Genomic DNA, 57671 nt, shown 5'->3' on the forward strand with positions numbered 1-57671 from the left:
TAGGTAATTGGATTCCCAAAGATAAAAGTATCCTAATGAAATTGTAGAAAAACAATAAGGCTTTCCAAAATTTGGAAAGCCCTATTGCCTAATTAATCAAGAGCTTGTAATTTATATTACCCCTTGTGCCAACATAGCATCGGCAACTTTTACAAAACCAGCAATATTAGCTCCCTTTACATAATTGCAATATCCATTTTCATCCCTTCCGTACTCAATACAAGAATCATGAATATCACTCATAATATCTTTTAAACGACCATCCACCTCTTCTCTTGTCCAACTAATACGCAGTGAGTTTTGTGACATTTCCAATCCTGATGTCGCCACACCACCCGCATTGGAAGCTTTTCCAGGGGCGAACAATATCTTCGCCAGATGGAACTCATGAATGGCCTCGGGTGTAGAAGGCATATTTGCCCCTTCTGCAACACAGATACATCCATTTTTAATTAGTGTTTTTGCATCATCCCCCTTCAATTCATTTTGTGTAGCACAGGGCAATGCAATATCACATGTAACTTCCCAAGGTGTTTTACCTTGATGATATGTTGCCGATTTGTATTTGTTAGCGTATTCCGAAATACGACCTCTTTTATTATTTTTTAAATCCATTACAAACTCCAACTTCTCTGTATTTATACCCTCTTTATCATATATATACCCTTGAGAATCAGAAAGCGTCAATACTTTAGCCCCTAATTGAATTGCCTTTTCAGCTGCATACTGCGCAACGTTTCCAGATCCAGAAATCACAACATTTTTATTCGAAAAGTCCTTGCCTTGAGTTTGTAACATGCTATTGGCAAAATAGACGGTGCCGTAACCTGTTGCTTCTGGACGAATCAAAGAGCCACCCCAAGAACGGCCTTTACCTGTTAAGACACCTGTAAATTCATTTCTAATTTTCTTATACATCCCAAACAAAAAACCAATTTCCCTTGCCCCAACACCAATATCCCCAGCAGGAACATCCGTATTTGGCCCAATATGTCTGTTTAATTCCAACATAAAAGCATGGCAAAAACGCATTACCTCATCATCAGATTTTCCCTTTGGATCAAAATCTGAGCCTCCTTTACCACCACCCATTGGCAATGTTGTCAAACTATTTTTAAACACTTGCTCAAAAGCCAAGAACTTAAGAATGCTAGCATTCACAGATGGATGAAAACGCAATCCACCTTTATAAGGCCCAATGGCAGAATTCATTTGTATTCTATATCCACGATTCACATGTATTTCCCCTTTATCATCTACCCATGCCACCCTAAAGGAAATCAACCTCTCTGGTTCCACCATTCGCAAGAGGATATTTTTACCATAATAGATATCGTTTTCCACTATATAGGGAATAACCGTTTCGGCCACTTCTTGTACTGCTTGTATAAACTCAGGTTCATGACCATTTCGGGCCTTCACCTCATCCATAAACCCTTTAATTTTTGTTTCCATAAAAAGACTTTATTTAGCGCGTGCTTTTTGTTAAATTGATAACACAACGGCAAAATTATGTTAATAATATAATTTGATGATTCTTTTTTATCTTTTTTTTGAACTATCCTAAAAACCTTCATTCAAATAATTAGGCTTTCAAACTCAATGACCATACATTAATCGCAATTACAATAGTACCTTTGTTAAAAATACCCCAGATTTATGAAAAAAATAGTTCTGCTTCTGTTTTTATTTTTGATTGTGGTTGGTTGTAAAAATGATACGCAACTTACGTTTGAACCATCAGTTTTTTCCAATGACACCTGTAAAGACTGTCCAAAGGTTGCCATAAATATTCCAAAAGCCTTGGACAATTCTAAAATTGCGGAATCTATTAATTCATCCTTAAGAGAAGAACTAATTTCCCTATTGACTTTTGATGAAGAAACTGAAGTCGCAACCATAGATGAAGCCCTTACTTCCTTTAATAATGGATACCTAGAGATAAAAAAGAAATTCAACGATGAAAGTGAAAATTGGGAAGCGGATATCAATGGTATAATTACATTTGAAAATAAAAATTTACTGGCCTTGCAACTGGACACCTATATGTTCACCGGCGGGGCCCATGGATACAGCTCTGTTACCTATTTGAATTTTGACAAAAAAAAAGGAATTGAATTGGAGAACTGGGAACTCTTTAAGGACAATACACATTTCATAAAATTTGCAGAAACAAAATTTAGAATTCAAGAGGGCATACCACAAGGAAGTCCGATAAACAGTACTGGGTTTATGTTTGAGAACGAAGTATTTCATCTTCCTATAAATATAGGGTTTAATAAAGAGGGGCTTGTTCTTCATTACAACCAATATGAAGTGGCGTCTTTTGCAGATGGGCCTATCATAGTAATTCTTCCCTTCGATGAAATAAAAAACTATTTGTCCTTTAAAATAAAACCTTAATTAGCAATGGCCCTTCTTAAAGCTAAGATATATCCTAAGTGCATCCCTTCATGATATAAATTAAAGGCGAATGCATCCTCTACATTTCTTATAGTAACATTGACGCTTGTGGTATACTCATCATAATCTTTAAAAATCCCACTCACATAGTCGGTCTTCGTCTTCTCAATTGTTGAAAAAATAAGTTTTTCAATACTTTTCATTTCCCCTTCGGTTACCGTTCCATCCGGGGAAGTTCCTTTTCTATATTTATTTACCAATTCATCACTTACCATCATAGGAAGTCCGCTCATTTTATACATTAATAATTGCTCGGTTACCACAACATGGGCTATGTTCCACCAAATATTGTTGTTAAATCCTTCTGGAATCATAAGCAAATGCTCTTTTGGAGTTTCAGTTAAAAACTTAAATAAGCTTTTCCTGTTCTTTTCTGTGATATCAAATAGTTTTTCCATATTCTTTGTTTAAAGGCTGATAAAAATAGTACAATTGATAGTAAATAGGTTACTTTGTATCTATCAACTTTTAGCTTTTATGAAAAAAATATACTACCTAAAAACTTGTTCTACCTGCCAGAGAATTTTAAAAGAATTGGCTCCTATTGATAGTTTTGAGCTTCAGAATATAAAAACAGACCCTATTACTCCTAAACAATTGGAGGAAATAAAAAATTTAGCAGGTAGTTACGAATCACTTTTTAGCAGAAAAGCAATGCTTTTTCGCCAAAGGGGCCTACATGAAAAACAACTTACAGAAACAGATTATAAAAACCTGATTCTTGAACAATATACTTTCTTAAAACGACCCGTAGTTTTGGTCAACAACCAAATATTCATAGGCAATAGTAAAAAAGTAGTTTCTGCCGCCAAAGAAACCATTCACTCTTGAGCAAAAGAACCCTAGCCATATTCGCTGCCGTTTGTGCCACCACTATTTATGGATTGAACCATACCATTGCTAAGGGGGTTATGCCATTGCATGTAAAGCCTTTCGGCTTTATAATGCTAAGGGTAACAGGGGCAGCCATTTTATTTTGGATTATTTCCATTTTTGGTCCAAAAGAAAAAATTGAGAAAAAAGATTGGGGACGTTTGGTTATTTGTGCATTTTTTGGAATGGTTTTAAATATGTTGGCTTTTTTTAAAGGCCTAGAACTTTCAACCCCAATAAACAGTTCTGTTTTGGTTACCATAACCCCAATTATTGTGGTACTTCTCTCCGCATTTTTAATCAAGGAAAAGATCACAGGTTATAAAGCTTCAGGAATTATTATTGGATTTATCGGCGCTTTGGCACTCATTCTTTTTGGAAGTGAAACCAGACAAGATGCCCCAAACATTCCATTGGGAAATACTTTGTTTATTGTTAATTCCATTTGTTATGGAACCTATTTAATTTTAGCAAAAAAACTAATTGAAAAATACCATCCTTTTACATTTATGAAGTGGCTTTTTACCATAGCCGTTGTAATTAATTTTCCAATAACTTATTCCGAAGTGGTTCAAATACAATGGAGTGAACTTCCAATAGAAATACTTGGTTCCATTGCTTTTGTAGTAATTTGTACCACTTTCCTAACATATCTGTTCAACATATTCGCACTGACCCAATTAAAAGCTTCCACCGTGGGTTCTTTTACATATTTACAACCAGTAATTGGGATACTATTTGCCATAGCAATGGGTATGGACCATCTTACCCTTATAAAAGTTATGGCGGCTTCACTGGTTCTGATAGGAGTTTACTTAGCTAGCAAAAGACCTAAGCCAAGTCCTTAGGTTGCTTTGCAAATTTTCTTGTGTCTTCCTTTGTAAGCCATTTAAATCCTTCAGCTTTTTCTACCTTATTAAAAACACTTAAAATACTCTTTGGCAGAGCTGTTAATGTTCGTTTTTCCATATCTATCCATGCACCCATCATCTCACAATGTGCAACATGTCTGCCTTTATAATCGTAAAAATTATGGTGGAATGTAAAAAACTTACCGTCCTCGCTCATTCCTTGAAATTCCAAAGAAACTCTAATGGGCTTACCTGGGAAAACTTCTTTAAAATAGTAGATATGTTCATAAAAAACGACTGGCCCAATACCATGTTGAACAAACTCTTTATGTCCAAACCCTATGTCTGTAAGGAATGACATTCTCGTATGGCTCATAAAATTTATATAGGCAGAATTGGCCATATGCCTGTTTGCGTCAACATCGTTCCAGCGTATTTCAAACTCCTTTAAGTACATAAATAAAAATATTAAGTTCTTATGCGTGCATAATATCTTCAAAACTATGCTATTTTTGAAGAACAAATAGTATCATCCGATTAAATCTGATGATAATTATTAAATTTAAGTCAAACTAAATTTCAAACAAATGAGCGATAAAGCACCTTTCATAAAAAATCTTAATCTACCGGCCATAGCGGCACCCATGTTTTTAATTTCTGGGCCAAAAATGGTCATAGAATGTTGTAAAAACGGCATTGTAGGCACTTTTCCTGCCCTCAACCAAAGAACAAGTGAAGGTTTTGAGGAATGGCTCATTGAAATAAAAACCGAACTCAAAAAGTTTGAAGAAGAAACAGGAAAAAAACCTGCCCCTTTTGGAGTTAACCTTATTGTACACCCAACAAATCCAAGATTAGAGGCCGATGTAAAATTATGCATGAAGCACAAAGTTCCATTGGTAATAACCTCTTTGGGAGCAGTAGCTATGGTAGTAAATGCTATTCATAGTTATGGTGGACTGGTGTTCCATGATATCATTAAAAAAAGACATGCCGAAAAAGCTGCCGAAGCGGGTGTGGATGGTTTAATACTTGTTGCGGCCGGTGCCGGTGGACATGCAGGAACCATTAACCCTATGACTTTGGTGGCAGAAATCAAAAAAATATTTCAAAAAACCATTATCCTTTCGGGATGCATTAGTACTGGGAGAGACATAGCTTCTGCCAAACAAATGGGTGCAGACCTGGCATATATGGGCACAAGGTTTATCAATACAAAAGAAAGCAAAGCCACAGAAGAATATCGTAAAATGATTATTGATGCGGGAGCCAGTGATGTGGTCTATACTGCCGCAATATCTGGTGTACATGCCAACTTTCTTGGAGCAAGTTTAAACGCTGCAGGCATTACAGCAGAAGACTTAAAAAAAGACACTAAAATTGATTTTGGAAAGGAATTGGACACAGAAGCAAAGGCATGGAAAACTATATGGTCTGCAGGGCAAGGAGTTGCAACCATTGATGATGTTCTAAGCATTTCCGAACTTGTACAACAATTAAAATCAGAATATAAATCTGCTTTAGAGGAACAATCCAAATTATTGGAAGACTTGTAATAACCTTTTAAAATGCCACTTCTCGCATCCATTTACAACCCTCCCCTATTCTATAAAAGTGGGCATTTATCCACCATATACTCCGGTCTTTTTAGAAAAGTAAATGGGGTCGAGCAAAAAAGAGAACGAATATACCTTGTAGATGGTGATTTTTTGGATTTGGACTGGAGTTTCTCTGAAAAGGAAAGTGCAAAAGTGGTCATCCTTTTACATGGTTTGGAGGGAGATGCACAAAGGCCATACATAACGGGCAGTGCAAAGCAGTTTAATTTGGCAGGGTATGATGCCTGTGCCGTTAATTATAGGGCATGTAGTGGAGAATCCAATGCTCTTTTTTGTTCTTACCATTCAGGAGCTACAGATGATTTAGATGCTGTAATCCAACATATTTTAAAAACTAAAGTATATACAGAGATTTACATAAAAGGATTTAGTCTCGGTGGAAATCTTCTTTTAAAGTATTTAGGAGAAAGAGATGATATTCCAAAAGAAGTTAAAGCTGGCTTGGCCATTTCTGTTCCCTGCTCTCTTTATAGTTCCCTTAAGCAATTAATGTCATTTCAAAACATACCCTATTCAAATCGATTCAAAAAACATTTGATTAAAAAACTAAGGATAAAGCAACAGCAATTTCCAGATAACATATCAGATGCCGATATAGCATCTATAAAAACCCTAAAAGATTTTGATGACATCTATACCAGCAGGGCACATGGATTTATAGATGCCATGGATTACTATGAAAAATGCAGTTCTTTACAGTTTTTGCCCAAAATAAAAATTCCCACATTGATAATCAATGCAAAAAATGACAGTTTTTTAGGGCCAGAATGTTATCCTCACAAAGAAGCGGAAAGTAATCACAACATATTTTTAGAAATTCCCAAATATGGTGGGCACGTTGGTTTTTATGGCCCGCAAAATATAACATATACAGAAAAAAGGGTTATAAAATTTTTGCAAGAGTCAATTTAAACTTGTGTATTTCTTATCTTAGTGGACTTAAATAATCGTTACATGAAAAAAATATTTGCTGTATTTGCGCTTGCCACACTTATTGTTAGCTGTGGAGAGAAAAAAGAAGAAAAAAAAGAAGGGTTTGAAGTAACTCGTACCAAAGAAGAACCTAAAGCAGTAGAAGCAGAAGGTGTGCCCGTTGATTTGAACAATAAGGGTGTCGGTCCAATAAAAGCAATTGCTTTTGGAGAGGTAATAAATACCGAAATGGCGGCTAAAGGAGAAGAGAAGTTTAAAGCTATATGTACCGCATGTCACATGGCCGACCAAAGGATGATAGGGCCTGCACTTGCGGGAGTATATGATCGTAGAAGTCCTGAATGGGTAATGAACATGATTATGAACCCCGACGGCATGATAAAGGAAGACCCCATTGCCAAAGCGTTATTAAAAGAATACAATAATGCCATAATGTTAAACCAAAACCTTGGTGAAGACGAGGCTAGGTCTATAGCTGAATATTTAAGGACATTATAATTTTACATAGAAGTTATCTCATACTAGTGCTTTCATTTTCTAATTAAAAAGTGAAAGCACTTTTTATTTCTACACACCATGGCCGATTTTTTACACACCTCTGGAACAAAAATTCTTAATGAAAACAACGAACAGGTTTTTTTAAGAGGTGTCGGTATGGGCAACCAGGTTTGGGAAACGGAAAATGTCCCCCTAAATCACCATTCTGAAATTGATTATGAACGGATAAAGGATATGGGGATGAATGCCGTTCGCTTCTATATAAATTTGGGAACGTTACAGGAAGATGTCTCTCCATTTAATAACAAGGTTGAAGGTGAAGGTTGGAAATGGCTTGACCAAAACATAGCTTGGGCAAAAAAATACGACATTTATCTTATTCTAAACCTACATATTGTTCCCGGTGGGTTTCAATCCATGGGTGATGGTGATGCCCTTTGGAAAGATGCCGTTTTTCAACAGAAAATCACTTCTTTTTGGAAGAAAGTGGCGAAAAAGTATAAAAACAAGTCTCAAATTGCCGGTTTTGGCTTGTTAAATGAACCCGTGCCGACAGATTCCATTGCACAATGGCAAAGTTTTGCCCAACATTTAGTTGATGAAATACGGAAAATTGATAAAAATCACATTGTTTTTGTTGAAAGATGTAGAGAAATAAAAGGAAATCCAGAAGAGGATATTAATCTAAACTTTCCTTTACTGAAGGGTGATAATTTGGTCTACGAGTTTCATACATTTCAGCCCTATGGCTATACACATCAATTATTGGAATGGGCAGGCCTTGGTGATAAAGGTTCTTATCCCGACTTAACTATAACACAATACATTAATGAATTAAATGGCGCCAACATTACCCAACAAACTGCTTATAAAAGAGATAAATCCTATCTTAAGGCAGTAATAGAACGCTTTGTGAAATGGGGAAGCACACACGAGGTTCCATTATATATGGGAGAATTTGGCTCTTGTATTCCTTCTTTTAAAAATGGAAAAGGGGGGCTTGAGTGGGTAAGAGATATGTTGACAATTGCCCATAAAAACAACCTCAGCTACACGTATCATGCATATCATGAAGACTCCTATGGGCTTTATTATGGTGCTAAGCATTTGCCAGCCCCAGAAGCATCCAATAAAGAATTGATAGATCTATTTAAAAGTGTTCTATAAGGGTGTCTTTTGACTCCTGTATTTATTTTCAAAATGATTCCTATTCGCTTATATCCCATAAGTAACAAACTTATTGATGAGTCGTCTTAAATTCATAACAATAGAACAAATATGGAAGAAGAGAACGAAATATTGATTTATAAAAAAGCAAGAATAGCAGGACTTCTATATTGTTTTGTTTTTGCCGGGGGTTTCTTTGCCGAAGTATTTGTCCGTCAAAAACTAATGGTCTATGGTGACCCCATTGCAACCGCAACAAATATCTTGGCCAATGAAAGTCTTTATCGATGGGGGTTTGCAATATCTCTACTCTATTTAATCTGTAATATTCCTATTGCTCTAATTTTTTATAATATATTTAAAAGAGCTGATAAGTTCTTGGCGGCACTTCTCCTTTTGTTTTTTCTAACGGGCAATACTGTGGAAATTGTTAATATAATAAACCATTATACACCCTTGGATGTTTTGAAAATCACTTCTGGAGTAAATGGATTTAATCAAAACCAATCCTCCTTACTGGCTTATTTATCCCTAAATGCTTTTACAACCGGTTTTGGTATTACTCTTGTGTTTTTTGCATGTTATGATTTGGTTATAGGATTGCTTATTCTCAAATCTAAATATCTTCCAAAGCTTATAGGTATATTAATGCTCATGGCAGGAGTATGTTACTTAACCAATAGTTTTTCACTTTTCCTATACCCTGAGTTTGCCGAAAAATTATTCCCTTTTGTTTTATTCCCTTGTTTTGTTGGAGAATTGGTTCTAGCTCTTTGGCTTACCTTCAAAGGAATAAAATTATTGAGATACACATATGCTAAATAGCTGGGTTGAATCATCAAAAGTTGAAAAGTTCAATCCAGTTGCGACTTAGATTTGAAAAGTATATTTTTCTTAAGCTACGCTTTGTGAGCTCCTCATTAATTTTATTCTTATCTTCATATGCCAGACACAACCACTCTTAAATAAATGGAAATGAAAAAACTAAGCTGGATTATTTTAGTAGTACTATTTGTGACCGCATGCGGTGAAACTCCTAAAGAAAAAGAAGAGCCAAGCAAACTCAAAGCATTAATTATTGATGGTCAGAACAACCATTATGTATGGCCTAAAACTACAATGATGATGCAGGATTATCTGGAAGAGAGCAACCTTTTTGATGTGGACATACACCGTATGGATTCTGTATGGCTTGGTACCAAATACAACCAAAGTAGACCAGAAGCATATACCTATTTTATCGAAACTTACCCCTTGGATTCCACTGCTTATGGCATTTCTCATAAACCAATAAAAACATCTCGTTTCTCAATTGATTTTAGTAAATATGATGTAGTAATTTCCAATCTAGGTGCAGGCACACCACGTTGGCCAGAAGAAACCGAAAAGAATTTTGAAAAGTATATGAGTGAAGGTGGTGGCTTTGTTGTTGTGCATGCCGCGGACAATGCCTGGGGAGATTGGGACGAATTCAATAAAATGATTGGAATTGGTGCATGGGGTGGCCGTGATAGTATTACGGGACCTTATGTGTATTACACTGATGCCGGCGAACTGGAAAAAGACTATTCAGAAGGACCTAGTGGGTCGCACGGAGCGGAGTATCCCTTTATTGTTACCACACGCGCACCGGAGCATCCTATTATGAAAGGATTGCCCTCAGAATGGATGCATGCCCAAGATGAAATGTACGAACGTATGAGAGGACCTTTTGAAAACGCAACTGTTTTAGCTACTGCTTATTCGGATGTAGAAGGCAATGCTCCACCTTGGAATCCTGATGTGAAAGGCATGGGGCAACATGTTCCCTCAATGATGGCAATTAATTATGGTCAAGGTCGTGTATACCATACTACACAGGGTCATTTTGATTATTCCATGGAATGTTCGGGATTTATCACCATGTTACAGAGAGGCGCGGAATGGGCTGCCACTGGTAATGTTACCCAAAAAATTCCAGAAGATTTTCCATCATCTGAGGAAACGGTATCAAGAAAGTGGGTGGAGTAAATGGTTGTTCTTAGGTTATAAAATCTTATACCCTTCCCTAATCTGGTCGGCAGCCACTTTATAGGTAGGATCTTCCAACACGTTTACCTCTATTATTTGTTCAGCATTTTTTAGCAACTTAATACAGTCCTTGCTCAAATGCTGTAGGTGTACTTTTTTACCTATTTTTTGATAGCGCTCAGTTATTTTGTTCAAAGCCTCGATTGCTGACATGTCCGCAACTCGACTTTCTTTAAAATCTATAAAAACCTCGTCCGGATCATTCTGAACATCAAACTTTTCATTGAATGCTGTTACAGAACCAAAAAATAATGGCCCGTATATTTCATAATGTTTTGCTCCATTTTTATCAAAACTTTTTCTAGCACGGATACGTTTTGCATTCTCCCAAGAATATGCCAAGGCAGAAATTATAACTCCCAATAATACTGCAACTGCTAAATTATGTGTAATAGCAGTAATCAAGGTTACCAATATCATCACTATAACATCTGATGTGGGCATTTTTTTAAAAGTTCTAAAGCTGGCCCACTCAAACGTTCCAATAGCCACCATAAACATTAACCCCACCAATGCCGCCATAGGCAATTGCTCTATTAAACCAGAACCAAACATGATAAACACCAATAACATAATGGCCGCAGTAATACCAGATAGACGGGCTCTGGCGCCTGAAGAAGTATTAATTAAACTCTGACCAATCATAGCACAACCACCCATACCCGATAAAAACCCAGAAAGAATATTTGCTGTTCCTTGTGCAATACACTCACGGTTACCACTGCCACGGGTTTCAGTAATTTCATCAATTATATTTAAAGTAAGTAAACTTTCTATAAGTCCAACACCTGCAACAATTGCCGCATAAGGCAATACTATTTTAAAAGATGCCAATGTCAAAGGAATATTCGGTATGGACAAAGGTGGAAACCCACCTTTTATGCTTTCGCCCTCATTCATTGTATCAGCAACGGTAAGCGTATCTATTCCAAAACCAATTACAATTGCAGAAACCACTAAAATAGCCACCAACGAAGATGGAACCGCTTTGGTAAGCTTAGGTAGTCCCCAAATTATTAGCATGGTCAAAAGGGTTAACCCAAGCATAATTCCAAAATCCATTCCTGCCAATAGGTTTTCAGTTCCTTTTTGATAAAAGTTAGGAAACTGCGCCATAAAAATGATAATTGCCAAACCGTTCACAAATCCAAACATTACAGGGTGAGGCACTAAACGTATAAACTTTCCTAATTTTAAAAATCCTGCGGCTATTTGTAATACTCCCGCTAAAATTACTGTTGCAAATACATAGTGGAGTATACTTTCTGGCTCTATGCCTGGAAAGTTTCGTTTTAATTCCAAAATCAATCCCACAAAAATTACAGCTACAGCACCTGTTGCACCGGAAATCATGCCAGGTCTACCTCCCAAAATAGAAGTGACCAATGCCAAAATAAAGGCCGCATATAATCCTGTCAAAGGTGAGAATCCAGGAATTAATGCAAAAGCAATAGCCTCAGGAACTAAAGCCAGAGCAACGGTCAATCCAGATAAGATTTCTGTTTTATAATTTACTTTTTGGGAAAAATCGAAGAGATTTAAATACTTTTTCATTGGTTTTCTCCTTAGAAGCCGCAAAAATAGGGCTATTTGGCCTTTTTCGCCCCGTTATTAGAAGAAAATAACAATTTTATAGGATTCCACCTGTACTTCCTCCGTCCACTTTAATTGTCGCGCCATTTGTAGCAGATGATAAGGGACTTGCCAAATAGGTTATAGTATTTGCCACTTCTTCAACTTCGGCAAATCTTTGTATTAAAGAGGATGTACGGACATTGGTAAAAAAATCTTTCTCTACTTCCTTTTTGGTCTTGTCCTCATTCACGGCAACTTCCTCTAAAAATTGCTCCGCCCCTTCTGAAAGTGTAGAGCCAGGAAGAATAGTATTTACCGTGACATTGGTGCCTTTGGTCAATTGTGCCAACCCTCGTGAAATAGATAACATAGCCGCTTTTGTCATGCTATAAGAAATCATATCTGCTGGAACCAAAGTGGCACACTCGCTGGAAATGAATAAGATACGCCCCCATTTTGCATCCAGCATTTTTGGCAAACAATGTTTGGAAAGCCTTACACCACTCATAACATTGATTTCAAACTGATTATACCAATCTTTATCTGAAGTTTCAAAAAAAGATTCCGACTTATAAATTCCAACATTATTGATAAGAATATCAACTTTGGGCAATTGTTTTAACAACGATTGGACATCTTTAGGATTACCAAAATCAGCGGGCAAACCTAAGATAGTAGCATTGGGAAAATCCGATTTTAATTTCTCCATGGCAACATCAACTCCTTTTTGAGTTCTTCCATTAATGATAACATTTGCTCGTTCTTTCAACAATGACTTTGCTGTGGCAAAACCTATTCCCGAAGTAGAACCCGATATAAATGCTGTTTTATGTTCTAATTTTAAATCCATTAATTATATATTAAATCTATTTTTACCCTGCCATGCCCCATGGACTAAAAATCCACCATAGGATAAGCACTAGAACAATTAAAATAATAGTCAATATTATATCTGTTGACCACTTAAGGCCTGTTCTTTTTGACTTTCTTTGAAAAGTGACCATTTCTAAAACATCATCCGGTTGCGGCTGACTCATTTTACTGACCAGCATCAATACCACTGCACAAAATATAAACAAGAACAAGGCAAAATGTAAAAAATTAATTCCTAAAAACATTCCTAGTATAGAATCATTTTGTACAACTATGGTTCCTTCATTTTTAAGAAACTCCGTTACCAATCTAAAAATACCAATCCCAAAACCTGTCCATAATGCCACAATGGCTCCCCGTGCATTAATCCATTTATAAAGAAGCCCAAAAAGAAAAACCGCAGCTATTGGTGGAGAAATATAAGCTTGCACACTTTGTAGGTAATGAAAAATACCTCCTCCCATAAGTGATTTCATAAAAGGTATCCACCCCAAACTTACTATTACCAAGACAATGGTGGCCAGCTGGCCAAAACGGACCAAGTCCTTTTGAGATGCATTGGGCCTGTATTTTTGATAAAAATCTATGGTCAATAATGTGGAACTAGAATTAAAAGCTGAAGACAAAGAACTCATTAGAGCAGCTAACAATCCTGCAATGGCAAGACCTTTTAATCCCATGGGAAGAAAACCATTGATCATGGCAGGTAAAGCCTGATCGGCATTCTCCATAGAAAAACTTATTTCTCCCTTTTGCAATAAAGCATATGCAATAACGCCAGGAATAAAAAATATAAAAACAGGTAATAATTTTAAATACCCAGCAAAAAGAGCGCCTTTTCTGGCATTACTTACATCTTTAGCCGATAAAGTTCGTTGCACTATGTATTGATCCGTACACCAATACCAAATACCTAGGATAGGTGCTCCAAATAGCATTCCGGTCCATGGATATTCTGTGTCCAACATAGGTCTCCAAAGATTAAAAAACCGTTCAACAGGAGGGTTTTCTGGTAATTCCGAGGCTTGGGAAATAACCTGTATCATTTCATTCCACCCACCTAAATGGTGAAGCCCAAACCACGTAACGGCAATCGTTCCTATTAAAAGTATAACAGCTTGAACCATATCCGTATATATGACCGCTTTTAGCCCACCCAATACGGTATAAAATCCAGTGGCAATAACAGTAATTATGGCTCCCGTCCAAAATGGCACCCCGATAGTTTCGAAAACCAAGGCTCCGGCAAAAATAATAAGAGAAATTTTTGTGATAACATATGCCAAAATTGAAATTACCGATAGATAACTCCTACAGGCTTTTGAATAACGTTTTTCCAGAAATTCTGGCATGGTATATACCCCTGTCCTTAAATAAAAAGGGACAAATACCCACCCTAAGAGAATTAAGACCAGTGCTGCAATAATTTCAAAATTGGCCATGGGCATATTTGCCCTTGCTCCTGCACCAGAAACACCCAAAATAATCTCCGAGCCTATATTGGAAGCAAATAAAGACGCGCCAACAACCAACCAACCTTGGTTCTTTCCTGCTAGGAAATAATCCACTGCCCCCTGAGATTCCGATTTACTTCTAGAAGCCCATTGGGCAATCCAGAGAATTATTACAAAATAAAAAACAATAATGGCGATATCCCAAATGCCGAGGCTTGTTAACATAGTTAGTGATCTGGTTATTAAAATCTTAAATTATACTTACCAAGTTTTTGAACCAAGTAGTTTTTGGCCCAATTCCGATAATTCAGCAGTATCATATTTGGTCTGTTCCCAATTCCTAGGATCTCCTGGAAAAGCATAACCTTCTGGAGCGATGCGATTTTTCCATGAATTTACCCGCCACTCCCTTAATTCTTTGTTGTCTTCTTCTGCCGGCATCATGGAAATATATTGTGCCATACGAACTTTATCCTGAGATTTGTTTGGTCGAATTCCATGAGGTTCCGTACTATTAAAAATCAACAAATCTCCTGCCTCCATTTTCACTTTTACAATTTTGTCCTGTAAATCGGATACATCTGGCTTAAAATGATCTCTATCCTCGGGTTGTGTTAATTTCCATGAATCATAATTTCTATATAACCAGGGAATACATTGAAAACCACCCATATTTTCATCTGTTTGGTCCGCTAATGCCAAAACGCCCTGTACATTTTGAGGCCTTGTCTCTGGATCATAATCCCAATGGATGAATCCCTTATATTCATGCCCTGGACGCATAGGAAAATTTAAGTTGGCCCTATCTATGGTCACCCATAGCTTTTCTGTTCCCCATACATCTACAAAAGCATCATACACTTTTTGCATTTGCCGATTGTTCCATAAATGTTGATGGTTATAAACCTCCACCATTCCAGTGCCTGCTAATTCTTTCATTTGCATTTCTGCACGTGGAGGAGCGTACCAGGTTTCAATATCATTAGGGTCCTTTTCCTCAAATTCCCATAAAAAATCAGCAGTAGCTTGGACCTGTTCTTTTGGGACCGCATTTTTCACTACTATATATCCATTTTGTTTCCAAAATTCCCAATCTGTTTCACTTAAAACTCGCAAGGGTTTTCCATTGGCACGTTCGTTCAAACTTATTTTACTGCTCGTAGCAGTTGATGGGTTCCCCGGAATATCTTCATGGCCCTTATTTGCCATTTCTAATTTAGTTTTCATGCTTTCCAAGTTAATCCTATTTCTAGGGTTCATACTATTTATGATAATGTAAAAGTAAATTTCATACTACTTATCCTTACCCTTGATATTGACCATTATTTGCATTATTTTGATTTTTTTTGTACTATAATTCTATATTATGGTAATTTAGTTAAAATTTAAGGTGAGAATCCAGTTAGAAAACATAAGTCCAGATAGTAAAAGTTCATTCAGGCTATTGCACAACCCAAGGCTCAACCATTTGTTTTTTTGGCATATACATCCAGAGTATGAACTAGTATATATAGAAGGGGCAAACGGTACTCGCCATGTAGGCAGCCACATAGCCCAGTATAAAGAAAGCGACCTAGTTCTTATAGGATCCAATATCCCACACCTTAATTTTGACTATGGTATACAAACAGATTATAAAAAAGAAGTATTACATATTAACCCAACGTTTAAAAACAATGTATTTAATGAGATTTCTGAACTGTCAGAAATATTCCAGCTATTTGAAAGATCACAACATGGCATTGCCTTTACAGGTCTCACTAAAGCAATTGTAGGGGAACGATTAAAAAAACTTCACGCTTTAACACCATTTCAACAATTTTTAGAAATACTTAATATTTTTGAAATTCTATCAACTAGTGATGAGTTTTTTTTGCTCCACGATAATCCAGTGGTAAACAAATACAACAAAAAAGAGCAAGAACGATTGCGGAAAGTTTATGGTTTTATTGATGAACATTACCAAAGAAAAATTGAGGTTGATGAAGTGGCGGCTCTTTGCAATTTAGGAAAATCGGCATTTTGTAGGTACTTTAAAAAAGCAACTGGAAGTACCTTTATCGAGTTTTTGAATCAATATAGAATAGGTCAGGCAAAACGATTATTGTTAATGGGTAAAAATGTAAGCGAAACCTGTTATGAATGTGGTTTCGAAGGTCTTTCTTATTTTAATAGGACCTTTAAGAAGGTAGTTGGTGAAAATCCTTCCAAATTCAAGAAAAAGATTTTAAATAGTTAAATAAAAAAACCGCCTCGAATATAAAATTTCGCGACGGTTTTCAACTAAATAACCAACCAATACCCGTTAGTCGTATAAAACATATATTCCTAACTTTCATTTATTAAAATATTTCAAATATAGTAAGAAAATAATTACAATCTATATATTTCAATATATCCCTCCATTCTTAATAATAGCCCTTTTTTTAATTACTTTTGGTATGGATAACTTTTATCAATGAATAAACAATTGGAGTTTGCGGTCTTAGGTGGTGGTAGTTGGGCAACCGCTTTGGTTAAAATACTTACTGAAAATTTAAGACAGGTAACATGGTATATGCGCAATGAAGATGCTTTGAACCACATAAAAATTGAAAAACATAACCCCAACTATTTAAGCTCTGTAGAATTTAGTACAGATCAACTAAATTTAACAAGCGACATTAATACTGCCGTAAAACATGCAGATATATTGATTTTTGCAATTCCTTCTGCATTTTTGGAAACCGAATTAAAAAAATTATCTGTTTCCCTTAAAGATAAAATCATTTTTTCTGCAATTAAAGGTATCGTTCCAGAAACGGGACTAATTGTTGGCGAGCATTTCAATGAAGTATATGACATTCCCTTTGAAAACATTGGCGTTATAACAGGTCCTTGTCACGCAGAAGAAGTTGCCCTTGAACGCTTGTCTTATCTAACCATTGCTTGCACAGACAAAACAAAGGCCGAATTGGTTGCTAAAAATTTAAGAGGTGATTATATAAAGACCAAAATATCTGATGATATTGTTGGTACGGAATATGCTGCAATGCTCAAAAATATTTATGCCATTGCAGCTGGCATAGCCCATGGATTAGGTTATGGGGATAATTTTCAAAGTGTGCTTATGAGCAATGCCATAAGAGAAATGAAACGGTTTATCGGACGCGTGCATAAAATGAAGCGAAATATTAACAACTCTGCTTATTTAGGCGACCTTTTGGTAACGGGCTACTCAACTTTTAGTAGGAATAGAATGTTTGGAAACATGATAGGTAAAGGTTATACCGTGAAAAGCGCCATGATGGAAATGAGTATGGTAGCTGAAGGGTACTATGCAACTAAAAGTGCACATCTTTTAAACCAAAAACATAAAAAGAAATCCAAAACACCTATAATTGATGCGGTATATAAAATACTATACGAGAACAAATCTCCAAAAAAAATATTTATACAACTTACGGATCAACTAAATTAAGTTCGTCTTATAGAAAAATTGGAGTGCTCCTCAATTGTTTCTTCCAATTCCTTTTTATACACACCTATTGTAGAGTCTTCCAGTTTAAATATTATTTTAAACTCTTCCAGAACGGGGTCGATTAATTTTTTAATATTTTCTATATCAAAATAAAGCCTACCAGTTCTTCTTACGAAAAAGTCCATTGGAGTTAAAACCAATTCATAATCTATACCAAAATGAAGCTCGGCCTTTGCCATTTTAATATATATGTCCTTTTCCTTAATTGAGTTAAAGAATTCCAAAACTGTTTCCGTTTGCTTTCCATATGTAGTGACCAAGAACCATGCGTCATATTCTGTAAAACCGTACTCTTTTATTCTTTCAAATATTTCGGTAATGTATTTTTTTACGTGTTTGTATTTTTTAAAATCGTTTCCACACAATGGGATTTTGTCCGTAGTGCAAGGTTTTAGTTCCATTTCATAATCTTCCTTAATTCTTTTGGAAATTAGGTCAACAGTACGTTCTGCCATTTTTCTATAACCTGTAAGTTTTCCTCCTGCAATACTAATCAGTCCCGTATCGGAAACAAATATCTCGTCCTTTCTAGAAAGTTCAGATGCAGATTTTCCTTCTTCGTGAATCAAAGGCCGTAACCCTGCCCAAGAAGAAATAATATCGCTCATCTCAAGATTAATTTCAGGAAACATATTGTTTACCGCAGATATCAGGTATATAGCATCGGCCATATCTACTGTAATCTTATTTTTATTCTGTGCATAATTTGTATCAGTAGTTCCAATGTATGTCACATTCCCTCTTGGTATGGCAAACATCATACGCCCGTCTGGGATATCAAAATAAACAGATTGCTTTACCGGTAATTTTTTATGTGGAAAAACCAAATGCACCCCTTTTGTTAAATGCAATCTCTTTCCTTGGTTAGATTTATTTACTGTTCGCAACTCATCTACCCAAGGACCTGCTGCATTGATAACATACTTGGAGTTGATATTGAGTTCTAGACCAGAAACAACATCAATTGCTTTAACACCTGCTACAATTTCGTCTTTATAAATAAAATCATTGACTTGTATATAATTTAAAGCAACAACACCATATTTAAGGCTTGTTTTTATGTTCTCAATGGTCAATCTTGCATCATCTGTTCTGTATTCTGCATAATACCCAGCACCCTTTAATATCTTCTTTGGCAGCAAGGGTTCTAATTTAAGGGCTTCTTTTTTTTCAAGCATTTTTCTTTGGTCATCACCTTCTACCTGGGCCAAAATATCATACACCTTAAGACCTATGGATGTCAACCACTTTCCATATGAACCATGTTCTATTAATGGTAGTAACATTTTTTCGGGCAAGACCAAATGGGGTGCCAATTTATGTACAATAGCCCGCTCAGAACCTACTTCCTTTACAAGCCAAAAATCGAACTGTTTTAAATAACGTAATCCTCCATGGATAAGTTTGGTAGATTTACTACTAGTTCCAGATGCAAAATCGCCCTTTTCTACCAAAGCAACTTTTAAACCCCTTGAGGCTGCATCCAAAGCAATTCCACCTCCAGTAATTCCACCGCCAATAACAACAAGGTCATAAACATCCCTTGAGAGTTTCTGAATATTTTTCTCCCTATCTAAGTTTGAAAACCTAATATTTTCTTTCATTCAGCTTCAGATTTAACGAACTCATATTCCCGTTCTACCAGACAGATCCTTGTTTTGTACCATGTGTACCAATCCTTTTTGCCTCTATCCTGTGCAAATTTATGACTCACGTTGGCTTTCCATTTGGCAATATCATCCAAGGTTTCCCAATAACTTATACTTATTCCAATTTCATCGCGAGCGCTTTCAAAATCAATAAAACCAGGCTGTAATCTTGCCAAATCTTCCATTTGTTGCGCCATTTCTGCATACCCATCATCCAAATTTGTTCTTGTATTGGTGAAAATTACAGCATAATAAGATTTAGTATTGCCCATATCAATCTATATATTCTTTTTCAATAAAATAATTGACCAAGGCCTCTTTCATCAATACACTTTGTTCCCCTGCCTTTAAAGCAGGTAATTCTTGCCTTACCTTATAATGTGGCCATTTTTCATCATCGAAAAAATCAAACTCATAATAGCCATAGGGTTCCAATAATCTACATATGGCAATGTGCATTAAGTTTAATTTTTCATCCTTCTTGTATTTCTTGTGGTACTGTCCCAATTCTTGAACGCCCACAAGATAGATAATGGCATCCAACTCCAATATGTCGCCATCGGAAAACTGACCCGACAGCTTCTCAACAAGCTCTTCCCATCTTTCTTTTAACTGTATATCTCTCGCCACTTTTATACTTTTTGAATCCTTTTCAAAGGTACAAATCAAAGTTCTATATTTGCCCAAAAGAATTTGGCATGAACATAATGGATATCATTTTAGGTGTGGTTCTTATTTGGGGGCTATACAAAGGTTTTAAAAATGGGCTTTTGATTGAGGTTGCCGCCATACTTGCCCTTATTGCCGGTATTTATGGGGCTATCCATTTCTCGTATATTGCCGGAGATTACCTTTCCAGAAACATGCAATGGAATGAGCGTTACATTAATACAACTGCATTCATTATTACTTTTATCATCATTGTAATTGCTGTGCATTTTGCTGGAAAATTGCTTACCAAAGTTGCCAATATTGTTTTGTTAGGAGCTATCAACAAAATTGCCGGAGCATTATTTGGCGCTCTCAAAGTCGCCGTTATCCTTGGCGCCGTTCTCATCTTTTTTGACCGATTAAACAACACACTATCCATAGTTTCAGAAGACACAAAAAAAGAATCTATTCTATACGAACCAGTAAAAGAAATTGGAGCTTTTGTTTTTAGTAAAGTATTAAAAAACAAAGAGGATGAAGAGGGTTGATTTCTAATCTCTAATTCTGGAATATCTCATTATAAAACAAATACCGTTTATCGTCTTTTTTTGCATATTATAGTCTAATATGTGCACATTGTCGAAAAAAAAGATGGCTATGTCGAGCGGCTCAATTTTTTTTTAATATTTGTTGTAACGGACAGGTATACACCTATATACCTTTTGAGTTCCCCAACTCAGTATTGACTTTCCTACTTACAAATAGAACATTATATGAAAATGAGATTGCACTATGCTATCCTTGTTTTATTTGTAATTATTTTATGCTCTTGTACAAAAGAGCCTTTGGATGATGCAAATACGATAAGCGTTGAAGCAGTAAATGTTACGGCAGCAGAATCAGAATTATTGACCATTGTAAATGACCATAGAAACACGCTAGGTCAAAATTCCTTGGACTTTAGTGAGGTGGCTTACGAATATGCCAATTTGCACACGGATTATATGATTTCTGTTGGTGCTATTAATCATAATAATTTTGATTCTAGAGCTTCTAAAATTATAGCGGAAGTAAATGCTAAATTGGTGGCTGAAAATGTTGCCAAGGATTATTCTTCTGCATTGGAAGCTTTTGAAAGTTGGTTAAATAGCGCTGACCACCGCAAAACAATGGAAGGAGATTTTACCCATACCGCCGTTAGTGTAAAGAAGAATTCAGAAGGAAAACTATATTTCACACAATTGTTCTACCGATAAAAAAGAATCCTTTAAGCCGTTTTCTTTTCTTAAATTTGATTGTTTGGTTCTTACCAAGAATGTCAAAAAGTAAAGATTATGCCCATACAAACTCCTTTTAATCTAAATAAGTGGATTGAAGAAAACAGGGATACACTAAAACCCCCTGTTGGAAATAAAAACCTCTATAAAGATGCCGGTGACTATATCGTAATGATTGTTGCAGGACCCAATGCCAGAAAAGACTACCATTACAATGAAACGGAGGAGCTTTTCTACCAATTGGAAGGAAACATAGAAGTACACATTCAAGAAGACCGCACCAAAAAAACAATGAAATTAGGACCTGGAGATATGTATCTGCACCCAGCAGGAGTTCCCCATTCACCTGTTCGACATGAAGGCTCCATAGGTTTGGTCATAGAACGTAAACGAACTGACTTGGAAGGAAAAGATGGGTTGCTCTGGTTCTGTGACAACTGCAATAATTTATTGCACGAGGTTTATTTTCCTTTAAATGATATAGAAAAAGACTTTTTGGGGCACTTTAAGAATTTTTACAATTCAAAAGAATTACGCACTTGTAATGATTGTGGTACAGTGATGCCCATGGATAAGCGATTTTTATCAGAAGAATAATAAGGTTACGATGAATATTATAATCAACATATTAATTGGAATTGTAGCCCTTCTTCATCTTTACTTTCTTTGGTTGGAAATGTTTGCATGGACAACAAGGGCCAAAAAAGTATTTAGAAATTTTCCTGCTGACCTATTTGAACCAACAAAAACATTGGCTGCCAATCAAGGATTGTATAATGGGTTTTTGGCAGCAGGTCTCATCTGGTCTTTCTTTATAAATGACGCCTTATGGAAAACCAATATCTCCCTGTTTTTTCTTGGATGTGTTGCAATTGCAGGAATATATGGAGCCTTAACTGCTGACAAAAAAATATTCTTTGTACAGGCACTTCCTGCTTTGCTGGGTATTTTGTTGTTACTTGTTCTTTAATCATAATCCATAAACACTCCGCATAAAACCACTATTAATTTGTAATTTTGTCATAATTACAACATTTCAATTCATAAAAGTTATAAAATGAATATTTCTGCCCTAGATTTTGGAATACAAAAGGCCCTAACGCAATTAGGTATTAAAGATATAAATAATGGGACCTCAACCGGTTCCAACAATTTTGGTTCGGGAGAGCTAATAAAATCTTATTCTCCTGTTGATGGTTCCCTTATTGGCAAAGTAAAAACAACTTCCAAGAAAGATTATGAAAAAACCATGGAAGTTGCCACAGAAGCGTTTAAACAGTGGAGGACAAAACCCGCACCACAAAGAGGGGAAGTCGTTCGTCAATTTGGAGAAAAATTACGAGAACATAAAGACGCACTTGGAAAGTTAGTTTCTTATGAAATGGGAAAATCTTACCAAGAAGGTTTGGGAGAGGTTCAAGAAATGATAGATATCTGTGATTTTGCAGTAGGGCTTTCTAGACAGCTTCATGGACTTACCATGCATTCTGAAAGACCCGGACACCGTATGTACGAACAATATCATTCCCTAGGCGTTGTTGGTATTATATCCGCATTTAACTTTCCTGTGGCAGTATGGGCCTGGAATACGGCCTTAGCTTGGATTTGTGGTGATGTTTGTATTTGGAAACCTTCGGAAAAAACACCTCTTTGTGGAATTGCCTGTCAAAATATTATCGCTGAAGTTCTAAAAGAAAATAATCTTCCCGAAGGCATTTCGTGTCTGATCAATGGGGATTATCAGGTAGGTGAGTATATGACCCAAGACACCAGAATTCCTCTAATATCAGCAACAGGTTCTATAAGAATGGGAAAAATTGTAGCTCAAGCGGTCGCGGCGAGACTAGGAAAATCATTATTGGAACTGGGTGGAAACAATGCTATTATAGTTACCCCTGACGCAGATATTAAAATGACTATCATTGGGGCTGTTTTTGGTGCTGTTGGCACAGCAGGACAACGATGTACATCAACCCGAAGATTGATTATTCATGAATCTCTTTATGACAAAGTAAAAGAAACCTTGGTAAATGCCTACAAGCAACTATCCATTGGCAATCCTTTGGATGAAAAAAACCATATGGGTCCTTTAATTGATGTACAAGCAGTAAAAATGTACGAAAACGCACTGAAAAAACTGGTGGATGAAGGAGGTAAATTAATTGTAGAAGGCGGAACCTTAAAAGGAGAAGGATATGAAAGTGGGTGCTATGTAAAACCCGCTATCGCCGAGGCCAAAAATGAGTATGCTATTGTACAGGAGGAAACTTTTGCCCCCATATTATACCTACTTAAATATAGCGGCGACGTAGAAAATGCCATTGCCATCCAAAACAATGTGGTACAAGGGCTGTCATCTGCTATTATGACCAACAACTTAAGGGAAGCCGAACGCTTTTTATCTGTTTCTGGAAGTGATTGTGGCATTGCCAATGTAAATATTGGAACCAGCGGAGCCGAGATTGGTGGTGCATTCGGTGGTGAAAAAGAAACCGGTGGCGGTCGCGAATCCGGTTCTGATGCTTGGAAGATTTATATGAGAAGGCAGACAAATACCATAAATTACACTACTGAACTTCCCTTGGCACAAGGCATAAAATTCAACCTATAAAAAAAACCCGCAAACTAGATGGAAGAAGTAATAGCGGGTTTTTAATAAACTAAACAAACTAACTCAAATATTTCATAGTTCCTTTTTCAATGCCAGACTTTGCTGGGAGAAATAGGGTTCTATTCTAAATCTTCTACGAAGTACCGTATAATATTCTATTGGACGGCCTATAAAATTATAATTGGTCGTAAATATTGTATATCTGGTCATTTTTATAGTTTTTTTAAAAAATGACCCGTCAACCATTACACTTTAAGGATTGATAATCAATATTTAATGAATACATTTTAACATTTTTAGGTTTTTTTTAATACATTGTGACGTAAACACTAAATCCTTTATTAACAATGACAAAAACAACAACAAATCTGTTGGGAATTTTAATTACAATCCTTGCAGGAACCTATTTCTATATATGCATGTGCAGCGAATGTGGCACAAGTCCTGTAGAAGAAATAGCTCCTGTTGTGGAAGAGGTGATTCCCGAAGCAACGTCCAATCCCTTTGCTTTTAATGATGGGGACTATTCTTACAATGTAAACGATAATTTTAATTTTGATGCATCATCATCAACAATACTTACTCCAATATCCACCAATATTGAAGATGGAATCGAAAGTCTTAAGTCGTTTTTCACTGAAAACGCCAATAAGGTTATCAATATTACCGGATTTTATAAGGATGATGAAACTAATGGTTCTGCTTTCCCAAATTTGGGGTTGGCCAGAGCTAATTCTGTAAAGAATTATTTAGTCTCAAAAGGACTTTCTTCTTCACAAATGAACATATTTGGAGAGGAAATGGATAACATGGTCCCAAAAAACAATACATATCTTGGTCCAATAACATATAGCTTGGACAACAAATCTGAGGATGCAGAAAACCAACTCCAGGCACTATATGATAAAATTAAGGCCAATCCTTTAGTGCTTTATTTTGAAACAGGAGAGGCTTCTATTAACTTAACACCGGAACAAAGACAAAAAGTAGCGGATATTTCCAGGTATTTGGACAAGGTAGAGGGGTCCAGTGCAAAAGTTGTGGGTCATACTGATAACACTGGTAGTAGAACTACTAACATAAATCTTGGCCAGGGACGTGCGGATTTTGCAAAGGCCTATCTTTCCCAGAACGGTATTTCCGAAGCAAAAATTGTCACCTCTTCAGAAGGTCCAGATTCTCCTGTAGCCTCTAATTCTACTGAAGAAGGAAGGTCTAAAAATAGAAGAACTGTTGTTACATTAAACTAAAAACATTAACCATTAAATTATACAATATGAATTTTGATTTTGAAAATATGAACTTTTGGTGCTGGCTAATTCCTTTACTATGCACATTACTTGGAGCCCTTTTTGGTTATTTGTTAGGAAAAGGGAGGGGTACTACTATTGATAATTCTGCTGACCTTAAAGTTTTGACAGATAAAAATGCCAAACTGGAAGCTGATTTGGCCGCTTGCACACAAAAATTGTCGGCTAAAGTTACTGCTGCTCCAGTTAAAGTTAACACCCCGTCGACTAAAAAGACCACTTCTATTAAAGCTCCAGCCGCTTCTTTGGCGGCAGTTCCTTTTGATGCCGATGCAGCAAAAGCCGTTTTTGGAAAGAAAATAAAGCAAGACGATCTTAAACTTGTTGAAGGAATAGGTCCGAAAATAGAAGGATTGTTTCACAACTTTAATATTAAGACATGGAAAGCACTTTCTGAAACTAAAGTTGCAAAATGTCAGGAAGTATTGAACTCTGGTGGTGACCGTTATAAAATTCATGACCCTGCTTCATGGCCTTTACAGGCTAAGATGTGTTATAAGGGCGAATGGAAAAAACTTGCAAAATGGCAAGATGAACACAAAGGTGGAAGACTGTAATAAAAAAACCGGCTCATATGAGCCGGTTTTTTTTATATCATTCCATTTGCTTCGACCCATTTAAATCGATACTGATCCTCAGGAAATTGCATTCGCTCAGAAATTCTTTCCAATCTTGCCGGCAATTTCATTAAGTAGTCCCTAGCCTTTTCAGCCTCATCATTTAAAGCTCTAATCGTTCCTATTTCCCAATAATCGTTAAGCTTACTAAGAATGTCTATGTAATCCTGTGCTGTATAAACTCCAAGTCTTTGTGCGCAATTTGAAAAGTTCTCAAAAGCTGTCCCTATACTTCCACCTGACTCTCTTAAAAAATGCGCTGGCATCACTATTTTTTTCTTCATCATATCTGCAAAGGCAGTCATCATTTGATTTGGGTCATGATCAAAAATTGTTTTTACAAATTCTCTATACGCCAAATGGTGCCTCATTTCATCCCCTGCAATAATGGTACACATTTTTCCAAGTAACTTATTTCCTTGCTTTTTTGCCATTTGACCCACTCTTTTATGGGAAATATTAGTTGCCAATTCCTGAAAGGAAGTGTATACAAAGTTTTTATAGGGGTCTCTATCTGTTCCTATGTCAAAACCATCGGCAATTAAATGTTGTGTTGTTATTTCAACCTCGCGCATATTAACCCTACCTGATAAGTATAGGTATTTGTTGAGCACATCTCCGTGTCTGTTCTCTTCAGCCGTCCACTGACGTACCCATTTGGACCATCCATTTTTATTTTCACCATGTTGATCTATCCCCTCAACATCCATAAGCCATGACTCATATGTGGGCAAAGCTTCTTCTGTAACAGTATCTGCAACCATGGTCACCCAAAAATCATATCCCATTTCCTTGGATTCCTCACGAATCTGTTCCACTTCACTTAAAAACCCTTCATTTTGAGAATCTGGCAAGAAATCTGATGGTTGCCAAATACTCTCAATTGGGGTAAGAAATGATTCTATAAAACCATCCACTTTCCCCTCAATGGCCTTCATTACTTCAATTCTAATATTCTTGGCAGACATACATTGTTTTTTACAAAGGTCGTTTAATTAATGATACAATTCAATTCCTTCCTTTTTCTTTGGGATAAAAAGTATGAACTGGGTCACTTTGCCAAAATTCTTTGGTATTGGCATCCATAATAGTCAAGGGTCCTTTAAATGCCGCCCCAGTATCTATATTCCATACATTGGTAGCGTTTACAGGAACCGTTTCCCCTATCCTTGTCACGGGGGTATGTCCTATGAATATTTCCTTATAGCATTTTAACCGTTTGGGATAATATTTATGGTCTTCCCCCATTTCTGGATGAACGGATAGTGCCAATTCCCACAAGGTTCTATCCCAATAAAAAGTTTTTGTAAAATATTCAGATTCAATCCCTTTAAGATTGGTGAATCCCGCGTGGAGGAACAGTTTTTTATCTGAGTCCAAATGATAATTCAATAAATTTTCATAAAAAGAAAGGTGCTGACCCAATACAGTTTCATCAATTTTTTTATACGAGTTTAACGTTGCCGTTCCTCCATGTGCAAGCCATGTTGGGTTCTCGGCTCTTGTAGTTAACCAATCATAACATAGTTCATCATGGTTGCCTCGAAGAAAGATACAATCATGTGTTTTTCCCAATCCATTTAAAAAATTTATGGTTTCAGCGGCCTCACTCCATCCATCTACATAATCCCCTAAGAAAATCAATTTGTCCTTTTGGGAAACTTGAGCAATCTGCAAAACCTGTTTCAACGCTTTTAATCCAGAATGGATATCTCCTATTACCAGTGTTCTCATTGTGCAAAAATCGCAATAGTTAATATAATTAGAAGTATAATTAGTATTAAGAAAAAGATTTTCCAGAAAGAATAGGGATGTGTACCGCTAATATTTCCAGTTTGGCCGTTAATATAAAAGTGATAATCCTTACCATTATAATTATAAGAGCTTATATAAACTGGAAGCAGAATATGTTTAAATGTTTCATTAGATAATTTAATGTCCGTGTTGTGAATACGCTGGGTGTCCCCACCTATATCTTGCCGAATCCAATTATGGGCAATCCGTTTTGCTTCTTGAAAAGATTGGCGGTGACCATCTTTTAATGAAATTGTATACTTCTCTGTAACAAAACCCGACAAATATTTTGTGTTGAAAATAACCAATTCCTTTAAGTTCCAGTGGGCAATCTGGGAAGGAATATCCCTTCTTTTCTTTTCAGAGGCATTAATCAAGATATCATCTATAAACCCATCCACAGATCCTGATGCATGGGACCATCTAGTCCTTCTTACCTGCCTGGTCTGGGTACCATTTTTGGTCTTATACCTTTGTGTTTCATAATAATAATCCCCGCGCTGGCCTTGGTAAGAGGCATACAATTGCGCATCAAACGTCCAGTAGGGGAGATACAACCCATGTATTCCTTCTGGGTCCAAAGCCGCTCTTTTAAGTTTATCTGGGGCAAACCATATTTTACCTACCCAGTTTTTAAAAATAGTCCTGGCTTTATTGGCATCCATTTGAAATGGAATAAGAGCACCAGGTATAATCCAACCTTCTTTTTCTATATCCTCCTTCACCAAGGGTTCCCCACAATACACGCAAGCCAATGATTTATAGTTTTCCTCGACATGTTGGTTGGCACCACAATTCTTACAATGAAGAAGGTCTATAGTTTCTGTATAAGCATTATCCCCAACAACTTTTAAATAATGGGTAAGTTCCAATTCCTCAAAACTGCTTTTGGTTTGCTCAATAAACTCCTCGTACCCACAGTATTCACATTTTAATTGATGTGAACCAGGTTTAAACCGTAACTCTGCACCACAATTGGCACAAGGTCTTTTCTCTTCTGATTTTTGGGTTTCTTCCATGTATACAAGTTGTCATTCCCATGAAAATAGGAATCCACTACAAAACAAATTACCGAATTTAAACAGTTGGTAAAGGTGGTGGCGTACTTCCTCCCAAAAACGCCTTTAATTCTTCAACCTCACTCAATGCAGTCCAATTTTGCATTCCCTGTTTCCAGATTAAAGAATCTTTGTTTATGGTCCTATTGGCAAAAAGCTCCTTTAGCTTATCAAATGAAACCGGCCCTACTTGTTGTCCATTTACAGCATAATGGTATCCCACTTGTACCGGCATGGGAGGGGGAACCACAGGCCCTTGATTTGACTGTCCTCCAAAAGGCTGTTGCCCTGCATTGGGATTCATCATATTCCCCATTTGTTGGGCCAATACAAAACCCATTCCCATTCCCATTCCAGCTCCCGCAGTACCGCCTTCATTCTTGGCAGCTTCTTCCATGGCTTTAGCAGCTTTGAACTGTGCCAGTTTGGCCATATCCAACTTATCCAATCTACTGTACTCAAAGATTTCTTTTTTAAGCTCCTCCGGCATGGAAACATTTTCAATATAGAATTTCTCTAATTCTATCCCCACTCTACCAAACTCTGGTTGCATAACTTCTTGACAAGTTTCGGATAACTCGGATGTATTAGCTGCGTATAGTTCTATTGGCAGGTTTGCCTCACCCACAGTATCTGTGAAACGGGTAACGATTAAACTTTTTAGATGTTCATTTACTTCATAATTGGTAAAATTTCCATCTGTACCAACAACATCAATCACAAATTTTCCGGCATCGCTTATTCTAAAGCTATATGTTCCAAAAGCACGTATTTCCGTCAATCCAAAACGCTCGTCACTCAACATAACCGGGTTTTTTGTCCCCCATTTTTCATCTGTAAATAATCGTGTGTTTACAAAATATACTTCGGCCTTAAAAGGGCTATCAAAACCATATTTCCATCCTTTCAATGTTGTTAAAATCGGTAGATTTTTAGTATTAAGCGTATAAGTTCCAGGAGTAAAAACATCTGCTAGTTGCCCTTCGTTCACAAACACGGCAGTTTGTCCTTCCCTAACAATAAGCTTGGCGTTGTTCTTTATTTCATTTTGGTAGCGCTCAAAACGATGGACAATGGTATCATTGGTATTGTCCATCCACTCGATAATATCTATAAATTCATGGCTGAGCTTCTTTTTTATTTCGTCAAATAAGTTCATTTTAGTCGTGTTTATAATTTTTAAAAAGGTACTAATTTTAGGTTTAATAGCTAATTATTTGATGTAAAGTTTTGGCTTGGCTTTGTATTTCTAACTACCTTCGGGCATCTTTTAATAAATATGACAAATAAGGTATTTTGTATAGGTGAACTTTTAATAGATTTTGTTGCCGAAAACCAAGGAAGTGATTTGTCCAAAGCAACTCTATTTACCAAAAAAGCGGGTGGAGCACCTGCAAATGTTGCCTGCGCCATAGCGAAATTGGGGGGCAAAAGTTATTTTGTGGGTTGTGTAGGAAAAGACCCTTTTGGCACCTTTTTACTTGATGTTCTAGAAAAAAACGATGTGGATATTTCATTGGCCCAACAATCCAAGACCTTTACCACATTGGCATACGTTTCTATAGCAGAAGATGGGGAGCGCGACTTTGTTTTTAGCAGGGGTGCGGACAAGGAGTTAAAATATGACTCATCCCTAAAAAAGGATTTTAAGGATAGTCTAATTCATTTTGGTGCAGCCACGGCTTTTTTGGGTGGTAAGTTGGAAGAGGCATATGGGCGATATTATTTTGACGCACTTACACAAGAAGCCTTCATAAGCTTTGATCCAAATTTTAGAAGCGACCTTTGGAAGGACGATGAAGCAACTTTTATTAAAAAATGCCTAATATTTATTGAAAAAGCACATTTATGTAAGTTTAGCTTGGAAGAAGCATTGATTATTTCCGGAAAAGAAACCATTAATGATGCTTGTGACCATCTACATGAAACCGGCGCAAAAATTATTGCAGTTACTTTAGGTGGTCAAGGCACCTACATTAGTGCCCCTAGCCTAAAATTGACCGTGCCAAGTATTAAGGTAAAGCCTGTGGATACCACGGGTGCAGGGGACGCTTTTATTGGATGTCTGTTACAACAAATTGCAACTTTGAACAGTCCTTTTGATATTTTGGAAAACAACCAATTATTGCTTAAAATGGTGACAAAGGCCAATAAAGCAGGGGCTCTTACAACAACGGGCTATGGAGCCATAGATTCTTTGCCCGCAAAAGAGCAATTAGATTAATTATACTGTACCTTTCTTATTACCCGTAAAGATTCTTTTAAAGACTGATATATTTTTTCATTCTGTTTCTTAAGAACAGGTCTAGCCTTGGCCATTCTGTCTTTTGCCTCTTCAAAGCCATTTAAAAAACAGATTAAATAGGTAGCTGGCAAAAGCTTTAAATCCATTTTTTCAGATGGATTGAGGTCTATGTTTTTGGTAAGCTTTGCCAACAATGCATTGTTGGCATTTAGAATATGGTGTAATGTTTTTTTATCATACTGAGGTGGTTCAAAAATTAGATTGCTCTTAATGTTGTAGGTTCCATTTTCTGAAAAAGTAATAACCACTTTTTCCAACGGATAATATTTTTGTTGTGCTCCCAATCCCAATTGTACATATTCAATAGTAGTAAAAGAGTCGTCATCATAAGAAATAGTTACCTCATCTAGAGCAGAATAAAACAATTTTACTTGCTCATTTATCAATTCTATATCCACTCTGGAGTAATATTCCTGTTTCTTTACCTTTTTAAGGTTTCCTGCCCAACAAACCACAAATTGCTCCTTAAAAACCTTGTAATTACTGGATAAGTCACGATGTCTATTATTGATAAAATCTATGACTCCATCTAGAGTAAATTCAATGTTGTTGCGGGCGTGTTGCTCAATGGTTGCGACAGTTGAGGAGTTAATGTCCTTCATTTCAATATCAAAAACCTTGGGCATACTAATACTTCCTTCCCTAAAAAAAACCGACCCTCCATAATACTTCCAAATATTTCTTCTTAGGGAACATATTTTTCCATTGGATTTTATAGTGACCAACCCTACTACCTTACCATCGCGTAATTGAGGAAATGGAATGTTTTCATAGGAAATTAAAGGCGGGTTATCCAAATAGGCATTTACCAGGTTTTGTATTTTGCTATCATCAAAAAAATCGACACCAACTATTTTGTTGTCTTCATCCTCTACCCCAATTACGATAAACGAGTTGTTTTTAGGGTTACTGTTGGCCAGAGCACAAACATGTTTTAAAAACTTCCCCTTGCCCTCTTTTTGACCAATATCAATAAATCGCTTTTTGTCGTAAAAACTATTTTCATCATTATGTGCCAGAAGGTTTTTTACAAGTAGGCGTTTATTAATCATATCGTTTTGTTCACAATGGTACTACTTGCCTGTGCTGTGGACATAACAACTAAATCCGCAATATTAACATGATAGGGACGGGTGACAACAAAATGGATGATCTCTGCTATATCCTCAGGTTTTAGTGGCTGAAAACCTTTATAGACATTATCGGCACGTTCTGTATCACCTTTAAAACGAACGGTACTAAATTCCGTTTCTACCATTCCTGGGTTTACTGCGCCCACACGAATTCCATGTTTATTTAAATCTATTCGCATAGCCTGGTTTAATGCATCCACAGCATGTTTGCTTGCGCAATACACATTTCCATTTGGGTATACCTCCTTTCCTGCGGTGGAACCAATATTGATAATGTGCCCAGCTCCTTTTTCTACCATTTTTGGAAAAATGGATTTGGATATGTAAAGCAATCCTTTCACATTAATGTCCAACATAGCATCCCAATCATCCGTATTGCCATCTTGTATGGGCTCTAAACCATGGGCATTTCCAGCATTATTGATTAATATATCAATATCTGAAAAATCATTGGGCAACGACTCAATGGCCTTGAACACATCTTCTTTTTTCCTAATATCAAAGTTTAAGGTGTGTATCCTAGTGAATGGTGAAAGTTTCTTTTGTAATTGCTCGAGCCTATCCTTTCGCCTACCACAGAGAATCAATTTTATACCACTTTTGGCAAACAATTCCGCGGTTGATTTTCCTATGCCGCTTGTTGCCCCGGTAATTAATGCCGTTTTTTCTTTCATTTCTATAAATCTATTACTTTTCTGTAAGTCTCAGGTAATTAACTATTAACTCTCCAAATTTCCACAAAACAAGTATTTTTATATCTTGTATCCATAGTATGTGAAAATAAAAAATAAATCCCTTAAAGCATTCATAAAACTTGGGCCTTTATCAGTTTTTTAACCAATTATTAACAGCGCATGAGTAAATAAATTTTCATTTTGCACTTTATTAAAATGCTTACTTAATTTGCGTAAAATTTAACTACAATCTGTATGGAAGAAAATACAACAATTGATATTAGTGCGGTGAATGAGAAAATCGCTAAAGAAAGTGCTTTTATCGACCTTCTTGTATTGGAAATGAACAAAGTCATTGTGGGCCAAAAGCACATGGTGGAAAGACTTTTAATAGGCCTTTTGGGGCAGGGACATATCCTTTTGGAAGGGGTTCCTGGACTTGCAAAAACATTGGCCATTAATACCTTGGCAAAAGCTGTGAAAGGTACTTTTAGCAGAATCCAGTTTACACCAGATTTATTGCCCGCAGATGTTGTGGGAACTATGATATATAATATCAAGGAGAACGACTTCTCCATTAAAAAAGGACCCATATTTGCCAACTTTGTACTGGCAGATGAGATAAATAGGGCTCCTGCGAAAGTACAATCTGCTCTTTTGGAGGCCATGCAGGAAAAACAGGTTACAATTGGTGATGAAACTTTTATTTTAGACAAGCCTTTTTTGGTAATGGCAACACAAAATCCTGTAGAACAAGAGGGAACTTATCCTTTGCCTGAAGCACAGGTTGACAGGTTTATGCTAAAAACAGTCATAGATTATCCCAAATTGAACGAAGAGCAATTGATTATACGTCAAAATCTTAAAGGAGCTTACGAGGAAGTAAAACCTGTGGTAACCACAAAACAGATTCTATCGGCCCAAAAAGCGGTTAGAGAGGTCTATATGGATGAAAAAATTGAAAAATACATCCTTGATATTGTTTTTGCGACCCGTTATCCTGAAAAGTACAATTTAGAAAACTTAAAACCTCTTATAAGTTTTGGTGCATCGCCGCGTGGTAGTATCAACTTGGCAAATGCTGCTAAATGCTATGCCTTTATTAAGAGAAGGGGATATGTAGTGCCAGAGGATGTTAGGGCCATTGTCCATGATGTACTGCGCCACAGAATTGGCATTACTTACGAGGCTGAAGCAGAAAATATTACTTCAGAAGAAATCATTAATAAGATTGTAAACGAAATTGAAGTGCCATAGGAAACTCCCTGCTGAGAGGTTGATTTTTTTTTTACAACCTACAACTAATGGCCTATAATTGTTTACAAAGAAATGGATACTAAAGAATTACTAAAAAAAGTCCGTAAGATCGAGATAAAGACCAGGCGTCTTTCCGATCATATTTTTGGAGGGGAATATCATTCCACCTTCAAAGGGCGTGGCATGACCTTTAGTGAAGTACGCCAGTACCAATATGGTGATGATGTAAGGAGTATTGATTGGAATGTTACCGCGCGATACAACGAACCCTATATCAAAGTTTTTGAGGAAGAACGGGAATTGACCATGATGTTGATGGTGGATGTAAGCGGTTCGGAACTTTTTGGATCCAGCAATCAATTTAAAAAAGAGATTATCACAGAGATTTCTGCCACTTTAGCTTTTTCAGCCATGCAGAACAATGATAAAGCAGGTCTTATTTTGTTTTCTGATGAGGTAGAACTTTTTATTCCACCTAAAAAAGGAAAAAGTCATGTGCTTAGAATTATTAGGGAGTTACTGGAGTTTAAACCAAAAAGCAACAAAACAGATATTGCTGAGGCCCTAAAGTACCTAACAAGTGTTATGAAAAAGAAAGCCATTGTATTTGTGCTTTCGGATTTTATAGCTGAGGATTATGAACGGACTTTAAAAATCACTGGCAACAAACATGATGTTACTGGGATTAGGGTCTATGATCAAAGAGAGGAAAATATTCCCAATCTGGGCATGGTACAAATGTTGGATGCAGAAACAGGTGCTATACAATTGGTAAACACACAATCCAAAAAGGTACGCCAAGCCTATGGGAAATATCATAAGGAGAGGGTAGATTACTTTACAGAAACCTTTACAAAATCTGGTTGTGGCTCACTTAGTTGCCGTGTTGATGAAAGTTATGTAAAAAAACTATTGGGATATTTTAAAAGAAGAGGATAAGTTAATGAATAACGAAAAGTTGATAATGAAGAATTGTTTATCCTGCCAAGTATGGGGCGGAGTACTTTTTATTATTTTTTTTCTAAGTTCTTATTTCTCCTTTGCGCAAGTTTCTTCAGAAATTGATACCACTTATATAAAAATTGGGGAACAAATTAAATATACGATAACCGTAGAAGCGGATTCTACCGATACCGTATTCTTCCCAGAAGAACAAACCTTTTCGCCCTTAGAAATGGTGGAAGCTTTAGCCATTGACACCACTAGAAAACAGAATAGGGTGACATTACAAAGAATTTATGCCCTTACCCAATTTGATTCTGGAGCTTATACTATTCCACCACAAAGAATTGCCATTAATGAGAAGCCTTACTTAACAGATTCCGTTAGAGTAAATGTGGCCACTGTTCCAGTGGATACCATTGCCCAAAAAATGTATGACATTAAACCACTTATTAATGTAGACAAAAGTAATTTGGAGCTCTGGAAAACCCTTTTATGGATTCTCATTCCATTATTAATTATTATAGGGCTCATTTATTGGTTTGTCCTTAGAAAAAAGCCCTTGTCTGAAAAAGAAAAAGAAGCCTTATTACCTCCTTTTGACAGAGCTTTATTAGAACTAAAGCGTTTGGAAAGTTCTAAATATTTAATTCAAGATGAATACAAACAATACTATTCTGAACTTACAGATATTGTTCGCTCCTATTTGGAAGAAGATGTTCATGTTTCCGCTCTGGAAAGTACAACGGACCAATTAATTGATAGGTTGGAAATGCTAAAGGATGCAGGGGAATTGGATTTAGAGGAAGAAACCATTCAGCAATTTAAACAAATACTACAAACTGCGGATTTAGTAAAATTTGCCAAGTCCAAACCACCAACATCAGTAGCCGAGCAAGATAGAAAAGCAGTAGAGCAGATTGTTATTAAAACCCACGAGGCTTTGCCAGAACCCAATGAAGAAGAATTACTACAAAACGAAGAGTATTTGGAAGAGCTTGCAAAAAAACAGCAAAGAAAAAAATGGTTTGTTGCGGCAGGCATTGTAACAGGTGTGCTTTTTTTTACAATGGCAAATGCCATTGTAAAATACGGTTTTACCTATGTAAAAGACACCGTTTTTGGCCATCCCACTAAAGAATTATTGGAAGGGGAATGGGTATCCAGTTCCTATGGTTTTCCTCCAGTAAGTCTTGAAACGCCTGAGGTTCTTTTAAGGCAAGAGGTGAAATTACCTCCAGAGGCAAAAGCTACTGTAAAGGAATTGCAAACCTTTATGTACCGCAATGCTGATGCCTTGTTTACCGTTGCCACCACTTCTACTTCTTTTATGGAAGAGGTAGAACCAGATTTTGAGAAAACCGTAGAACAGCTTCTTAAAAATTTTGAGGATAAAGGAGCTAAAAACATAATTACCAAACAGGAGGAATTTAACACCATTACAGGCACAAAAGGTTTAAAAACATTTGGTTCTGGGAATTTTTCTGTACCAGAATCCAAGGAGCTTATTAAAGGAAAATATGTCATTCTAAGTTTTGGTGGCAAAGGTTTTCAACAACAAATATTGATTTCTTGGTTAGATGGTGACACCTATGCCGAGGAGATTGTTGATAGGATATTACAATCTATAGAAGTAAAAAACGAAGTTTAAATGTTTAAAGATATTTCATTTGCAAACCCACAGTTCTTTTGGTTGTTTTTATTACTTCCATTGGCTTTGTTATGGTATTTTTTTAAACACAATGAAGAGTCTGCCTCTCTTAAAATCTCAAGCATAAAAGGATTTACCGTCAATAATATTCTTCCCAAATTAAAACCTCTTTTGTTAATATTAAGATTAGTGGCTTTAGCTGCAATCATAACGGCTTTAGCCCGTCCGCAAACAGAAGATATTTCTACTAGAACAAAAACCACTAAGGGAATAGATATCGTCATGGCCATAGATGTTTCTTCCAGTATGTTGGCTCGTGATTTAAAACCTAATAGACTAGCTGCCCTTAAGGAAGTGGCAGCAGATTTTATTCGACAACGCCCCAATGACAGAATAGGAGTGGTGGCCTATGCGGGAGAAAGCTACACCAAGACACCCATTACCAGTGATAAATCCATTGTCTTAAATGCCCTGAAGGAAATTACTTATGGACAATTAAATGACGGTACAGCTATTGGTATGGGCTTAGCAACATCCGTAAATAGGCTAAAAGAAAGCAAAGCCATTAGCAAAGTGATTATACTTTTAACCGATGGAGTAAACAATTCTGGTTTTATAGAACCGCAAACGGCAGCAGATTTAGCCGTAGAGTTTAATATAAAAACATATACCATAGGTCTGGGAACAAATGGAAATGCACTCTCTCCTGTAGCATACAATGCAGATGGTTCTTTTAGATATGGAATGAGACAAGTAGAAATTGATGAAGATTTGTTAAAGAATATTGCCGAGGTTACTGGCGGGCAATATTTTAGGGCAACGGACAATGAGAAACTGGAGGAAATCTATGACGAAATAAACAAGCTGGAAAAAACCGAAGTAGAAGAGTTCAAATATTATAAGTACGAGGAAAAGTTTAGACCTTGGGTGCTTTTGGCAGGAGCTTTGCTAATATTAGAATGGCTCCTTAGAAACACCTTATTTAGAAGTTTTATATAAAATGATTCAATTTGACGAAAAAATATATTTCTATCTACTGTTCATTATTCCAATAATGATAGTGGTCTTTGTGCTGCATCAAATTTGGAAGGTTAGAACACAGAAGAAGTTTGGGGATTTGTCCCTTTTAAAACGGTTGACCCCAGATAAGTCCAACTTTAAGTCATCTTTAAAATTGATATTTCTTTTGTTGGGGCTTTTCTTTTTAATTATCGGTTTGGTCAATCCTAAAATTGGCACAAAACTGGAAACCGTAAAAAGGGAAGGTGTAGACATTGTTTTTGCTGTGGATGTTTCCAAAAGTATGCTGGCAGAGGATATTGCCCCCAACCGATTGGAAAAATCAAAACGATTGGTGTCAGAAATCATTAACCAATTGGCTAGTGACCGAATTGGCATTATTGCCTACGCCGGTCAGGCTTTTCCACAATTGCCCATAACCACAGATTATGGTGCGGCCAAAATGTTCTTACAAGGAATGAATACGGACATGCTATCCTCTCAAGGAACAGCTATTAATGAAGCCATAGAATTGGCATCTACCTACTATGATGATGAGGAACAGACCAACAGGGTGTTATTCATAATTTCAGACGGCGAAGACCATTCAGAAGGAACAACAATAGATGCTGTTGAAAAAGCAGTGGAAGAGGGAATAAAGGTTTATACCATTGGTGTGGGTAAACCAAAAGGAGCGCCAATTCCAATAAAAAGAAATGGAGTTGTAGAAAGTTTAAAAAAGGATAGTCAAGGGGAGGTTGTTATTACCAAATTGAATGAGGTTGTCCTAACCGATATTGCAGATGAAGGGAACGGAGAATATATCAATGGTTCCAATACGGAAGAAGCTGTTGAAATTATAAAGGAACAATTGGCACAAATGGACAAAAAAGAGTTCGAAGCCAAACAATTTGCCGAATACAAAGATCAATTTCAATGGTTTTTGGGCTTGGGCTTATTATTCCTATTTTTAGATATCTTTCTATTGGACAGAAAAACCAAATGGTTAAAGAAATTAAATTTGTTTAACGAGGAAGAAGATGAATAATATGAAGAAGATACTTTACATTTTTTTTATGTTCGGAGTATTGGGGTTTTCCCAAGAATCCGAAGATGGGAAAACTAACAAAAAGGACTTACAGACTTCCAAAAACCTTACATGGGAAGGCAATAAAGACATTGCAGAAAATGATTTTATCAATGCCGAGGCAAATTATAGACGTGCCATATCAAAAAGTACAGATAATCCTGCTGCTTCCTATAATTTGGGGAATGCCTATTACAATAAAGAGACCTACAGTGAGGCATTCGGACGTTTTAAACAAGCTGGGGAGCTGGCATCGACCAAGGAAGAAAAACATCAGGCCTATCATAATATGGGCAATGTTTTTATGAAAAGAAAAGAATATGAAAAAGCAGTTGAAGCCTATAAAGAAGCTTTAAGAAACGATTCCACAGATGAGGAGACACGTTATAATTTGGCCTTGGCAAAAGAGTTGTTAAAAAAACAGCAGGACGAGGAGCAGAAAAACGACGAAAATAAAGACGACCAGAACCAGGAGGACAAAGAAGATAAAAACGAGGATAAAAAGGACGAAGGGGATAAAGAAAAAGACGATAAGGGGGAGCAGAAAGAAGATGAAAATAAGGACAAGGGTGACGAAGGTGACAAGGGAGATGAAAAACCTGAAGAAAACAAGGAGGGAGATGGCGATAAAAAAGAAGAGGAGAAAAAACAGCCCAATGAAGGAGATAAACCCCAAGAACAACAACCTAGACCTAACCAACTGTCTCCACAACAGGTACAGAACCTGTTAGAGGCCATGCAAAACGAAGAGAAAAAAGTACAAGAAAAAATAGATGCCCAAAAGGTAAAAGGTATTAAAACAAAAATGAAAAAGATTGGTAATGTCATTGGCAATTAAAAAATATATATTCCTGATTCCCCTCTTACTTCTGGCCTTTATACTAAAAGCCCAGGATGATGAAGTTACTTTCGAGGTAAAGGTAAGCAAGCCAAAGCTTGGACTTAATGAACGGCTTAGGGTAGATTTTATCATGAACAAAGATGGAGATGACTTTAACCCTCCAGATTTTGAGGGCTTTAGAGTTCTTATGGGACCTTCCCAATCTATTAGCTCTTCATGGATAAATGGTAAAAGATCCTATTCTAAGGCCTATTCATATACTTTGGCCCCTACTGCACGAGGAAAATTTTCCATTAAGCAAGCGTCCATTACAATAAGTGGTAAAGTGTATAAATCTCTAGCAAAGGAAATTGAGGTAACGGCGGCCGTAGACAAACCAAGTGATCAAATGACAGCGGATGATGTGGCAGATGAAAGCCTACATTTGGTTGCAGAGGTCTCAAAGGGAAACCCCTATTTAAATGAGGCCGTGACGGTGGTTTACAAGCTATATTTTAGTCCTTATGTAAGTGTCTCCAACTTTAGGGCGTTGGACAATCCCAAATACAACAATTTTTGGAGCCAGGATATGCCCGTTACAAAGTACAATGCCGAAAACGCTACCTACAAAGGGCAATCATACAGGTACGTGGTTTTAAAAAGAGTGGTTCTATACCCTCAAAAAACCGGTGAGCTGGAACTGGAACCATTATCCTTGGATGTGGTTGTGGATGTACCTACCAACAAAAGGGATTTCTTTGGGGGGCGTATTTATCAATCTACCAACAAAACAGTTTCTGCCGGAAGGCGCAACATAGAAGTAAAACCATTGCCCAATGAAGGGAAACCTGTTGATTTTACTGGCGCTGTAGGTGATTTTAATTTTTTCGTCACCACAAGCAAGACTCATCTAAATGCATCTGAATCTTTACAGGCTAAAGTGGAAGTAACCGGGAAAGGAAATTTAAAGCTCTTTCAATTACCCAAGCCAAATTTTCCAAGTTCTTTGGAAGTATATGACCCTGAACATGATGAAAGTGTGCGAACCACTTTTTCGGGAATGCAAGGAAAAGTGAACGACATGTACACCGTAGTACCATCATATAAGGGCAAGTATCCCATTCCGAGTATATCCTTCAGTTATTTTAATCCCTCTACAGAAAAGTATCATACGTTGAATTCTGATGAAATTGTGGTCAATGTATTGGAGGGTCCCACAGATGCAACAGCTACAACTTCCGGTCCCATCGCAGCAAATAGACAAGCTGTGGTGAGTTCAGGAAACCAATTTGGTTTCATTAAATTAAAACCAAATCTAAAAGCAATTGGCAGTAATTACTTTTTTGGCTCGCGATGTTTCTACCTATGGTTGTTATTGCCATTATTATTGATTCCCCTGTTCATTCTTTTCAGGAAAAAAAGGGAGGAATATACAAGTGATATAGCTGGAAACAAAGTTCGAAAAGCCAATAAATTGGCCAAGAAATATTTGTCCGAAGCCAAGAAAACATTGGGCAAAAAAGATGCTTTTTATATTGCTTTGGAAAAAGCGTTACACAACTATCTAAAGGCAAAACTAAAAATAGAGACTTCAGAATTCAGTAAGGATAAGATAACATCTATTCTGACCAAGAAACAGGTGGATCAAGAAACTATAGAAGATTTTATTGGTTTATTGAAAAACTGCGAAATGGCGCGTTATAGCCCTTTTTCAGATGTGCAAATGCAAGAGGATTATGATAAGGCAAGTGATGTAATTTCTTATTTGGATAAACAATTATAGGGTATGAAGCATTTTATAACCATACTGGCACTATTAATTTCTTTTTGGGGAACTGCCCAAAACGAAGCGCTGTTCAACAATGCAACGACCGCATATAATGAGGGAGATTATGATAAAGCCATAGAAAACTATCAAAGAATTCTTGAAAACGGTGAACATTCGGCGGCCCTATACTTTAATCTCGGCAATGCCCATTATAAATTAAACCAAATTGCCCCAAGCATTTATTATTATGAAAAAGCCTTATTATTAAAACCTAATGACCCAGAAATCCAATCAAATTTGGGCTATGCCCAGAATATGACATTGGATGCAATTGAGGAAATGCCAGAAACGGGCTTATCCAAAATTTACAAAAAGCTTACCAGTTTTCTTTCTTTTGATCAATGGGCCTATACTGCAATTGTATTAATGATTTTGTTTGTTTTAATGTACATAGCCTTTTATTATTTTAGGTACGCAACCCACAAACGCATAGCATTTATTACAAGCGTTGTTTCCCTGATATTATCCGTTTTTTCCATTGTAATGGCATATTTGCAATACAATGATTTTAACAACTACCAACCTGCTATTGTATTTGCAAATGAAACAATTATAAAATCTGAACCCAACAACCGCAGTGAAGAAGTTTTCAGGCTGCATCAAGGAACCAAAGTAAATGTATTGGAGCAGTTGAACAATTGGAAAAAAATTAAAATTCTTGATGGCAAAATAGGATGGGTTCCCTCTGATGATATCAAGATATTAAAGGATTTTTAATATCCCCATAATATCTTGGGTTAAAAACATTCCAAAAACTACCCCGTGGAGCAAAGAATTATTTTAAATTTGCTTTTCCATAGTTTTTAACATGATAGACAAAATCAAGGAACATATAGCAATCGTTAAAGGGTTTCAAAGCAAAAGCCTTGATGATATTGAAGCATTTCGCATTAAATATTTGGGTAAAAAAGGATTGCTAAATGAGTTTTTTGCTGACTTTAAAAATGTTCCCAACGAGCAGAAGAAAGAGTTTGGACAAACTATAAATATGTTAAAGACGAGTGCTGCGGATAAAATTAATTCCTTAAAACAAGCACTAGAAAACAAAACAGAGGAAAAAGGCATCTATGGAGATTTAACCCGTCCTGGGGAACCCATGGAAATTGGTGCAAGACACCCTATTTCCATTGTAAAAAACCAGATTATAGATATTTTTTCCAGAATAGGTTTCAATGTTTCGGAAGGCCCAGAAATTGAAGATGACTGGCACAATTTTACGGCATTGAACCTACCTGAATATCATCCTGCAAGAGATATGCAGGATACTTTTTTTATACAGACCGATCCAGATATTTTACTACGGACACATACCTCATCGGTACAGGTACGTTATATGGAAAATAACAAACCTCCCATCCGTACCATTTCTCCAGGAAGGGTCTATAGAAATGAAGCTATTTCAGCACGTTCTCATTGCTTCTTTCATCAAGTAGAAGGATTGTACATTGACAAGGATGTTTCTTTTGCCGATTTAAAACAAACCCTTCAATTTTTTACCACAGAGCTTTTTGGGAAATCCAAAATTCGATTGCGACCTTCTTATTTTCCTTTTACAGAGCCCAGCGCAGAGGTAGATGTATATTGGGGCTTAGAAACGGAAACAGATTACAAAATGACCAAAGGGACCGGTTGGTTAGAGATTATGGGCTGTGGCATGGTAGATCCAAATGTGTTGGACAACTGTGGTATAGATTCTAGGGAATATTCTGGTTTTGCCTTTGGAATGGGCATTGACCGTATCGCTTTATTGCTTCATCAAATTTCCGATATCCGTTTACTTAGTGAAAACGATATTCGCTTTTTGGAACAATTTAAGAGTGCATTATAAAGGCATACAAATACTGTTATCTTTAATCTTTCCATAATTTATAAGGTTTTAAACTTAATTGGGAATTGTAGTACTTTATATCTCCCGTCACTTCTTCGCCCAGCCAATTTGGTTTTTCAAAAAATTCGTTTTCTGAGCTTAACTCAACCTCCGCAACTACCAATCCTTTGTTGTCACCAAAGAATTCATCCACTTCAAACATATGTTGGTTAACCGGAACTAAATATCTTGTCTTTTCTAAAACCCCCTCTTCACACAAATTCAATAAAGATTTTGCTTCATCAACTTCTATTTCTTTTTCCCATTCAAAACGTGATGTCCCGGTTTCATTGGATTTCCCCTTAACTGTTAGATATCCAAAATCCCCATTGATGCGTACCCTAACCGTGCGATTTGGATGTGTATTTAAAAACCCTTGGACAATTAGGTTTTTTGATGTGGCCTCCTTTTTGTAGGCGTGGGAGTTGACCAAAAATTTTCGTTCTATTTCTATCATATATGTTTCCTAAGTTATTATAAATTTATAAAATGGAAACCAATATTCCCTTACGAAAAATCATCCACGTAGATATGGATGCTTTTTATGCTTCTGTAGAGCAATTGGACGACCCAACTCTTAAGGGAAAGCCCATAGCTGTGGGTGGTGCTGAAAAAAGAGGCGTTGTTTCCGCGGCCAGTTATGAGGCCAGAAAATTTGGAGTCCGCAGTGCCATGAGTGGTTATCTTGCAAAAAAAAACTGTCCTGAACTCATCTTTGTAAAACCTAGATATTCTAGATACACGGAGATTTCCAAAAAAATACGGAGCATCTTTTTTGATTATACAGATTTAGTGGAGCCGCTTTCATTGGATGAAGCCTATTTGGATGTAACAGTAAACAAAAAAGGAAATCCATCGGCAACTCTAATTGCCAAAGAAATTAGGGAACGTATTTATAATGAGTTGGGGTTAAATGCCTCTGCCGGAATTTCCATTAATAAGTTTATAGCCAAAATAGCTAGCGATTACAACAAGCCTAATGGGCAAAAAACGGTAAACCCAGAGGAAGTCCTTCAATTTTTAGAAGAATTGGAAATTCGAAAATTTCATGGTGTCGGCAAGGTTACCACAGAAAAAATGTATAAGCTCGGAATCTTTACCGGTAAAGATCTTAAAGCTAAATCCTTGGAGTTTTTGGACAGCCATTTTGGAAAAAGCGGGCGTTACTACTACTATGTTGTCCGTGGTATTCATGATAGTGCCGTCAAATCATCCAGAATTGCAAAATCCATAGGTGCAGAAAGAACGTTTCATGAAAATTTAAGTAGTGAAATTTTTATGTTGGAACGCTTGGAAAATATTGCAAATGAACTTGAAAGACGCTTGAAAAAATCCAAAATAGCGGGAAAAACAATTACATTAAAAATAAAGTACAGTGATTTTACATTAAAGACAAGAAGTAAAACACTTACCTATTTCATTGCTGATAAAAACCTGATTTTGGAAACTGCAAAGGAATTGCTCTATCAGGAAAAATTGGAAAACTCTGTTCGCCTTTTGGGTATTTCCTTGGCCAATCTTAACACAGATAAAAAAGAAAAACAGCCTCAAAAAAAGGCTGTTACGGTTCAATTAAAATTTGATTTATAGGGGGCTTTTCTAATTAGAAATTACAGCTTTCTATTTCGGTTACCCTTAAAGTGTTTACCATTCCCTTATCCTTTATGGGCATTGCCGCAAGGCTTATCAACATATCCCCAATATCCAAAAATCCCTTTTGACAAGCAATTTTATTTACATCCTCAATGGTTTCATCCGTAGAAACATTTCTATCATAATAAAATGCCTTAACACCCCATAGAAGATTTAACTGCGATAAAATGCGTCTATTGTCCGTAAATACCAAAATATGGGCACTAGGTCTCCATGCTGAAATTTGAAAAGCAGTATATCCACTATTCGTAAGCGTAGATATTGCTTTAGCTTGAATTTCATTGGCCATGTTTGCAGCATGGTAACACACAGATTTTGTGATAAATCTTTTGGTTTTAATATGTGGAGGGGCCTGCGGTACTTTAATTAATGGGGAATCTTCTACACTTTGACAAATACTCGCCATTTTTTTGATTACCTGAACTGGATAATTTCCAACCGAAGTCTCACCGGACAACATCACCGCATCTGCTCCATCCATAACAGAATTGGCGACATCGTTCACCTCTGCCCTGGTTGGGGTTAAACTGGTAATCATAGTTTCCATCATTTGTGTAGCAATGATAACTGGGATTCTCGCCTTTTTGGCTTTTAATACCAATTGCTTTTGTATCAATGGCACTTCTTGTGCTGGGATTTCAACCCCAAGATCTCCCCTAGCAACCATTAGACCGTCACAATAGGCAACAATTTTATCTATATTTTCAACCGCTTCGGGCTTTTCAATCTTAGCAACAATTGGAATTTTATACTTAGAATGTTCTTTGATCAAGTTTTGCAAATCGATCAAATCCTGACTAAAACGAACAAAAGACAATGCTATCCAGTCCACTTTCATTGATATGGCAAAAATGGCATCCTTTATATCTTTTTCTGTAAGTGCAGGCAAAGAAATATTAGTATTGGGTAAATTCACCCCTTTTTTAGACTTTAAGGGACCTCCTTGAATAACTTTTGCCTTTACCTGATCCTTACCATTGGTGGAAACAACTTCGAACATCAACTTTCCATCATCCAATAGGATATTTTCACCTGCTTTTACATCTTGCGGAAAAGAAGCGTAGTTCATATAAACCCTCTCGGCCGTACCTTCAAAAGGTTTACCGGTAACAAAAGTAATTTCATCACCTGGAGCAACAACAATTTCACCTGCCATTACACCAACCCTTAATTTTGGTCCTTGAAGGTCTCCAAGTATGGATATATTAACGCCCAATTCTTCACTTAATTCTCGAATCATTTTAACCCGTTCCTCCACATCTGCATAGTCGGCATGTGAAAAATTGATTCGAAAGACATCTACTCCGGCATTGATCATATCGCGTAACACCTCTTTCTTACTTGTTGCAGGTCCTAGGGTTGCTACTATTTTAGTCTTTTTATTGGTTGGCATTATTTAAAATATTAAGTTTTTTTTTGATTTTAACTGTTCAGTATCCAGCACATATGCTGTAACTATTCTTGGAATTGATAAAATTGATTCTATAATATTTTCTTCAACAACATTTTCATCCTGTTCAATTTTTAACAAATAATCCACTTCCTTATATTCTGGAATCAAATGATATTTTGTAAAAGAGGTTTCAAATTGAAAAAGCCCATCTTGTTCCTTTTTTTCCTCTTTAATACTACTATTTGCAATTAAGGTATAGTCCCTATCATTTACTATATCCTTCCATTCAAAAATAGGGAAAGATATGCTCTGGGAAACGTCCAAATCCTCTTTTGTTCTTTTAAAATTAGAATTTAACGTTAAGTTAATGGCATATGCAAGAGCATGGTCCTCCATGCTACTGTGCAGGGCTATCAACGCAAAAGAGTCTTCATAGAAATCTCCAGATATTTTATGCACTGTTGCCATATCCCAACTTTGTAAGCGGCAAATATATAATTAATACCCCAACCTGCCTAGTTCCAGCCTATGTTTAGATAGTATTTTGTTTTGTAGTTGAAATAGCTATTCTGATTTTTCCATTTGGTGCTGTAGTGCATAGTAGGCTCTTTTAGACGCCCTTTCTTCTGCCTTTTTCTTGGAAGTTGCCCTAGCCTTGGCCACCACATTTTGTTCTATGGAAAGCTTTACGGCAAAATGTTTTACAGTATCATTGCCTGTGTCTTCATAAACATTATAGTCAAAATCCTTTTTCATTTTTTGGCACCATTCTATAACCAAACTCTTATAGCTAATGACCTTCCCCTCCAATTGCTCAATATCCACATAAGGCTCAATAACTCTTTTATTAATGAATTTTTCACAGTAAGAATATCCCCTATCCAAATATATTGCCCCTACCAAAGCTTCAAAAACATTTCCATGAATATTGTTCCCAAAATGGGATTTTGGAATTCTGCTTTCCACATAATCAATAAGGTTTAAATCTTTTCCCAGTTCATTTAAATGATCCCTACTCACAATTTTAGATCTCATTTTGGTAAGATAACCCTCGTCCCCTTCTGGAACCATACTATATAGGTATTTGGAGATAATAGTGCCCAACATGGAATCTCCCAAAAACTCCAATCGTTCATAGTTCATTGGATTACCCTCCATATCTTTTATGTTTAAAGATCTATGAAGAAAGGCTTTTTTAAAAATCTGAAGGTTTTTGGGTTTAAACCCTAAAATTTTTGTTATCCCCAAAAAAAAATCCCCATCCTCTTTAGAATGGGAATTAAATATTTTTGGTGGGAAATTCATATAATTCTAGCTGATTTTTTTAAAAAGTACACAGGCATTATGGCCTCCAAATCCAAAAGTATTGCTCATGGCCACATTAACTTCCCGTTTTTGAGCCTTGTTGAGCGTAAGGTTTAATTTAGGATCTATATTCTCATCCACAGTGGTATGGTTTATTGTGGGCGGTACAATTCCATACTTCATAGAAAGCAACGAGGCAATTGCCTCGATAGCTCCTGCAGCTCCCAATAAGTGACCTGTCATGGATTTTGTTGAATTTATATTAATATCAGGAGCATGTTCCCCAAAAATTTGGGTAATTGCCTTTAATTCTGCAACATCTCCCAAGGGAGTAGATGTACCATGTGTATTTATAGCATCCACATCTTCTGGTTTTAAACCAGCATCCCGCAAGCAATTTTCCATCACTTTCACTACTCCAATTCCATCTGGATGGGGAGCGGTCATATGATAGGCATCACTGGACATTCCGCCTCCAACAACTTCCGCATATATTTTTGCGCCCCTTGCCTTGGCATGTTCATATTCTTCCAAAACTAAGGCTCCTGCACCTTCTCCCAGCACAAAACCATCCCTAGTTGCATCAAAAGGTCTCGATGCAGTTTCAGGGCTTTCATTTCTTGTAGAAAGGGCATGCATAGCATTAAAACCACCCATACCTGCTATGGTAACGGCAGCCTCACTACCCCCTGTAACAATGATGTCACAATGGCCTAATCTAATGTAGTTCAGTGCATCTATCATTGCATTTGCAGATGATGCACAGGCAGAAACTGTGGTATAATTTGGCCCCATAAATCCATGCTTTATGGATATGTTTCCTGGAGCAATATCTGCAATCATTTTGGGAATAAAGAAAGGATTAAATCTTGGTGTGCCATCGCCTGCGGCAAAGTTTAAAACCTCATTTTGAAAAGTTTCCAAACCACCAATGCCCGCTCCCCAAATTACTCCAACTCTGAACTTGTCCACTTTGTCCAAATCCATATTGGAATCCTTAATGGCTTCATCCGATGAAACCAAGGCATATTGAGCAAACCTGTCCAATTTGCGAGCTTCCTTTCTATCAAAATAGTCCTCGGGATTGTAATTCTTTAGTTCGCAAGCAAACTTGGTCTTGAACTTTTCACTATCAAAATAGGTAATAGGTGCACATCCGCTTTTTCCATTCTTCAATGCTTCCCAATACTCATCAATGTTGTTACCTATAGGTGTTAAGGCACCTAAACCTGTAACCACAACTCGTTTTAACTGCATGGAGCTTAATTTTGTTTAAAACCTAAGTCAGGTGAAATTAAAAAAAAATATCCATGCAGCATTGTTACCACATGGATAATTTATAATCTTAGCAAGATATCATAAAATTACTTGGCTTCTTCTATATAATTTATAGCTTGACCTACAGTAGCAATATTCTCTGCTTGATCGTCTGGGATTTGAATATCGAATTCTTTTTCGAACTCCATAATCAACTCAACAGTATCCAATGAATCTGCTCCTAGGTCGTTGGTAAAGCTAGCTTCGGCAACAACTTCGTTCTCATCAACACCTAATTTGTCTACGATGATAGCTTTTACTCTTGATGCAATGTCTGACATAATAATATTTGTTTTAATAAATTTAATCGTTGGCAAAAATAAAAAACTTTGGATTAATAACGCTAATTGTCGGTAAAATGTATAGTAATTTAATAAAATTAATCCTTAAAGAGTATTAATTTAGCCCAAAATCTCTATTAAGATAACGTTGTTATATTGCATGAAACGTATTGTTCTTTTTGCCTCTGGTTCTGGTTCTAATGTTGAAAACATAGTACATTACTTTCAAGATAATGCCAACGTTACCATTGCCACTGTGCTTACTAACAAAAGGGATGCCAAAGTTTTAGATAGGTGTAACGCCTTAAATATAAGCTCTTTATGCTTTAACAAAACAGCATTTTACACAACTGACTGTGTTCTTAATTTGCTCAAGTCCCTTAATCCAGACCTAATTGTACTTGCAGGTTTTCTTTTAAAAGTACCTCATAAAATAGTGGAGAGCTTTCCAAAGAAAATAATAAATATTCACCCAGCCCTATTACCCAAATATGGTGGAAAAGGCATGTACGGAATGTATGTTCATAAGGCCGTTAAAAAGAGTAAAGATGTAGAAACAGGGATTACCATTCATTATGTTACTGAAAATTATGATGAAGGAGCCATAATTCATCAGTCCAAAACAAAAATAACCCCAGAGGACAGTGCAGAGACCATTGCAGAAAAGGTACACCAGCTAGAATACGAACACTTCCCAAAAATAATTGAACAAGTATTGACCCAGTCCTAATGTCAAAAAAAGAGAAATTCTACACAGTTTGGAAAGGAAATAAACCTGGTGTTTATACAAAATGGGCTGATTGCAAGAAAGCAATTGATGGCTACAAAGGTGCAGAATACAAGTCATTTTTATCTTTTGATGAGGCAAAAAAAGCATACAATGGCAAGTACAGTGACTACAAAGGAAAAAAAACCTCAAAACCAATACTTTCAAAAGAAGAGCTCCTTAAAATAGGAGAGCCCAATTATAATTCTATTTCTGTTGATGCGGCTTCCAGTGGAAATCCCGGAACTATGGAATATAGGGGCGTAGATACCAAAACAGGCAAAGAACTTTTTAAACAAGGGCCTTTTCAGCAAGGAACCAATAATGTGGGTGAATTTTTGGCTTTGGTACATGGTTTGGCTTTTTTAAAAAAACAAAAAAGCAATAGAATCCTTTACACCGATTCCAGAACGGCAATTAGTTGGATTCGCAAAAAAAAATGCAATACCAAACTTGTGGAAAATGCCGACAACAAACCTATTTTTGATTTGGTCCGCAGAGCCCATCAATGGTTACAAACAAATACCTATACCACCAACATAGTAAAATGGGAAACTAAGGCATGGGGAGAAATTCCTGCAGATTTTGGACGTAAATAATTCCTCTTTTGAATTTGAATATTGAATCCTCATTCTCGTATATTTGCACCAAAATTATCTTTGCATGGGCAAACTTGTAATTGTGGGCACCGTAGCCTTTGATGCCATTGAAACTCCTTTTGGAAAAACAGACAAAATTTTAGGTGGTGCAGCAACATTTATTGGTCTTGCCGCTTCGCAGTTTCACAATATAGATGCTGCCATTGTATCAGTGGTTGGGGACGATTTTCCCCAAGAATATTTGGATTTGCTCATCAGTAAAAAAATTGACATCTCCTCCTTAGAAATTGTTAAGGGGGGCAAAACCTTTTTCTGGAGTGGCAAATATCACAATGATCTTAACTCAAGAGACACCTTGGCGACAGAGTTAAACGTCCTTGCAGATTTTAATCCTACAGTACCAGATAATTATAAAGATGCTGATGTTGTAATGCTAGGAAATCTTCATCCAAGCACCCAAATGAGTGTTATTGAACAAATGGAGAAAAAACCAAAATTAATTGTTCTTGACACCATGAATTATTGGATGGATAATGCCTTGGAAGAACTTTTGCAGGTTATTCAACATATAGATGTGATAACTATTAATGATGAAGAGGCTCGGCAATTGACCAATGAATATTCACTAGTAAAAGCCGCAGAGAAAATTCACAAAATGGGACCAAAATTTGTGGTCATTAAAAAAGGGGAGCACGGAGCTCTGTTGTTTCATGATGAAAATATATTCTTTGCCCCTGCCCTGCCGTTAGAGGAGGTGTTTGACCCCACAGGTGCTGGAGACACATTTGCAGGTGGTTTTGTTGGCTATATAGCCGAAACCAAAAATATTTCTTTTAACAATTTAAAGAACGCCATCGTACATGGTTCCAACCTAGCATCGTTCTGTGTGGAGAAATTTGGCACCGAACGCTTGGAAAACTTGGATTCAAAAGAAGTAAAACAAAGACTGCTTCAATTTAAGCAATTGACACAGTTTGATATAGAATTAGAATAACCCCATGCCCTGAAAATTCAGGGCTTTTTTAATTTGAATAAATAATGAGTGATGCCATTAAACATGAATGCGGAATTTCCCTTATCCGCTTGTTAAAACCATTGGAATACTATAAAGAAAAGTATGGCACTGCTTTTTATGGTGTAAACAAAATGTACCTCATGATGGAAAAGCAGCACAATCGTGGACAAGACGGTGCTGGTTTTGCAAGTATTAAACTGGACATGGATGCTGGTGAAAGATATATGAGCAGAGTACGTTCTATAGCCCAACAACCTATTCAAGATATATTTGCTCAAATAAACAATAGAATAAACACCACACTACAAGAGCATCCAGAATACGAGAACAATGTGGCATTACAAAAAAAGAACATTCCCTACATTGGGGAAGTGTTATTGGGTCATGTCCGTTATGGTACTTTTGGCAAGAACAGCATTGAAAGTGTACATCCTTTTCTAAGACAGAATAACTGGATGCACCGTAACATTATTGTTGCCGGGAATTTTAACATGACAAATGTTGATGAACTTTTTGACAATCTTGTTCAATTGGGGCAGCATCCTAAAGAAATGGCGGATACTGTTACGGTTATGGAAAAGATTGGTCATTTTTTAGACGATGCCGTTGCCAAACTTTATAAAGAAATAAAAAAAGAAAACGTAAGTAAAAAAGATGCTTCTCCCCTAATTGCGGAAAGATTAAAGCTTTCCAAAATTTTAAAAAGAGCTTCCAAGAATTGGGATGGGGGTTATGCCATGGCGGGCATGTTAGGTCATGGCGACTCTTTTGTACTGCGTGATCCTGCAGGCATACGGCCTGCATACTATTACCATGATGATGAAATTGTGGTTGTTGCCTCAGAAAGACCGGCCATACAAACCGTTTTTAATGTCAAATTTGAAAAAGTTAAAGAACTAGATCCTGGGCATGCAATTGTCGTAAAAAAGAGTGGTGACTTTTACATTAAAGAAATATTGCCCCCAACGGAACGAAAAGCATGTTCTTTTGAACGTATATATTTTTCTAGGGGAAGTGACAAAGAAATCTATCAAGAAAGAAAAGAATTAGGAAAATTAATTTTTCCCCAAATCCTTGCTTCCATTGATAGTGATATTAAAAATACCGTTTTTTCATATATCCCAAATACTGCAGAGACTTCTTTTTTTGGTATGGTCAAAGAAGCTCAAAATTATTTGAATAAGAAAAAAGAAGAGCAAATCCTCTCTATTGGCTCCAACATTAGCAAAGAAGAATTACATAAAATTTTGGAGGTTAGGCCCAGAATAGAAAAAGTTGCAATAAAAGATGCCAAATTAAGAACGTTTATTACCCAGGACAGTAGTAGGGACGATTTGGTAACACATGTATATGATATCTCTTACGGGTCTGTAAAAGAAAATGACAATCTTGTAATTATTGATGATAGTATTGTTCGTGGCACAACTCTTAAAAAGAGCATTCTAAGAATTCTGGACAGATTATCACCTAAAAAGATAATTGTGGTTTCATCTGCCCCACAGATAAGATATCCAGACTGTTATGGGATAGACATGGCCAAACTAGAAGACTTTATTGCTTTTAGAGCTGCTTTGGACCTTCATAAAGATGCAAACACCATGGATGTTGTTGAAAACATTTATAAGAAATGTATTGAACAAGTACATTCAAAAGACAGAGATGTCATTAATTATGTAAAAGAATTTTATTCCCCGTTCACGGCTGTTCAAATTTCCAAAAAAATAGGAGAACTTTTAAGTCCGGATGATATTAATGCAGAAGTAGAAATTATATATCAAACCATTGAAAATTTACATCTAGCATGTCCTAAAAATTTAGGCGATTGGTACTTTACCGGAAACTACCCAACACCTGGCGGCAATAAGGTTGTGAATAGAGCTTTTATCAATTTTTACGAAGGAAAAAACGTAAGAGCTTACTGACGGCATTCGACAAGATGCACACAATGCTGTATTTCATCGGTAAAATATGCGTTTTGTCGTACTTATAGCTTTTTAAGCACCATGCTCAACTATTTTAGACTTGCCATAGCATAAGTAGGTTAAGTTCATGGTAAGATTTGGGGCAAAAAAGGTGGAGACTTCTCCACCTTTTTTATTGCCTCTCTCTTTTATGTAAGCATTTTCTCCACCTTTTATAAAGCAATTATTTTTAATCTGTATTTCAACCAATTATAAGGGTATTCATCCAAAAACTTTTAGAAAACATGCGTCCCATCTTACCTTTGGAGGACCATAGCATAAGTAGGTTAAGTTCATGGTAAGATTTGGGGAAAAAAGGCGGACTAACATCCGCCTTTTTTATTGCTGAAAATCAACATATTAGTTAGTTTTTTCCTTCTACTCTACACTAGAAAAATATTAAAAACAGTATCCCTAAAATTAAAATTTCTTAAAATTTCTTTGTTATTTCTCACAATACCAGTAATTTAGTCCCGCCATAGCATAAGTAGGTTAAGTTTATGGTAAGATTTGGGACGAAAAGGGTGGGGGCTTCTCCACCCTTTTCTATTTAAGTAAATCCAAAAAAAAATCCGCACCAGTTTTACTGGACGGATTTTTATTGTTCAACAAGCTATTTAAGGGTCTGCTTTATTTGTTTGCTTTATACAGCTCCGCAACTTTATCCCAGTTTATTACATTAAAAAAGGCATTGATGTAATCTGGTCTTCTGTTTTGATAGTTTAAATAATAGGCATGTTCCCAAACATCTAATCCTAAGATTGGGAAACCTTCACAACCAATTCCGGGCATAATCGGGTTGTCCTGATTAGGTGTTGAGCAAATTTCTACTTTTCCACCTTTGTGAACACACAACCAGGCCCATCCAGAACCAAATCTTGTCGCTGCAGCAGTAGAAAACGCATCCTTAAAACCCTCATAAGAGCCAAAAGCATCATCTATTGCGCTTGCCAACCCTCCTGTAGGTGTTCCTCCTCCATCTGGTGACATTATTTCCCAAAACAGGGAATGGTTATAAAATCCTCCTCCATTATTACGAACGGCCCCGTTGGACAAATCCAACCCTGTAAGAATTTCATCTATGGATTTTCCTTCCAAATCGGTTCCTTCTATGGCCCCATTTAGTTTTGTAGTATATCCATTATGGTGTTTGGAATGATGAATTTCCATGGTTCTAGCATCAATATGTGGTTCCAGTGCATCATATGCATAGGGTAATTTTGGTAATTCAAAAGACATAATTATTCTGTTTTTAGATTAAAAAATATAGGAACTCAAATTTACACTTTTATAAGATAAATTACACTAATTCTTTGTTAAGAACTCTCTAAGAATGCTTAATTTGCACATAAATGCACGTGCAAAAGAGTTCTTATAAAATCTATAATGCTTCCGCGGGTTCTGGCAAAACCTATACACTCGTAAAGGAGTACCTCAAAATAGTTTTCTCCTCGAAAAACAATTGGGCTTACCAACATATATTGGCCATTACGTTTACCAATAAAGCTGTAAACGAAATGAAAGGCAGAATCCTTGAAAGCTTGCACAGTTTTAGTAAAATTTCTGATTTCACCAATGCTCCATCTTTGTTTAAAGATTTACAACACGAGTTGGGTATTGATCCCGATGAGTTAAAGAAAAAATCAAAAAGTATATTAAAAGATATTCTTCACAACTATGCCTTTTTTGATATTTCTACCATAGACAAATTTACCCACAGGCTAATTAGAACATTTGCAAAAGATTTGAACCTTCCCCAGAATTTTGAAGTGGTCATGGATACTGAACTACTATTGGCCGAAGCTGTCGACAGGTTGATAAGTAAAGCGGGTGAAGACAAAGAACTCACAAAAATATTGATTGATTTTACTTTGGAAAAAATTGATGATGATAAAAGTTGGGATGTTTCATTTGATTTAAATAAAATTGGAAAACTACTTTTTGATGAGACCCATGCGCCCCATCTTGATAGACTAAAAAATAAAAGCATTGATGATTTTCTGGATTTGCAAAAACGGTTGAAGGACAAAATACTCTCCCAACAAAGAGAATGTGCCCAAAATGCAAAGACCATTTTACAGTCAATTGAAAATAGTGGGCTGGAATACGGAGACTTCACCAGAAAAACCCTCCCAAATCATTTCTTAAAACTAACCAACAATATTTTCGACTATCAGAAACTTTATACTAACAAACTAGAGGAAAACTTAATTGAAGGAGCTATCTACAACAAAACATTGGATTCCGGAAAAAAGGAGGTCATTGACCAATTGCTTCCCCAATTATTGGAAACCTATTTAATAATTAAAAATAGCATATCGGAAATTGCCCTGTTAAAAAACGCATATGGCAACGTTGTTCCCTTAACGGTTCTAAATGCAATACAAAAGGAAATAAGGGAAATTGAGGAAGAAAGAAATCAAATGCACATTTCCGCTTTCAATACAATTATATCCAAAGAAATTAAAAATCAGCCCGCTCCTTTTATTTATGAACGTTTGGGAGAAAAATACCGACATTATTTCATAGATGAGTTCCAAGACACTTCCCAAATGCAATGGGAAAATTTAATCCCACTTGTTGGCAATGCTCTCGAAGGCGAAAACATAAAAGCAGAAAAAGGCTCCTTGTTTTTAGTGGGCGATGCCAAACAGGCAATTTATCGATGGCGAGGAGGAAAGGCGGAGCAGTTTTTAAATCTCATTACTTTAAAAAGTAATCCCTTTGTTATTGAACCAGAAACCCAAAATCTTCCTTCAAATTATAGGAGTCATAAAGAAATAGTTGAATTCAACAATGGGTTTTTTACGCATATTTCGTCTTTCCTAAATAATGAAATCTTTAAATCGCTCTTTATTGAGGGAAATAAACAAAACTATAATTCCAAAGAAAAGGGTTTTGTCCAACTTTCCTTTTTAGAGGGTCGTCCGGAAGAAAATGATGATGTTCTTTATTGCAATGAGGTTCTAAATACTGTTTATTCAATCCTAGAAAAAAAATATGAATATCGGGATATATGTATCCTTGTAAGAGAAAACAAAAAAGGGGTTTTCTTGGCAGATTTTCTTGTCCAAAATGGAATTCCAATTATTTCAACGGACTCCCTTTTATTGGTAAGCAGTAAAAAGGTCCAATTCTTAATCAATCTTTTACGGTATTTTGTCAACCCAGAAAATTTAAGCAATGCCTATTCCTTACTATATTATCTAGCTCCTGATAATGAAAACAAACATGAATATATCGATCAGCATTTAAGTTCATTAGAAGTACTTTTATTGGATTTTTATGATTTTAGTTTGGAACGGATCAAGCAGACATCAGTTTACGATGGGCTAGAATATGCCATAAAGCAATTTTCTTTAATTAACGGGTCCAATGCACATATAACTTATTTGTTGGATAATGTTCTGGACGTTGAACAAAAAGAAGGGACCGGCATTCATACTTTTCTCGCCTTTTGGGACAAAAAAGGTGAGAAGTTGAGCATTCCTGCCCCAGAAAATATAAATGCTGTCCAGATAATGAGTGTTCACAAAGCAAAAGGACTGGAGTTTCCCATTGTTATATTTCCTTTTGCCAATTCCGACATATACAGCCGAAAGAGGGGGAAAGATAAAAAAATATGGTTTCGTCCAAATTCCAATTATACAAATGGGTTTGAGGAACTTTTATTGACCAAAAAGCAGGAAATGGAGCATTATAATGATGTCTCTAAAGAATTATATATAGATGAACAAACCAAACTGGAATTGGATGCTTTTAATGTTCTATATGTTGCATTGACCAGGGCTATTAAATCTTTGTATATAATTACCATGAAAGACCTTTCCAGTAAGGGAGATTACAAAACCGACTACTATTCCGGCTTATTTATAGATTATTTAATTCATAAGGGGCTTTGGGATTCACAAAACAACATATATAAATTTGGAATCCAGGAAGCAGCAATAATAGA

General features: G+C 36.4%; 58 protein-coding genes (1 of these 58 only partly in view). 34 read left to right on the plus strand and 24 right to left on the minus strand.

The features are described 5' to 3' along the window. Window positions 1–111: 111 nt before the first annotated feature. A complete protein-coding gene (gene gdhA, locus GGR42_RS08545) occupies window positions 112–1455 on the minus strand; it encodes an NADP-specific glutamate dehydrogenase (protein ID WP_167962849.1) in 1344 nt (447 codons plus the stop codon). Between the two features lie 204 nt (window positions 1456–1659). Here gdhA and GGR42_RS08550 point away from each other — a divergent pair, with 204 nt between their 5' ends. Continuing rightward, window positions 1660–2403, plus strand: a complete 744-nt coding sequence (locus GGR42_RS08550) for a DUF3298 and DUF4163 domain-containing protein (protein ID WP_167962851.1) — start codon at window positions 1660–1662, stop codon at window positions 2401–2403. Here GGR42_RS08550 and GGR42_RS08555 read toward each other — a convergent pair. Beyond that, entirely contained in the window at window positions 2400–2861 is a 462-nt protein-coding gene (locus tag GGR42_RS08555; protein ID WP_167962853.1) for a DinB family protein, read from the minus strand. The genes GGR42_RS08550 and GGR42_RS08555 overlap by 4 nt on opposite strands. A gap of 79 nt (window positions 2862–2940) precedes the next feature. Here GGR42_RS08555 and GGR42_RS08560 point away from each other — a divergent pair, with 79 nt between their 5' ends. Beyond that, the gene (locus GGR42_RS08560) at window positions 2941–3294 is read left to right on the plus strand and encodes an arsenate reductase family protein (RefSeq protein ID WP_167962855.1); all 354 of its coding nucleotides are present in this window, start codon (window positions 2941–2943) and stop codon (window positions 3292–3294) included. Beyond that, window positions 3291–4184 (plus strand): DMT family transporter, encoded by an 894-nt coding sequence (locus tag GGR42_RS08565; RefSeq protein WP_167962857.1) that lies wholly within the window; start codon window positions 3291–3293, stop codon window positions 4182–4184. Before GGR42_RS08560 ends, GGR42_RS08565 begins: the two co-directional genes overlap by 4 nt. Here the strand turns inward: GGR42_RS08565 and GGR42_RS08570 are convergent. Next, window positions 4168–4644, minus strand: a complete 477-nt coding sequence (locus GGR42_RS08570) for an acyl-CoA thioesterase (protein WP_167962859.1) — start codon at window positions 4642–4644, stop codon at window positions 4168–4170. The two genes, GGR42_RS08565 and GGR42_RS08570, sit on opposite strands and share 17 nt — an antisense overlap. Before the next feature lie 130 nt (window positions 4645–4774). Between GGR42_RS08570 and GGR42_RS08575 the strand changes: the two genes are divergently transcribed. From GGR42_RS08575 to GGR42_RS08600, 6 genes are all read left to right on the plus strand, one after another. Continuing rightward, on the plus strand, window positions 4775–5743 hold the full coding sequence (locus tag GGR42_RS08575) for an NAD(P)H-dependent flavin oxidoreductase (protein ID WP_167962861.1): 969 nt from the start codon (window positions 4775–4777) through the stop codon (window positions 5741–5743). Between the two features lie 12 nt (window positions 5744–5755). Next, the gene (locus GGR42_RS08580; protein WP_167962863.1) at window positions 5756–6718 is read left to right on the plus strand and encodes a YheT family hydrolase; all 963 of its coding nucleotides are present in this window, start codon (window positions 5756–5758) and stop codon (window positions 6716–6718) included. A gap of 42 nt (window positions 6719–6760) precedes the next feature. After that, a complete protein-coding gene (locus tag GGR42_RS08585) occupies window positions 6761–7237 on the plus strand; it encodes a c-type cytochrome (protein ID WP_167962865.1) in 477 nt (158 codons plus the stop codon). Between the two features lie 78 nt (window positions 7238–7315). After that, window positions 7316–8404, plus strand: a complete 1089-nt coding sequence (locus GGR42_RS08590) for a glycoside hydrolase family 5 protein (RefSeq protein WP_167962867.1) — start codon at window positions 7316–7318, stop codon at window positions 8402–8404. A gap of 111 nt (window positions 8405–8515) precedes the next feature. Further along, window positions 8516–9229, plus strand: a complete 714-nt coding sequence (locus tag GGR42_RS08595; RefSeq protein WP_167962869.1) for a DUF4386 domain-containing protein — start codon at window positions 8516–8518, stop codon at window positions 9227–9229. A 150-nt stretch (window positions 9230–9379) separates the two neighbouring features. Further along, entirely contained in the window at window positions 9380–10414 is a 1035-nt protein-coding gene (locus GGR42_RS08600) for a ThuA domain-containing protein (protein WP_167962871.1), read from the plus strand. A 15-nt stretch (window positions 10415–10429) separates the two neighbouring features. Here GGR42_RS08600 and GGR42_RS08605 read toward each other — a convergent pair whose 3' ends face one another. From GGR42_RS08605 to GGR42_RS08620, 4 genes are all read right to left on the minus strand, one after another. Continuing rightward, window positions 10430–12028 (minus strand): SulP family inorganic anion transporter, encoded by a 1599-nt coding sequence (locus tag GGR42_RS08605; RefSeq protein ID WP_167962873.1) that lies wholly within the window; start codon window positions 12026–12028, stop codon window positions 10430–10432. 76 nt (window positions 12029–12104) lie between these two features. Beyond that, window positions 12105–12899 (minus strand): SDR family NAD(P)-dependent oxidoreductase, encoded by a 795-nt coding sequence (locus tag GGR42_RS08610; protein WP_167962875.1) that lies wholly within the window; start codon window positions 12897–12899, stop codon window positions 12105–12107. Window positions 12900–12921: 22 nt separating this feature from the next. Further along, the gene (locus GGR42_RS08615; protein WP_167962877.1) at window positions 12922–14601 is read right to left on the minus strand and encodes a sodium:solute symporter; all 1680 of its coding nucleotides are present in this window, start codon (window positions 14599–14601) and stop codon (window positions 12922–12924) included. A gap of 36 nt (window positions 14602–14637) precedes the next feature. Further along, window positions 14638–15603: a phytanoyl-CoA dioxygenase family protein gene (locus GGR42_RS08620; protein ID WP_167962879.1), complete on the minus strand. Its 966-nt coding sequence runs from the start codon at window positions 15601–15603 to the stop codon at window positions 14638–14640. 163 nt (window positions 15604–15766) lie between these two features. On the opposite strand from GGR42_RS08620, the gene GGR42_RS08625 reads away from it, so the two are divergent. Both GGR42_RS08625 and GGR42_RS08630 read left to right on the plus strand, forming a co-directional pair. After that, entirely contained in the window at window positions 15767–16615 is an 849-nt protein-coding gene (locus GGR42_RS08625; RefSeq protein WP_167962881.1) for a helix-turn-helix domain-containing protein, read from the plus strand. Window positions 16616–16834: 219 nt separating this feature from the next. Further along, window positions 16835–17836 (plus strand): NAD(P)H-dependent glycerol-3-phosphate dehydrogenase, encoded by a 1002-nt coding sequence (locus GGR42_RS08630; protein ID WP_167962883.1) that lies wholly within the window; start codon window positions 16835–16837, stop codon window positions 17834–17836. Here GGR42_RS08630 and GGR42_RS08635 read toward each other — a convergent pair. The 3 genes from GGR42_RS08635 to GGR42_RS08645 are packed head-to-tail and all read right to left on the minus strand — an operon-like array spanning window position 17833 to window position 20175. Beyond that, window positions 17833–19500, minus strand: coding sequence for a glycerol-3-phosphate dehydrogenase/oxidase (locus GGR42_RS08635; protein ID WP_167962885.1), 1668 nt, complete (start codon window positions 19498–19500; stop codon window positions 17833–17835). The genes GGR42_RS08630 and GGR42_RS08635 overlap by 4 nt on opposite strands. Beyond that, complete coding sequence (locus GGR42_RS08640) at window positions 19497–19817, minus strand: antibiotic biosynthesis monooxygenase family protein (RefSeq protein WP_167962887.1); 321 nt, start codon at window positions 19815–19817, stop codon at window positions 19497–19499. The genes GGR42_RS08635 and GGR42_RS08640 overlap by 4 nt, the downstream gene beginning before the upstream one ends. A 1-nt stretch (window position 19818) precedes the next feature. Further along, complete coding sequence (locus tag GGR42_RS08645; RefSeq protein ID WP_167962889.1) at window positions 19819–20175, minus strand: hypothetical protein; 357 nt, start codon at window positions 20173–20175, stop codon at window positions 19819–19821. Window positions 20176–20243: 68 nt separating this feature from the next. Here GGR42_RS08645 and GGR42_RS08650 point away from each other — a divergent pair, with 68 nt between their 5' ends. The 5 genes from GGR42_RS08650 to amaB all read left to right on the plus strand — a co-directional run bounded on the left by GGR42_RS08650 (window position 20244) and on the right by amaB (window position 24084). Further along, window positions 20244–20744, plus strand: a complete 501-nt coding sequence (locus GGR42_RS08650) for a CvpA family protein (protein ID WP_167962891.1) — start codon at window positions 20244–20246, stop codon at window positions 20742–20744. Window positions 20745–20969: 225 nt separating this feature from the next. Beyond that, complete coding sequence (locus GGR42_RS08655; protein WP_167962893.1) at window positions 20970–21452, plus strand: CAP domain-containing protein; 483 nt, start codon at window positions 20970–20972, stop codon at window positions 21450–21452. Window positions 21453–21530: 78 nt separating this feature from the next. Continuing rightward, entirely contained in the window at window positions 21531–22070 is a 540-nt protein-coding gene (locus tag GGR42_RS08660; RefSeq protein ID WP_167962895.1) for a 3-hydroxyanthranilate 3,4-dioxygenase, read from the plus strand. A gap of 10 nt (window positions 22071–22080) precedes the next feature. Further along, entirely contained in the window at window positions 22081–22443 is a 363-nt protein-coding gene (locus GGR42_RS08665) for a DUF1304 domain-containing protein (protein WP_167962897.1), read from the plus strand. Between the two features lie 87 nt (window positions 22444–22530). Next, window positions 22531–24084, plus strand: coding sequence for an L-piperidine-6-carboxylate dehydrogenase (amaB, locus tag GGR42_RS08670; protein ID WP_167962899.1), 1554 nt, complete (start codon window positions 22531–22533; stop codon window positions 24082–24084). Between the two features lie 72 nt (window positions 24085–24156). On the opposite strand, the gene GGR42_RS08675 is transcribed toward amaB, so the two are convergent. Then, window positions 24157–24294, minus strand: coding sequence for a hypothetical protein (locus GGR42_RS08675; RefSeq protein WP_167962901.1), 138 nt, complete (start codon window positions 24292–24294; stop codon window positions 24157–24159). Window positions 24295–24431: 137 nt separating this feature from the next. Between GGR42_RS08675 and GGR42_RS08680 the strand changes: the two genes are divergently transcribed. Next, window positions 24432–25334, plus strand: a complete 903-nt coding sequence (locus GGR42_RS08680; protein WP_167962903.1) for an OmpA family protein — start codon at window positions 24432–24434, stop codon at window positions 25332–25334. Between the two features lie 26 nt (window positions 25335–25360). After that, window positions 25361–25951 carry a hypothetical protein gene (locus GGR42_RS08685; protein WP_245201417.1) on the plus strand — a complete coding sequence of 197 codons (591 nt, stop codon included), beginning with the start codon at window positions 25361–25363 and terminating at the stop codon, window positions 25949–25951. Window positions 25952–25983: 32 nt separating this feature from the next. On the opposite strand, the gene GGR42_RS08690 is transcribed toward GGR42_RS08685, so the two are convergent. From GGR42_RS08690 to GGR42_RS08705, 4 genes are read right to left on the minus strand one after another with little or no spacing between them, the layout of a single operon-like run. After that, entirely contained in the window at window positions 25984–26979 is a 996-nt protein-coding gene (locus tag GGR42_RS08690) for an acyl-ACP desaturase (RefSeq protein ID WP_167962905.1), read from the minus strand. Window positions 26980–27019: 40 nt separating this feature from the next. After that, window positions 27020–27745, minus strand: coding sequence for a metallophosphoesterase (locus GGR42_RS08695; protein ID WP_167962907.1), 726 nt, complete (start codon window positions 27743–27745; stop codon window positions 27020–27022). Next, on the minus strand, window positions 27742–28824 hold the full coding sequence (locus GGR42_RS08700; protein WP_167962909.1) for a DNA helicase PriA: 1083 nt from the start codon (window positions 28822–28824) through the stop codon (window positions 27742–27744). Before GGR42_RS08700 ends, GGR42_RS08695 begins: the two co-directional genes overlap by 4 nt. Window positions 28825–28882: 58 nt before the next feature. Beyond that, complete coding sequence (locus GGR42_RS08705; protein WP_167962911.1) at window positions 28883–30022, minus strand: SPFH domain-containing protein; 1140 nt, start codon at window positions 30020–30022, stop codon at window positions 28883–28885. Window positions 30023–30142: 120 nt separating this feature from the next. On the opposite strand from GGR42_RS08705, the gene GGR42_RS08710 reads away from it, so the two are divergent. Then, complete coding sequence (locus GGR42_RS08710) at window positions 30143–31087, plus strand: carbohydrate kinase family protein (RefSeq protein WP_167962913.1); 945 nt, start codon at window positions 30143–30145, stop codon at window positions 31085–31087. Here the strand turns inward: GGR42_RS08710 and GGR42_RS08715 are convergent. Next, window positions 31084–32220 (minus strand): ATP-binding protein, encoded by a 1137-nt coding sequence (locus GGR42_RS08715; protein WP_167962915.1) that lies wholly within the window; start codon window positions 32218–32220, stop codon window positions 31084–31086. The two genes, GGR42_RS08710 and GGR42_RS08715, sit on opposite strands and share 4 nt — an antisense overlap. Then, entirely contained in the window at window positions 32217–32975 is a 759-nt protein-coding gene (locus GGR42_RS08720) for an SDR family NAD(P)-dependent oxidoreductase (RefSeq protein WP_167962917.1), read from the minus strand. The genes GGR42_RS08715 and GGR42_RS08720 overlap by 4 nt, the downstream gene beginning before the upstream one ends. 255 nt (window positions 32976–33230) lie before the next feature. Between GGR42_RS08720 and GGR42_RS08725 the strand changes: the two genes are divergently transcribed. The 9 genes from GGR42_RS08725 (at window position 33231) to pheS (ending at window position 43387) form a co-directional block, all read left to right on the plus strand. Further along, window positions 33231–34232: an AAA family ATPase gene (locus GGR42_RS08725; protein ID WP_167962919.1), complete on the plus strand. Its 1002-nt coding sequence runs from the start codon at window positions 33231–33233 to the stop codon at window positions 34230–34232. A gap of 72 nt (window positions 34233–34304) precedes the next feature. Beyond that, window positions 34305–35171, plus strand: coding sequence for a DUF58 domain-containing protein (locus tag GGR42_RS08730; protein WP_167962921.1), 867 nt, complete (start codon window positions 34305–34307; stop codon window positions 35169–35171). Window positions 35172–35196: 25 nt separating this feature from the next. After that, window positions 35197–36825, plus strand: coding sequence for a BatD family protein (locus tag GGR42_RS08735; protein WP_245201418.1), 1629 nt, complete (start codon window positions 35197–35199; stop codon window positions 36823–36825). Beyond that, the gene (locus tag GGR42_RS08740; protein WP_167962925.1) at window positions 36826–37824 is read left to right on the plus strand and encodes a vWA domain-containing protein; all 999 of its coding nucleotides are present in this window, start codon (window positions 36826–36828) and stop codon (window positions 37822–37824) included. It begins immediately after the preceding gene. Window position 37825: 1 nt separating this feature from the next. After that, window positions 37826–38872, plus strand: a complete 1047-nt coding sequence (locus GGR42_RS08745) for a VWA domain-containing protein (protein ID WP_167962927.1) — start codon at window positions 37826–37828, stop codon at window positions 38870–38872. Window position 38873: 1 nt separating this feature from the next. Beyond that, window positions 38874–39749 (plus strand): tetratricopeptide repeat protein, encoded by an 876-nt coding sequence (locus GGR42_RS08750; RefSeq protein WP_167962929.1) that lies wholly within the window; start codon window positions 38874–38876, stop codon window positions 39747–39749. Then, window positions 39733–41514 (plus strand): BatD family protein, encoded by a 1782-nt coding sequence (locus GGR42_RS08755; protein WP_167962931.1) that lies wholly within the window; start codon window positions 39733–39735, stop codon window positions 41512–41514. The genes GGR42_RS08750 and GGR42_RS08755 overlap by 17 nt, the downstream gene beginning before the upstream one ends. Before the next feature lie 3 nt (window positions 41515–41517). Continuing rightward, complete coding sequence (locus tag GGR42_RS08760; RefSeq protein ID WP_167962933.1) at window positions 41518–42276, plus strand: SH3 domain-containing protein; 759 nt, start codon at window positions 41518–41520, stop codon at window positions 42274–42276. A 91-nt stretch (window positions 42277–42367) separates the two neighbouring features. Further along, window positions 42368–43387 (plus strand): phenylalanine--tRNA ligase subunit alpha, encoded by a 1020-nt coding sequence (gene pheS / locus GGR42_RS08765; RefSeq protein ID WP_167962935.1) that lies wholly within the window; start codon window positions 42368–42370, stop codon window positions 43385–43387. A gap of 22 nt (window positions 43388–43409) precedes the next feature. On the opposite strand, the gene GGR42_RS08770 is transcribed toward pheS, so the two are convergent. After that, window positions 43410–43883, minus strand: coding sequence for a CYTH domain-containing protein (locus GGR42_RS08770; RefSeq protein ID WP_167962937.1), 474 nt, complete (start codon window positions 43881–43883; stop codon window positions 43410–43412). 32 nt (window positions 43884–43915) lie between these two features. Here GGR42_RS08770 and dinB point away from each other — a divergent pair, with 32 nt between their 5' ends. Next, a complete protein-coding gene (gene dinB / locus GGR42_RS08775; protein ID WP_167962939.1) occupies window positions 43916–45016 on the plus strand; it encodes a DNA polymerase IV in 1101 nt (366 codons plus the stop codon). 13 nt (window positions 45017–45029) lie between these two features. On the opposite strand, the gene pyk is transcribed toward dinB, so the two are convergent. The 5 genes from pyk to GGR42_RS08800 all read right to left on the minus strand — a co-directional run bounded on the left by pyk (window position 45030) and on the right by GGR42_RS08800 (window position 49375). Further along, window positions 45030–46472, minus strand: a complete 1443-nt coding sequence (gene pyk, locus GGR42_RS08780) for a pyruvate kinase (protein ID WP_167962941.1) — start codon at window positions 46470–46472, stop codon at window positions 45030–45032. A 3-nt stretch (window positions 46473–46475) separates the two neighbouring features. Then, window positions 46476–46940: an IPExxxVDY family protein gene (locus tag GGR42_RS08785; RefSeq protein ID WP_167962943.1), complete on the minus strand. Its 465-nt coding sequence runs from the start codon at window positions 46938–46940 to the stop codon at window positions 46476–46478. A gap of 96 nt (window positions 46941–47036) precedes the next feature. Then, on the minus strand, window positions 47037–47777 hold the full coding sequence (rnc, locus tag GGR42_RS08790; protein WP_167962945.1) for a ribonuclease III: 741 nt from the start codon (window positions 47775–47777) through the stop codon (window positions 47037–47039). Between the two features lie 6 nt (window positions 47778–47783). Further along, a complete protein-coding gene (gene fabF / locus GGR42_RS08795; RefSeq protein ID WP_167962947.1) occupies window positions 47784–49034 on the minus strand; it encodes a beta-ketoacyl-ACP synthase II in 1251 nt (416 codons plus the stop codon). 107 nt (window positions 49035–49141) lie between these two features. Then, on the minus strand, window positions 49142–49375 hold the full coding sequence (locus GGR42_RS08800) for an acyl carrier protein (protein WP_167962949.1): 234 nt from the start codon (window positions 49373–49375) through the stop codon (window positions 49142–49144). Between the two features lie 160 nt (window positions 49376–49535). Here GGR42_RS08800 and purN point away from each other — a divergent pair, with 160 nt between their 5' ends. From purN to GGR42_RS08820, 4 genes are all read left to right on the plus strand, one after another. Beyond that, entirely contained in the window at window positions 49536–50105 is a 570-nt protein-coding gene (purN, locus tag GGR42_RS08805) for a phosphoribosylglycinamide formyltransferase (RefSeq protein WP_167962951.1), read from the plus strand. Next, window positions 50105–50740, plus strand: coding sequence for a ribonuclease H1 domain-containing protein (locus tag GGR42_RS08810; protein WP_167962953.1), 636 nt, complete (start codon window positions 50105–50107; stop codon window positions 50738–50740). The genes purN and GGR42_RS08810 overlap by 1 nt, the downstream gene beginning before the upstream one ends. Before the next feature lie 64 nt (window positions 50741–50804). Then, a complete protein-coding gene (locus GGR42_RS08815; protein WP_167962955.1) occupies window positions 50805–51734 on the plus strand; it encodes a PfkB family carbohydrate kinase in 930 nt (309 codons plus the stop codon). Between the two features lie 44 nt (window positions 51735–51778). Then, window positions 51779–53677 carry an amidophosphoribosyltransferase gene (locus GGR42_RS08820; RefSeq protein WP_167962957.1) on the plus strand — a complete coding sequence of 633 codons (1899 nt, stop codon included), beginning with the start codon at window positions 51779–51781 and terminating at the stop codon, window positions 53675–53677. 669 nt (window positions 53678–54346) lie between these two features. On the opposite strand, the gene GGR42_RS08825 is transcribed toward GGR42_RS08820, so the two are convergent. Next, window positions 54347–54955: a superoxide dismutase gene (locus GGR42_RS08825; protein ID WP_167962959.1), complete on the minus strand. Its 609-nt coding sequence runs from the start codon at window positions 54953–54955 to the stop codon at window positions 54347–54349. 113 nt (window positions 54956–55068) lie between these two features. Between GGR42_RS08825 and GGR42_RS08830 the strand changes: the two genes are divergently transcribed. Further along, a protein-coding gene (locus GGR42_RS08830) for a UvrD-helicase domain-containing protein (protein WP_209023942.1) crosses the window boundary here: on the plus strand, window positions 55069–57671 show its 5' portion. Its footprint extends 538 nt past the window's final position; only the first 2603 of its 3141 coding nucleotides appear in the window; it begins with the start codon at window positions 55069–55071; the stop codon falls past the right edge of the window.

The organism is Saonia flava, from assembly GCF_011927795.1.
Lineage (GTDB): Bacteria > Bacteroidota > Bacteroidia > Flavobacteriales > Flavobacteriaceae > Saonia > Saonia flava.

Bases quoted from the DNA above. Each gene is read 5' to 3' on its own strand.
- gdhA (WP_167962849.1), bottom strand. From the start codon at position 1,455: ATGGAAACAAAAATTAAAGGGTTTATGGATGAGGTGAAGGCCCGAAAT.
- GGR42_RS08550 (WP_167962851.1), top strand. From the start codon at position 1,660: ATGAAAAAAATAGTTCTGCTTCTGTTTTTATTTTTGATTGTGGTTGGT.
- GGR42_RS08555 (WP_167962853.1), bottom strand. From the start codon at position 2,861: ATGGAAAAACTATTTGATATCACAGAAAAGAACAGGAAAAGCTTATTT.
- GGR42_RS08560 (WP_167962855.1), top strand. From the start codon at position 2,941: ATGAAAAAAATATACTACCTAAAAACTTGTTCTACCTGCCAGAGAATT.
- GGR42_RS08570 (WP_167962859.1), bottom strand. From the start codon at position 4,644: ATGTACTTAAAGGAGTTTGAAATACGCTGGAACGATGTTGACGCAAAC.
- GGR42_RS08575 (WP_167962861.1), top strand. From the start codon at position 4,775: ATGAGCGATAAAGCACCTTTCATAAAAAATCTTAATCTACCGGCCATA.
- GGR42_RS08580 (WP_167962863.1), top strand. From the start codon at position 5,756: ATGCCACTTCTCGCATCCATTTACAACCCTCCCCTATTCTATAAAAGT.
- GGR42_RS08585 (WP_167962865.1), top strand. From the start codon at position 6,761: ATGAAAAAAATATTTGCTGTATTTGCGCTTGCCACACTTATTGTTAGC.
- GGR42_RS08590 (WP_167962867.1), top strand. From the start codon at position 7,316: ATGGCCGATTTTTTACACACCTCTGGAACAAAAATTCTTAATGAAAAC.
- GGR42_RS08595 (WP_167962869.1), top strand. From the start codon at position 8,516: ATGGAAGAAGAGAACGAAATATTGATTTATAAAAAAGCAAGAATAGCA.
- GGR42_RS08600 (WP_167962871.1), top strand. From the start codon at position 9,380: ATGAAAAAACTAAGCTGGATTATTTTAGTAGTACTATTTGTGACCGCA.
- GGR42_RS08605 (WP_167962873.1), bottom strand. From the start codon at position 12,028: ATGAAAAAGTATTTAAATCTCTTCGATTTTTCCCAAAAAGTAAATTAT.
- GGR42_RS08610 (WP_167962875.1), bottom strand. From the start codon at position 12,899: ATGGATTTAAAATTAGAACATAAAACAGCATTTATATCGGGTTCTACT.
- GGR42_RS08615 (WP_167962877.1), bottom strand. From the start codon at position 14,601: ATGTTAACAAGCCTCGGCATTTGGGATATCGCCATTATTGTTTTTTAT.
- GGR42_RS08620 (WP_167962879.1), bottom strand. From the start codon at position 15,603: ATGAAAACTAAATTAGAAATGGCAAATAAGGGCCATGAAGATATTCCG.
- GGR42_RS08630 (WP_167962883.1), top strand. From the start codon at position 16,835: ATGAATAAACAATTGGAGTTTGCGGTCTTAGGTGGTGGTAGTTGGGCA.
- GGR42_RS08635 (WP_167962885.1), bottom strand. From the start codon at position 19,500: ATGAAAGAAAATATTAGGTTTTCAAACTTAGATAGGGAGAAAAATATT.
- GGR42_RS08640 (WP_167962887.1), bottom strand. From the start codon at position 19,817: ATGGGCAATACTAAATCTTATTATGCTGTAATTTTCACCAATACAAGA.
- GGR42_RS08650 (WP_167962891.1), top strand. From the start codon at position 20,244: ATGAACATAATGGATATCATTTTAGGTGTGGTTCTTATTTGGGGGCTA.
- GGR42_RS08655 (WP_167962893.1), top strand. From the start codon at position 20,970: ATGAAAATGAGATTGCACTATGCTATCCTTGTTTTATTTGTAATTATT.
- GGR42_RS08660 (WP_167962895.1), top strand. From the start codon at position 21,531: ATGCCCATACAAACTCCTTTTAATCTAAATAAGTGGATTGAAGAAAAC.
- GGR42_RS08665 (WP_167962897.1), top strand. From the start codon at position 22,081: ATGAATATTATAATCAACATATTAATTGGAATTGTAGCCCTTCTTCAT.
- amaB (WP_167962899.1), top strand. From the start codon at position 22,531: ATGAATATTTCTGCCCTAGATTTTGGAATACAAAAGGCCCTAACGCAA.
- GGR42_RS08675 (WP_167962901.1), bottom strand. From the start codon at position 24,294: ATGACCAGATATACAATATTTACGACCAATTATAATTTTATAGGCCGT.
- GGR42_RS08680 (WP_167962903.1), top strand. From the start codon at position 24,432: ATGACAAAAACAACAACAAATCTGTTGGGAATTTTAATTACAATCCTT.
- GGR42_RS08685 (WP_245201417.1), top strand. From the start codon at position 25,361: ATGAATTTTGATTTTGAAAATATGAACTTTTGGTGCTGGCTAATTCCT.
- GGR42_RS08690 (WP_167962905.1), bottom strand. From the start codon at position 26,979: ATGTCTGCCAAGAATATTAGAATTGAAGTAATGAAGGCCATTGAGGGG.
- GGR42_RS08695 (WP_167962907.1), bottom strand. From the start codon at position 27,745: ATGAGAACACTGGTAATAGGAGATATCCATTCTGGATTAAAAGCGTTG.
- GGR42_RS08700 (WP_167962909.1), bottom strand. From the start codon at position 28,824: ATGGAAGAAACCCAAAAATCAGAAGAGAAAAGACCTTGTGCCAATTGT.
- GGR42_RS08705 (WP_167962911.1), bottom strand. From the start codon at position 30,022: ATGAACTTATTTGACGAAATAAAAAAGAAGCTCAGCCATGAATTTATA.
- GGR42_RS08710 (WP_167962913.1), top strand. From the start codon at position 30,143: ATGACAAATAAGGTATTTTGTATAGGTGAACTTTTAATAGATTTTGTT.
- GGR42_RS08715 (WP_167962915.1), bottom strand. From the start codon at position 32,220: ATGATTAATAAACGCCTACTTGTAAAAAACCTTCTGGCACATAATGAT.
- GGR42_RS08720 (WP_167962917.1), bottom strand. From the start codon at position 32,975: ATGAAAGAAAAAACGGCATTAATTACCGGGGCAACAAGCGGCATAGGA.
- GGR42_RS08725 (WP_167962919.1), top strand. From the start codon at position 33,231: ATGGAAGAAAATACAACAATTGATATTAGTGCGGTGAATGAGAAAATC.
- GGR42_RS08730 (WP_167962921.1), top strand. From the start codon at position 34,305: ATGGATACTAAAGAATTACTAAAAAAAGTCCGTAAGATCGAGATAAAG.
- GGR42_RS08735 (WP_245201418.1), top strand. From the start codon at position 35,197: ATGAAGAATTGTTTATCCTGCCAAGTATGGGGCGGAGTACTTTTTATT.
- GGR42_RS08740 (WP_167962925.1), top strand. From the start codon at position 36,826: ATGTTTAAAGATATTTCATTTGCAAACCCACAGTTCTTTTGGTTGTTT.
- GGR42_RS08745 (WP_167962927.1), top strand. From the start codon at position 37,826: ATGATTCAATTTGACGAAAAAATATATTTCTATCTACTGTTCATTATT.
- GGR42_RS08750 (WP_167962929.1), top strand. From the start codon at position 38,874: ATGAAGAAGATACTTTACATTTTTTTTATGTTCGGAGTATTGGGGTTT.
- GGR42_RS08755 (WP_167962931.1), top strand. From the start codon at position 39,733: ATGTCATTGGCAATTAAAAAATATATATTCCTGATTCCCCTCTTACTT.
- GGR42_RS08760 (WP_167962933.1), top strand. From the start codon at position 41,518: ATGAAGCATTTTATAACCATACTGGCACTATTAATTTCTTTTTGGGGA.
- pheS (WP_167962935.1), top strand. From the start codon at position 42,368: ATGATAGACAAAATCAAGGAACATATAGCAATCGTTAAAGGGTTTCAA.
- GGR42_RS08770 (WP_167962937.1), bottom strand. From the start codon at position 43,883: ATGATAGAAATAGAACGAAAATTTTTGGTCAACTCCCACGCCTACAAA.
- dinB (WP_167962939.1), top strand. From the start codon at position 43,916: ATGGAAACCAATATTCCCTTACGAAAAATCATCCACGTAGATATGGAT.
- pyk (WP_167962941.1), bottom strand. From the start codon at position 46,472: ATGCCAACCAATAAAAAGACTAAAATAGTAGCAACCCTAGGACCTGCA.
- GGR42_RS08785 (WP_167962943.1), bottom strand. From the start codon at position 46,940: ATGGCAACAGTGCATAAAATATCTGGAGATTTCTATGAAGACTCTTTT.
- rnc (WP_167962945.1), bottom strand. From the start codon at position 47,777: ATGAATTTCCCACCAAAAATATTTAATTCCCATTCTAAAGAGGATGGG.
- fabF (WP_167962947.1), bottom strand. From the start codon at position 49,034: ATGCAGTTAAAACGAGTTGTGGTTACAGGTTTAGGTGCCTTAACACCT.
- GGR42_RS08800 (WP_167962949.1), bottom strand. From the start codon at position 49,375: ATGTCAGACATTGCATCAAGAGTAAAAGCTATCATCGTAGACAAATTA.
- purN (WP_167962951.1), top strand. From the start codon at position 49,536: ATGAAACGTATTGTTCTTTTTGCCTCTGGTTCTGGTTCTAATGTTGAA.
- GGR42_RS08810 (WP_167962953.1), top strand. From the start codon at position 50,105: ATGTCAAAAAAAGAGAAATTCTACACAGTTTGGAAAGGAAATAAACCT.
- GGR42_RS08815 (WP_167962955.1), top strand. From the start codon at position 50,805: ATGGGCAAACTTGTAATTGTGGGCACCGTAGCCTTTGATGCCATTGAA.
- GGR42_RS08820 (WP_167962957.1), top strand. From the start codon at position 51,779: ATGAGTGATGCCATTAAACATGAATGCGGAATTTCCCTTATCCGCTTG.
- GGR42_RS08825 (WP_167962959.1), bottom strand. From the start codon at position 54,955: ATGTCTTTTGAATTACCAAAATTACCCTATGCATATGATGCACTGGAA.